Annotated in this window: 39 protein-coding genes and 1 tRNA gene (2 of these 40 only partly in view); 25 read left to right on the top strand and 15 right to left on the bottom strand. The window is 72.5% G+C overall.

Features of this window, described 5'->3' with window-relative positions; genetic code table 11:
* From ACZ7HT_RS21440 to ACZ7HT_RS21425, 4 genes are all read left to right on the top strand, one after another.
* Nucleotides 1-31: the 3' portion of an NAD(P)-binding domain-containing protein gene (locus tag ACZ7HT_RS21440; RefSeq protein WP_471168084.1), read on the top strand. Its footprint begins 1340 nt before the window's first position; the window shows 31 of its 1371 coding nt (coding positions 1341-1371); its start codon lies off the left edge, out of view; its stop codon occupies nucleotides 29-31.
* A gap of 4 nt (nucleotides 32-35) precedes the next feature.
* Nucleotides 36-1226, top strand: coding sequence for an MFS transporter (locus ACZ7HT_RS21435; RefSeq protein ID WP_471168082.1), 1191 nt, complete (start codon nucleotides 36-38; stop codon nucleotides 1224-1226).
* 69 nt (nucleotides 1227-1295) lie between these two features.
* Nucleotides 1296-2351 (top strand): ArsO family NAD(P)H-dependent flavin-containing monooxygenase, encoded by a 1056-nt coding sequence (locus ACZ7HT_RS21430; protein ID WP_471168080.1) that lies wholly within the window; start codon nucleotides 1296-1298, stop codon nucleotides 2349-2351.
* Nucleotides 2352-2610: 259 nt separating this feature from the next.
* Nucleotides 2611-5163, top strand: coding sequence for a discoidin domain-containing protein (locus ACZ7HT_RS21425; protein ID WP_471168078.1), 2553 nt, complete (start codon nucleotides 2611-2613; stop codon nucleotides 5161-5163).
* A 106-nt stretch (nucleotides 5164-5269) separates the two neighbouring features.
* Here the strand turns inward: ACZ7HT_RS21425 and ACZ7HT_RS21420 are convergent, their stop codons facing one another.
* Nucleotides 5270-5605, bottom strand: coding sequence for a transcriptional regulator (locus ACZ7HT_RS21420; protein WP_471168075.1), 336 nt, complete (start codon nucleotides 5603-5605; stop codon nucleotides 5270-5272).
* Between ACZ7HT_RS21420 and ACZ7HT_RS21415 the strand changes: the two genes are divergently transcribed.
* The 5 genes from ACZ7HT_RS21415 (at nucleotide 5529) to pntB (ending at nucleotide 11173) form a co-directional block, all read left to right on the top strand.
* Nucleotides 5529-5975, top strand: a complete 447-nt coding sequence (locus tag ACZ7HT_RS21415; RefSeq protein ID WP_471168304.1) for an HAD family hydrolase — start codon at nucleotides 5529-5531, stop codon at nucleotides 5973-5975. The genes ACZ7HT_RS21420 and ACZ7HT_RS21415 overlap by 77 nt on opposite strands.
* Nucleotides 5976-6176: 201 nt before the next feature.
* The gene (locus tag ACZ7HT_RS21410) at nucleotides 6177-6536 is read left to right on the top strand and encodes an ArsR/SmtB family transcription factor (RefSeq protein ID WP_471168073.1); all 360 of its coding nucleotides are present in this window, start codon (nucleotides 6177-6179) and stop codon (nucleotides 6534-6536) included.
* A gap of 96 nt (nucleotides 6537-6632) precedes the next feature.
* Nucleotides 6633-8000 (top strand): MFS transporter, encoded by a 1368-nt coding sequence (locus tag ACZ7HT_RS21405; RefSeq protein WP_471168070.1) that lies wholly within the window; start codon nucleotides 6633-6635, stop codon nucleotides 7998-8000.
* A gap of 169 nt (nucleotides 8001-8169) precedes the next feature.
* The gene (locus ACZ7HT_RS21400) at nucleotides 8170-9753 is read left to right on the top strand and encodes a Re/Si-specific NAD(P)(+) transhydrogenase subunit alpha (RefSeq protein ID WP_471168067.1); all 1584 of its coding nucleotides are present in this window, start codon (nucleotides 8170-8172) and stop codon (nucleotides 9751-9753) included.
* Between the two features lies 1 nt (nucleotide 9754).
* A complete protein-coding gene (gene pntB, locus ACZ7HT_RS21395; protein WP_471168065.1) occupies nucleotides 9755-11173 on the top strand; it encodes a Re/Si-specific NAD(P)(+) transhydrogenase subunit beta in 1419 nt (472 codons plus the stop codon).
* A 106-nt stretch (nucleotides 11174-11279) separates the two neighbouring features.
* Here the strand turns inward: pntB and ACZ7HT_RS21390 are convergent, their stop codons facing one another.
* Nucleotides 11280-13580, bottom strand: coding sequence for an ADP-ribosyltransferase domain-containing protein (locus tag ACZ7HT_RS21390; protein WP_471168063.1), 2301 nt, complete (start codon nucleotides 13578-13580; stop codon nucleotides 11280-11282).
* Between the two features lie 132 nt (nucleotides 13581-13712).
* On the opposite strand from ACZ7HT_RS21390, the gene ACZ7HT_RS21385 reads away from it, so the two are divergent.
* Together ACZ7HT_RS21385 and ACZ7HT_RS21380 are read left to right on the top strand one after the other, a co-directional pair.
* Complete coding sequence (locus tag ACZ7HT_RS21385; RefSeq protein ID WP_471168061.1) at nucleotides 13713-14270, top strand: PadR family transcriptional regulator; 558 nt, start codon at nucleotides 13713-13715, stop codon at nucleotides 14268-14270.
* A 41-nt stretch (nucleotides 14271-14311) separates the two neighbouring features.
* Nucleotides 14312-16036, top strand: coding sequence for an acyl-CoA dehydrogenase family protein (locus ACZ7HT_RS21380; protein ID WP_471168058.1), 1725 nt, complete (start codon nucleotides 14312-14314; stop codon nucleotides 16034-16036).
* A gap of 63 nt (nucleotides 16037-16099) precedes the next feature.
* Here the strand turns inward: ACZ7HT_RS21380 and ACZ7HT_RS21375 are convergent, their stop codons facing one another.
* Nucleotides 16100-16945 (bottom strand): S1 family peptidase, encoded by an 846-nt coding sequence (locus tag ACZ7HT_RS21375; RefSeq protein ID WP_471168055.1) that lies wholly within the window; start codon nucleotides 16943-16945, stop codon nucleotides 16100-16102.
* Nucleotides 16946-17191: 246 nt separating this feature from the next.
* On the opposite strand from ACZ7HT_RS21375, the gene ACZ7HT_RS21370 reads away from it, so the two are divergent.
* The 6 genes from ACZ7HT_RS21370 to recQ all read left to right on the top strand — a co-directional run bounded on the left by ACZ7HT_RS21370 (nucleotide 17192) and on the right by recQ (nucleotide 24137).
* On the top strand, nucleotides 17192-17470 hold the full coding sequence (locus ACZ7HT_RS21370) for a polyprenyl synthetase (protein WP_471168052.1): 279 nt from the start codon (nucleotides 17192-17194) through the stop codon (nucleotides 17468-17470).
* On the top strand, nucleotides 17463-18515 hold the full coding sequence (locus ACZ7HT_RS21365; protein ID WP_471168049.1) for a polyprenyl synthetase family protein: 1053 nt from the start codon (nucleotides 17463-17465) through the stop codon (nucleotides 18513-18515). Before ACZ7HT_RS21370 ends, ACZ7HT_RS21365 begins: the two co-directional genes overlap by 8 nt.
* Before the next feature lie 32 nt (nucleotides 18516-18547).
* Nucleotides 18548-19711 carry an oxygenase MpaB family protein gene (locus ACZ7HT_RS21360; protein WP_471168047.1) on the top strand — a complete coding sequence of 388 codons (1164 nt, stop codon included), beginning with the start codon at nucleotides 18548-18550 and terminating at the stop codon, nucleotides 19709-19711.
* 107 nt (nucleotides 19712-19818) lie between these two features.
* Nucleotides 19819-19903, top strand: a tRNA-Leu gene (locus ACZ7HT_RS21355).
* A gap of 267 nt (nucleotides 19904-20170) precedes the next feature.
* Nucleotides 20171-21907 carry an ABC transporter ATP-binding protein gene (locus ACZ7HT_RS21350; protein WP_471168044.1) on the top strand — a complete coding sequence of 579 codons (1737 nt, stop codon included), beginning with the start codon at nucleotides 20171-20173 and terminating at the stop codon, nucleotides 21905-21907.
* A 100-nt stretch (nucleotides 21908-22007) separates the two neighbouring features.
* A complete protein-coding gene (gene recQ, locus ACZ7HT_RS21345; RefSeq protein WP_471168042.1) occupies nucleotides 22008-24137 on the top strand; it encodes a DNA helicase RecQ in 2130 nt (709 codons plus the stop codon).
* Nucleotides 24138-24317: 180 nt separating this feature from the next.
* Here recQ and ACZ7HT_RS21340 read toward each other — a convergent pair whose 3' ends face one another.
* Entirely contained in the window at nucleotides 24318-25625 is a 1308-nt protein-coding gene (locus ACZ7HT_RS21340) for a YhgE/Pip domain-containing protein (protein ID WP_471168040.1), read from the bottom strand.
* 300 nt (nucleotides 25626-25925) lie between these two features.
* Between ACZ7HT_RS21340 and ACZ7HT_RS21335 the strand changes: the two genes are divergently transcribed.
* The gene (locus ACZ7HT_RS21335) at nucleotides 25926-28439 is read left to right on the top strand and encodes an ATP-dependent Clp protease ATP-binding subunit (RefSeq protein ID WP_471168038.1); all 2514 of its coding nucleotides are present in this window, start codon (nucleotides 25926-25928) and stop codon (nucleotides 28437-28439) included.
* 37 nt (nucleotides 28440-28476) lie between these two features.
* On the opposite strand, the gene ACZ7HT_RS21330 is transcribed toward ACZ7HT_RS21335, so the two are convergent.
* Together ACZ7HT_RS21330 and ACZ7HT_RS21325 are read right to left on the bottom strand one after the other, a co-directional pair.
* Entirely contained in the window at nucleotides 28477-29406 is a 930-nt protein-coding gene (locus ACZ7HT_RS21330; protein WP_471168034.1) for a LysR family transcriptional regulator, read from the bottom strand.
* A 48-nt stretch (nucleotides 29407-29454) separates the two neighbouring features.
* Entirely contained in the window at nucleotides 29455-31752 is a 2298-nt protein-coding gene (locus ACZ7HT_RS21325; protein ID WP_471168031.1) for an FdhF/YdeP family oxidoreductase, read from the bottom strand.
* 222 nt (nucleotides 31753-31974) lie between these two features.
* Between ACZ7HT_RS21325 and ACZ7HT_RS21320 the strand changes: the two genes are divergently transcribed.
* On the top strand, nucleotides 31975-33810 hold the full coding sequence (locus ACZ7HT_RS21320) for an FUSC family protein (RefSeq protein ID WP_471168028.1): 1836 nt from the start codon (nucleotides 31975-31977) through the stop codon (nucleotides 33808-33810).
* Between the two features lie 7 nt (nucleotides 33811-33817).
* On the opposite strand, the gene ACZ7HT_RS21315 is transcribed toward ACZ7HT_RS21320, so the two are convergent.
* On the bottom strand, nucleotides 33818-36139 hold the full coding sequence (locus tag ACZ7HT_RS21315) for an FdhF/YdeP family oxidoreductase (protein ID WP_471168025.1): 2322 nt from the start codon (nucleotides 36137-36139) through the stop codon (nucleotides 33818-33820).
* 193 nt (nucleotides 36140-36332) lie between these two features.
* Between ACZ7HT_RS21315 and ACZ7HT_RS21310 the strand changes: the two genes are divergently transcribed.
* From ACZ7HT_RS21310 to ACZ7HT_RS21300, 3 genes are read left to right on the top strand one after another with little or no spacing between them, the layout of a single operon-like run.
* Nucleotides 36333-37322: a Dyp-type peroxidase gene (locus tag ACZ7HT_RS21310; protein WP_471168022.1), complete on the top strand. Its 990-nt coding sequence runs from the start codon at nucleotides 36333-36335 to the stop codon at nucleotides 37320-37322.
* Complete coding sequence (locus tag ACZ7HT_RS21305) at nucleotides 37319-38134, top strand: family 1 encapsulin nanocompartment shell protein (protein ID WP_471168019.1); 816 nt, start codon at nucleotides 37319-37321, stop codon at nucleotides 38132-38134. Before ACZ7HT_RS21310 ends, ACZ7HT_RS21305 begins: the two co-directional genes overlap by 4 nt.
* 3 nt (nucleotides 38135-38137) lie before the next feature.
* Nucleotides 38138-38773, top strand: coding sequence for a DUF1345 domain-containing protein (locus ACZ7HT_RS21300; RefSeq protein WP_471168016.1), 636 nt, complete (start codon nucleotides 38138-38140; stop codon nucleotides 38771-38773).
* 68 nt (nucleotides 38774-38841) lie between these two features.
* Here ACZ7HT_RS21300 and ACZ7HT_RS21295 read toward each other — a convergent pair whose 3' ends face one another.
* Together ACZ7HT_RS21295 and ACZ7HT_RS21290 are read right to left on the bottom strand one after the other, a co-directional pair.
* On the bottom strand, nucleotides 38842-39306 hold the full coding sequence (locus ACZ7HT_RS21295) for a GreA/GreB family elongation factor (protein ID WP_471168014.1): 465 nt from the start codon (nucleotides 39304-39306) through the stop codon (nucleotides 38842-38844).
* A 103-nt stretch (nucleotides 39307-39409) separates the two neighbouring features.
* Nucleotides 39410-40654: a serine hydrolase domain-containing protein gene (locus tag ACZ7HT_RS21290; RefSeq protein WP_471168013.1), complete on the bottom strand. Its 1245-nt coding sequence runs from the start codon at nucleotides 40652-40654 to the stop codon at nucleotides 39410-39412.
* 133 nt (nucleotides 40655-40787) lie between these two features.
* On the opposite strand from ACZ7HT_RS21290, the gene ACZ7HT_RS21285 reads away from it, so the two are divergent.
* On the top strand, nucleotides 40788-41459 hold the full coding sequence (locus ACZ7HT_RS21285) for a maltokinase N-terminal cap-like domain-containing protein (protein ID WP_471168011.1): 672 nt from the start codon (nucleotides 40788-40790) through the stop codon (nucleotides 41457-41459).
* Here ACZ7HT_RS21285 and ACZ7HT_RS21280 read toward each other — a convergent pair.
* The 3 genes from ACZ7HT_RS21280 to ACZ7HT_RS21270 form a co-directional block, all read right to left on the bottom strand.
* Nucleotides 41446-42519 carry a trypsin-like serine peptidase gene (locus tag ACZ7HT_RS21280; RefSeq protein WP_471168008.1) on the bottom strand — a complete coding sequence of 358 codons (1074 nt, stop codon included), beginning with the start codon at nucleotides 42517-42519 and terminating at the stop codon, nucleotides 41446-41448. The genes ACZ7HT_RS21285 and ACZ7HT_RS21280 overlap by 14 nt on opposite strands.
* 6 nt (nucleotides 42520-42525) lie before the next feature.
* Complete coding sequence (locus tag ACZ7HT_RS21275) at nucleotides 42526-47982, bottom strand: trypsin-like peptidase domain-containing protein (protein WP_471168005.1); 5457 nt, start codon at nucleotides 47980-47982, stop codon at nucleotides 42526-42528.
* 170 nt (nucleotides 47983-48152) lie between these two features.
* Complete coding sequence (locus ACZ7HT_RS21270; protein ID WP_471168003.1) at nucleotides 48153-49040, bottom strand: DNA/RNA non-specific endonuclease; 888 nt, start codon at nucleotides 49038-49040, stop codon at nucleotides 48153-48155.
* A gap of 169 nt (nucleotides 49041-49209) precedes the next feature.
* Between ACZ7HT_RS21270 and ACZ7HT_RS21265 the strand changes: the two genes are divergently transcribed.
* Together ACZ7HT_RS21265 and rox are read left to right on the top strand one after the other, a co-directional pair.
* On the top strand, nucleotides 49210-50019 hold the full coding sequence (locus ACZ7HT_RS21265) for a caspase family protein (RefSeq protein ID WP_471168000.1): 810 nt from the start codon (nucleotides 49210-49212) through the stop codon (nucleotides 50017-50019).
* A gap of 151 nt (nucleotides 50020-50170) precedes the next feature.
* The gene (rox, locus tag ACZ7HT_RS21260) at nucleotides 50171-51598 is read left to right on the top strand and encodes a rifampin monooxygenase (RefSeq protein WP_471167998.1); all 1428 of its coding nucleotides are present in this window, start codon (nucleotides 50171-50173) and stop codon (nucleotides 51596-51598) included.
* Between the two features lie 145 nt (nucleotides 51599-51743).
* Here the strand turns inward: rox and ACZ7HT_RS21255 are convergent, their stop codons facing one another.
* The 3 genes from ACZ7HT_RS21255 to ACZ7HT_RS21245 form a co-directional block, all read right to left on the bottom strand.
* Entirely contained in the window at nucleotides 51744-54731 is a 2988-nt protein-coding gene (locus ACZ7HT_RS21255; RefSeq protein WP_471167995.1) for a helix-turn-helix transcriptional regulator, read from the bottom strand.
* 238 nt (nucleotides 54732-54969) lie between these two features.
* Nucleotides 54970-56667, bottom strand: coding sequence for a S8 family serine peptidase (locus ACZ7HT_RS21250; RefSeq protein WP_471168301.1), 1698 nt, complete (start codon nucleotides 56665-56667; stop codon nucleotides 54970-54972).
* 676 nt (nucleotides 56668-57343) lie between these two features.
* Nucleotides 57344-57671: the end of a GNAT family N-acetyltransferase gene (locus tag ACZ7HT_RS21245; protein WP_471167992.1), read on the bottom strand. It continues 539 nt past the right edge of the window; 328 of the gene's 867 nt are visible here — the last part of the coding sequence; its start codon lies off the right edge, out of view; its stop codon occupies nucleotides 57344-57346.

Here is a 57671-nt window from a genome sequence, read left to right as displayed (position 1 = left end):
CGGGCTCGCCGGCCGACCCGTCGGCAGCTGACCCGATGTCACCGGTCGCAGCCGCCCGGCCGCTCGTCCCTGCCCAGGGGCGACCGCGCCGGGCGCTGTGGGCTCTCTGCCTGACCCAGATCACGAGCTGGGGCATCCTCTACTACGCCTTCCCCGTCCTGAACTCGGAGATCACGACCACGACGGGCTGGTCCGCACGCGCGACCACGGGCGCGTTCTCGCTGGCGCTCGTCGTTTCGGCCCTTTCCGGCATCGTCGTGGGCAGGGTCATCGACCGCCGAGGCCCTCGGGCGGTCATGACGACGGGATCCGTCCTGGGCGGCACGAGCCTCGTGTTCATCGCCACCGCACCCAACCTCATCGCGTTCTTCATCGGCTGGGCCGTGGCGGGGATGGCCATGGCCGCGACGTTCTACCAGCCGGCCTTCGCCGCCCTGACCCGTTGGTGGGCTCCCGACCACGTCCGCGCACTCACCGTCGTCACGCTCGCCGGCGGTCTCGCCTCCACCGCCTTCGCCCCGCTCACCGCGGCCCTCGCCGACCGGCTGGGCTGGCGGGACACGTACCTCGTCCTCGCCCTGGTGCTCGCGGCGGTCACGATCCCTGCGCACGCGACAGCCCTCAACGCCCCATGGCCGGCCGCGTCGCCGGCGGCCAAGGAACACGCCGACGCCTCCGGCATCGCTCGCAGCAGCCCGTTCGGCATGCTCGTCGCCGCCCTGACGCTCTCGGCCTTCGCGATGTACGCGGTCGTCATCGCGCTCGTACCGCTGATGGTCGAGCGAGGGTTCTCCCTGACGGCCGCCGCCCTGGCCCTCGGCCTCGGCGGGGCGGGCCAGACCCTGGGGCGCCTCTTCTACGCGCTGCTCGCCCGCCGCACCGGGCCCCGCATGCGCCTCGCGGTACTCATCGCCTCCGGCGCCCTCATGACCGCAGCCCTGGCCGCGATCCCCGGTCCCTACCCCCTGGTCGTCGCTCTCTCCATGGCGACCGGCATGATCCGAGGGAACCTCACCCTCGCCCAGGCCACCGCTGTCACGGACAGGTGGGGAGCGGCCCACTACGGGAGGCTGTCCGGCCTCCTCGGAGCGCTTCCGACCGCCGCCGGCGCACTCGCCCCCTTCGCGAGCGCGGCCCTCGCGGGCTCGCTCGGCGGGTACCCCCACCTGTTCGCCCTGCTGGCGGCGGTCGCCGCTGTCGCAGCCCTCGCCGCTACTCGTACGTAGCCGCACCACCGCAAGTAAGCTGCCGCGGCGTCACCCGATCGCCGCCACCGAGGAAGGGAAGTCCCCGACATGAGCAGGACGTTCGACGTTGTGGTGATCGGCGGAGGCCAGGCCGGACTCGCCGCCGGCTACCACCTGCGCCGAGCCGGCCTCGACTTCGTCGTCCTGGACGCGGGCACGGCACCGGGCGGCGCCTGGCGGCACGCGTGGGACTCCCTCCACCTGTTCTCCCCGGCGGCGTACTCCTCGCTCCCGGGCCGCATCATGCCGCCCCAGCCGGGGGAGCAGTTCCCCGAAGCGGGACACGTCGTCGAGTACCTCACCGACTACGAGCAGCGGTACGACCTGCCCGTAGTCCGCCCCGTACGCGTCCGCGGTGTCCACGACGAGGGCGAACTCCTCCGCATAGAGACGGACTCGGACTCCTGGCACGCCCGCGCGGTCATCAGCGCCACCGGCACGTGGTCCCGCCCCTTCGTACCGTCGATCCCCGGCCAGACGGACTTCCAGGGCCGCCAACTCCACACCGTCGAGTACGACAACGCGGCGACGTTCTCAGGCCGACGGGTCATCGTCGTAGGAGGCGGAAACTCCGGCGCCCAGATCGCCGCCGACCTCGCGCACGACACCCAGCTCACCTGGGCCACCCTGCGCGAACCCCGCTACCTCCCCGACGACATCGACGGCCGCGCCCTCTTCGACGCCGCCACGGCCCGCCGCCGCGCCCTCGACGAAGGCCGCCCCGACACCGGCGGCATCTCCGCCCTCGGCGACATCGTGGCCGTCCCACCCGTCCGCGAAGCCCGCGACGCCGGCCTCCTCAAGGCCACCCCCATGTTCGACCGCCTCACCCCGACCGGAGTGGCGTGGGCCGACGGCATGACCGCGGAGGCGGACGCCATCATCTGGTGCACCGGCTTCCGCCCCGCCCTCACCCACCTCGCCCCCCTCGCCCTCCGCACCCCCGACGGCCGCATCCCCACCCACGGCACCCAGTGCACCACCGCCCCCCGCATCCACCTCGTCGGCTACGGCGACTGGACGGGCCCGGCGTCGGCCACTCTGGTGGGCGTGGGCCGCACGGCCCGCGAAGCGGCGCGGGCGATCGCCGAGCTGCTTCCGTGACGGACACACTCCACGACCCCGAACACACGGGTATTCAAGGAGCCGGCGCCCTCCAGTGGATCTCCTCCCAGGGGCGACCGGAGGGTGGTTGTCCTCATGCCGCATGTCGAACTGGTGTCCCGTGGTGGCGCCTAGGGTGGCGGCCCAAGTGCGGGCAGCGCGGGTTTGGGGCAACTGCTCTGTTTCGCGGTCGAGTTGGACCGTTCTGACCTATGTTCTAGGGGTCCGCAGCGGTTCACGGCTCGCCCAGGAGGTCCGATTGCAGCTCAGACGCATACGCGCCCTTGCCGGAGCATTCCGACGCTCCCCCCTGTACATCGCCTTCGCCCTCGGTGCGCTGCTCGTCGGGCTCACCCCCTTGCTGGGCGTGGCGAGTACGGGGCCGGGCATCAGCCGGCCGAAACCCACACCGGCGCCGGGGGCCCTTGAGCAGCAGACGGCGAAGCAGTCGCCGCACCACGGTGTGGCCCCGGCGAACGCCATGGAGCCGACGGCTCCCAAGCTCGACCGGACCGGATGGACCGCGACGGCGAGCGACGAGGAGACCGTCAAGGAGAACGGCCGCGCGGCGAACGTCCTCGACGGTGACGCGGCCACGATCTGGCACAGCCGGTGGTCCGGGACCCCGGCGCCGCTGCCGCACAGCATCACCGTCGACATGCACCGTACGGCGGTGGTCTCGGCGCTCGTCTACCAGCCCCGCACCGTCGGGATCAACGGGCGCGTCGGTGAGTACAGCATCAGCGTGAGCGCCGACGGCCAGAACTGGGGCAGTCCCGTCGCCACCGGCACCCTCGCGGACGATCCCAGCGCCAAGACCCTCGGATTCGCCCCGCAGGGCGTGCGGTTCGTCCGGCTCACCGCCAAGACCGAGGCCGGCAACCGCGGCCCGTGGACCTCGGCAGCGGAGCTCAACCTCCTCGGCGACCCCGGAACCCCCGCGGCCACCGTCGACCTGCCCCGGACCGGATGGACCGCGACGGCGAGCGACGAGGAGACAGGCAAGGAGAACGGTCGCGCGGCGAACGTCCTCGACGGTGACGCGGCCACCATCTGGCACAGCAGGTGGTCCGGGACCCCGGCGCCGCTGCCGCACAGCATCACCGTCGACATGCACCGTACGGCGGCGGTCTCGGCGCTCGTCTACCAGCCCCGCAAGGACGGCATCAACGGGCGCGCGGGCGCGTACACCGTCACCACCAGCACCGACGGCACCGCCTTCGGCGCACCGGTCGCCACGGGCACCTGGCGCGACGACGACACCGTCAAGACCGCCACCTTCACCCGCGGCGCCAGCGCCCGCTACATACGCCTGACCCTGACGAGCGAGGCCGGAAACCGCGGGCCCTGGACCTCCGCCGCCGAGATACGCCTGAGCGGACCGGCCAACCCGGCCGCCCACGGCTCCTGGAGCCGGATCACCGGCTTCCCCCTGGTGCCGGTGGCCACCGCCGTCCTGCCGGGCGACAAGCTCCTCGCCTGGTCGGCGTACGCGGTCGACCGCTTCGGCGGCAGCAACGGCTACACCCAGACCGCGATCCTGGACCTGAAGACGGGCCGGGTCACCCAGCGCCGCATCGACAACACCGGCCACGACATGTTCTGCCCGGGCATAGCGATGCTCGCCGACGGCCGGGTCCTGGTCACCGGCGGCAGCAACGCGGAGAAGGCGAGCATCTACGACCCCGCCACCGATGCCTGGTCCGCGACCACCGACATGAACATCGCGCGCGGCTACCAGGCCATGACCCTGCTCTCCACCGGGGAGGCCTTCGTCCTCGGCGGATCCTGGAGCGGAACCGCGGGCGACAAGTCCGGCGAGGTCTGGTCCCCGGACACCGGCACCTGGCGCAAGCTCCCCGGCGTCCCCGCCGTCCCGGCGATGACGGCCGACCCCCGCGGCCCCTACCGCGCCGACAACCACATGTGGCTGTATGCCACTTCGGGCGGCAAGGTGCTCCAGCTGGGCCCGAGCAAGCAGATGAACTGGATCACGACCGACGGGACCGGGAGCATCACCTCCGCCGGCACCCGCGGCGACAGCCAGGACGCCATGACCGGCAACGCCGTCGCGTACGACATCGGCAAGCTGCTCACCCTGGGCGGCTCGCCCGCGTACGAGAACACGCCTGCCACCCGGCGCGCGTACACCGTGAACGTCGACGGCGGTCAGGTCCAGGCCGCGCGCACCGGCGACATGGGCTACGCCCGCGCCTTCGGCAACAGCGTCGTCCTGCCCGACGGCAAGGTCGCGGTGTTCGGCGGGCAGGCGTACCCCGTGCCGTTCAGCGACGCCACGTCCGTGCTGACGCCCGAGCTGTGGGACCCGGCCACCGGACGCTTCACCCCGCTCGCCAGCATGGCGATCCCGCGGAACTATCACAGCGTGGCGAACCTGCTGCCCGACGGGCGGATCTTCTCCGGCGGCGGCGGCCTGTGCGGTGACTGCGCCACGAACCACGCCGACGGGGCCGTGTTCACCCCGCCGTACCTGCTCAACGCGGACGGCTCGCCCAAGCCGCGTCCCGTCATCACCGGCGGCGTGCCGCCCCGGGCCGCCGCCGGCACCTCGCTGACCGTCGGCACCGAGGGACCGGTCGCCTCCTTCGTGCTGATGCGGGCCGCGGCCGCGACCCACTCCACGGACAACGACCAGCGGCGGGTCCCGCTGACCTCCACGGCCGCGGGGACCGGCACGTACACGGTCTCCCTCCCGGCCGACAAGGGCGTCGTCCTGCCGGGCACCTACATGTTCTTCGCCCTGGACGCCCAGGGGGTGCCGAGCATCGCCAAGTTCATCACCGTCTCCTGACGTCTTCTGACCTCTCCTGAACGTCTTTTGACGGTACGACAGCGGCGTCCGACCCGGTCGGCACACCTGCCGGGGCGGACGCCGCTGTGGTGTCGCAGGGCCGTGACTACTCTGCGGCCGCCGGAGCCGCGAGCTCCGGAGGGAGGTCGCGGAGGCCCGTGCGGAGGTGCTCGACGTGGTAGAGCGCCTGGTCGAGGAGTTCGGCGACGTGGTTGTCGTAGAGCGCGTAGACGATCGAGCGGCCGTGGCGTTCACCGGTCACCAGGCCGAGGTTGCGCAGCAGACGGAGCTGGTGGGAGCAGGCCGAGGGCTCCATCCCGAGTGACAACGCGCGCGCCGCCGCCCGTCTCGCCGCCGAGGTCGGCATCACCGACGTCCGCGCCGGCCTGCTGCCGCAGGACAAGGTCGCCGCCGTCGACGAGCTCCAGGGCGCCGGCGCCAAGGTCCTGGTCGTCGGAGACGGCGTCAACGACGCCCCCGCACTCGCCGCCGCGCACACCGGTGTCGCCATGGGCCGCGCCGGCTCCGACCTGGTCCTGGAGACCGCCGACGCCGTCGTCGTACGCGACGAACTCGCCACCATTCCGACCGTGATCGGCCTCTCCCGCCGGGCCCGCGGGCTCGTCGTCCAGAACCTCGTCCTCGCGGGTGCGTTCATCGCCGTCCTGGTCGTCTGGGACCTGGCCGGCACCCTCCCCCTGCCGCTTGGCGTCGCCGGTCACGAAGGGTCCACGGTCCTCGTCGGCCTCAACGGCCTGCGTCTCCTCGCGGACGGCGCCTGGCGCCGCGCCCGGCCCGAGGCGGCCCGGTAAGCCTCTCGGCCCGGCCCGGCCCGAGGCGGTCCGTTAAGCCCGTCGGACCGGCCCGGCCCCGAGGCGGTCCGGTAAGCCTCTCGGACCGGCCCGGCCCGAGGCGGTCCCGTAAGCCCATCCGGCCCGGCCCGGCCCGAGGCGGTCCGCGGTCCGTTGAGCCCATCCGGACCGCCTCCGCCCCCGCGTGCCTACCATTCCCTCATGGCTTCACGCGAGGGAACCTCAACCGCACCCGATGCGCATCAGCGCACCCCGGGCGTCAGCGAGCTCAACGCGGCGGCGCGTGTCTTCGCCCAGCTCGCCGACCCCACCCGGCTCCACATCGTGTGGCTGCTGTCCCGCGGGGAGTCGGACGTGAGCGCCCTCGCCGAGGCGGTGGGCGCCGCCCGGCCCGCGGTGAGCCAGCACCTGGCGAAGCTGCGGCTCGGCGGTCTCGTCGAGTCGCGCAAGGAAGGCCGCCGCGTGGTGTATTCGCTGCCGGACGGGCACATGAAGCGCATGGTCGTGGAGGCCGTCAGCCACGCCGATCACCAGGTGACGGGCGAGCCCTGGCACGACTGACCGCGGCTCCGAGCCCCGGCGACAAGTCAACAGGTGCGCATGTATGCACGTGTCGGTTACGGTGAAGTGGCCCGCCGCCGACCGAGGGGTGCCCCCATGCTGTCCGTCCTGAGGAACCGCACCTACCGCCACCTCTTCACCGCCCAGGTGGTCGCCCTCGTCGGCACCGGCCTCGCGACCGTCGCGCTGAGCCTGCTCGCGTACGACCTCGCGGGCGGAAACGCCTCCGCCGTCCTCGGTACGGCACTGGCGATCAAGATGGTGGCGTACGTCGGCATCGCACCGCTCATCAGCGCCTTCGCCGATCACCTGCCCAGACGGGCACTGCTCGTCTCCATGGACCTGATCAGGGTCGCCGTCGCGCTGGCCCTGCCGTTCGTGACGCAGGTCTGGCAGGTGTACGCGCTGGTCTTCCTGCTCCAGGCCGCCTCCGCCGCCTTCACCCCGACCTTCCAGGCGACCATCCCCGAGGTGCTGCCCGAGGAACGCGACTACACCACGGCGCTGTCGCTCTCCCGGCTCGCGTACGACCTGGAGAGCCTCTTCAGCCCGGCGCTCGCGGCGGCCCTGCTGTCCCTCGTCTCGTACCCGTGGCTCTTCACCGGCACCGCCGCCGGCTTCGTCGCCTCCAGCGTGCTGGTCGTCTCGGTCCTGCTGCCCAAGCCCCCGCCGGTCGAGCGCACCGGCGGGGCGTACGCCAAGGCCGCCTTCGGGACGCGCCTCTTCCTCGCCACCCCTCGGCTGCGCGCCCTGCTCGCCCTCGATCTCGTCGTCGCCGCCGTGGGTGCCATGGTCCTGGTCAACACGGTGGTCCTGGTCCGCGACACCCTGGGCGGCTCCGCCGGGGACGTGTCGCTCGCGCTCGGCGCGTACGGGGCGGGCTCCATGCTCGTGGCTCTGCTGCTGCCCCGGGTGCTCGGCCGGGCGGGGGACCGGGCCCTCATGCTGCCGGCCGCGGTCGTCATGACCGTCGTGCTCGGGCTCCTGGGGGCCGGGCTCGCGGCAGGGCCCGGGAAGGGCTCGTGGGCGTGGCCCGCGCTCCTCGTCGCCTGGCTGCTCGTCGGCGCGGCGACCTCGGCGATCCTCACCCCCGGGGGCCGGCTCGTCCGCCGCTCCGCGGCGACGCCCGACCTGCCCGCCGCCTTCGCGGCCCAGTTCTCCCTCACGCACGCCTGCTGGCTCCTCACCTACCCGCTGGCCGGGTGGCTCGCCGCGCGGGCCGGCCTGGCCGTCGCGGCCGGCGTCCTGACGGCGGTCGCGCTCACCGGAACCGTGGTCGCGGTACGGCTGTGGCCCCGCACCGACCCGGCCGAACTGCCGCACGCCCACCCCGAGCTCCCCCGGGACCACCCGCATCTCGCAGGAGCGGGGCAGCAGAGCCACAGCCACGACTTCCACATCGACGTCCTGCACCCGCACTGGCCCGCGCGGGCGGCCACCGCCACCCGTAGGTCCGCCGCCTGAGCCTCGGTGGCGTCGGGCTCGGGGTCGCGCGCAGGCCCTCGGCCTCCCGCGCCGAGCGCGAGACGTCGCCCCGTCGGGTGATGTGGGATGGATCACCGCCCACACGCTTCCGATCCGGGTGGTGGCGGCCCGATTCTGGTCGGACTCAGAACCCGAATCGAATTCGGTGATGTCTGCGCCCCGTCTGCACCCCGTCGACGCCACCTCCAGCGAACGGAGAACACTCGTGATTGTCGGAGTCCTCAAAGAAGCGCGGGCAGGTGAGCATCGTGTCTCGGCCACGCCGGCCACGATCGAGCCGATCCGCAAACTGGGGTACGACGTGGTCGTCGACTCCGGCGCGGGTGTCGCCGCGGGCTTCACCGACAGCGCCTACGAGGCCGCCGGGGCGCGCATCGGCGATGCCACGGCCGCCGACGTGGTCCTCGGCGTCAACGCCCCGAGTCCCGCACAGCTGGACCGGGTACGGCCCGAAGCGACGGTGATCGCGCTGTTCGCCCCGGCGTTCGACCCCGAGATGGTCGAAGAGCTGGGCCGCCGGCCCTTCACGGCGCTCTCGATGGACGCCGTGCCGCGCATCAGCCGGGCGCAGTCGATGGACGTGCTGTCGTCGATGGCGAACATCGCCGGCTACCGAGCCGTCGTCGAAGCCGCGCACACGTTCGGCCGGTTCTTCACCGGTCAGGTGACGGCCGCGGGCAAGGTGCCGCCGGCGAAGGTGCTCGTCGCCGGTGCCGGCGTCGCGGGCCTGGCGGCGATCGGCGCGGCGGGCTCGCTCGGCGCGATCGTACGGGCGACCGACCCGCGGCCCGAGGTCGCCGACCAGGTCCGGTCCCTCGGCGGAGAGTACCTGTCGATCGAGTCCCCCGAGGTCGAGGTCTCCAAGACGGGCTACGCCAAGGAGATGGGCGACGACTACAAGGCGCGCGAGGTCGAGCTCTACAGCGCGCAGTGCCGAGAGGCCGACATCGTCATCACCACCGCGCTGATCCCCGGCCGCCCCGCGCCGACGCTGGTCACCGCGGAGATGGTGGCGAGCATGAAGCCGGGCTCGGTGATCGTCGACATGGCGGCCGCCAACGGCGGCAACGTCGTGGGCACCGTGAAGGGCGAGAAGGTCGTCACCGAGAACGGCGTGACGATCATCGGCTACACCGACCTGGCGGGCCGGCTGCCCGCGCAGGCCTCACAGCTGTACGGCACGAACCTGGTGAACCTGCTCAAGCTGATGACGCCCGGCAAGGACGCGACCCTCGTCCTCGACTGGGACGACCCGGTGCAGCGCTCCATCACCGTCGTACGCGAGGGCGAGTCGGCCTGGCCGCCCCCGCCGGTGCAGGTCTCGGCGGCCCCGGCGCCCGCGACCAAGGTGGCCGAGACGAAGCCGTCTCCGGTGAAGGAACCGATGACGGCGAAGCGGAAGTTCGGCGGTGTGGCCGTCGGCGCGCTCGCGCTCTTCCTCGCCGCCGGGTTCGCGCCGGCGGCACTGCTGCCCCACGTGACGGTCTTCGTGCTCGCGATCGTGATCGGCTACTACGTCATCGGGCATGTCCACCACGCCCTGCACACGCCGCTCATGTCGGTGACGAACGCGATCTCCGGGATCATCGTCGTCGGCGCGCTCCTGCAGATCGGGCACGCGAGCGTCGCGGTCACGGTGCTGTCGGCCGTGGCGATCCTTCTGGCCAGTATCAACGTCTTCGGCGGCTTCGCGGTGACGCGTCGCATGCTCGCCATGTTCAACCGGAGCTGACATGTCTGCGACCATCGCCGCACAGGCGGCTTACCTCGTTGCCGCGCTGCTGTTCATCCTCGCGCTGGCAGGACTCTCGAAGCACGAGTCCGCGCGGCTCGGCAACGCCTTCGGCATGCTCGGCATGGGCGTCGCGCTCGTCGCGACGATCGTGCTCGCGATCGACGGCGACATCAGCACCGCCGGCCTCGGCCTGATGGCCGTGGCCATGCTGATCGGCGCGCTGATCGGGCTGCAGCGGGCCCGGGGCGTCGAGATGACCGGCATGCCCGAACTGATCGCGCTGCTGCATTCCTTCGTCGGTCTGGCGGCCGTACTGGTCAGCTGGAACGGCTTCCTGAACGTCGAGCACGAGCCCGGCGGGCACGAGTCCCGGGCTCTCGACGCGCTCGGCACGCTGGGCATCCACCACGCCGAGGTGTTCATCGGCCTGTTCATCGGTGCGGTGACCTTCACCGGCTCCATCGTGGCGTACCTGAAGCTGTCGGCGAAGATCAGCTCCAAGCCGCTCGTGCTGCCCGCCAAGAACGTGCTGAACCTCGGTTCGCTCGCCCTGTTCCTCGTCCTGACCGTGTGGTTCGTGATCACGCCGCAGCTGTGGCTCCTGATCGCCGTGACGGTTCTCGCGCTCGCCCTCGGCTGGCACCTGGTCGCCTCCATCGGCGGCGGCGACATGCCGGTCGTCGTCTCGATGCTCAACAGCTACTCCGGCTGGGCCGCGGCGGCCTCCGGCTTCCTGCTCGGCAACGACCTGCTGATCATCACCGGCGCGCTGGTCGGCTCCTCGGGTGCCTACCTGTCCTACATCATGTGCCGGGCGATGAACCGCTCCTTCCTCTCCGTGATCGCCGGCGGCTTCGGCATCGAGGCGCCCGCGTCCTCCGACGTCGACTACGGCGAGCACCAGGAGATCACCCCGCAGGCCGCCGCCGAACTCCTCGGCGCGGCCCGGTCCGTGGTCATCACCCCCGGCTACGGCATGGCCGTCGCCCAGGCGCAGTACCCGGTCGCCGAGCTCACCTCGAAGCTGCGGGCGAAGGGCGTCGAGGTGCGCTTCGGCATCCACCCCGTCGCCGGCCGCCTGCCCGGCCACATGAACGTGCTCCTCGCCGAGGCCAAGGTGCCGTACGACATCGTCCTCGAGATGGACGAGATCAACGACGACTTCGCCGACACCGACGTCGTCCTCGTGATCGGCGCCAACGACACCGTCAACCCGGCCGGAGCCGAGGACCCCAGCAGCCCGATCGCCGGCATGCCGGTGCTCACCGTCTGGGAGGCCAACAAGGTCATCGTCTTCAAGCGCTCGATGGCCTCCGGCTACGCGGGCGTCCAGAACCCGCTGTTCTTCCGCGAGAACACCGCGATGCTCTTCGGCGACGCGAAGGCCCGCGTCGAGGACATCGTCGGCGCCCTCTGACCCACGGGCCCCCACCCCTCCCGGGCCGGCCGCGGCCCGGGAGGGGTTTTCGCCGCAGGTCCTCCGGGGCCCGGGAGGGGTTTCCTCACAGGTTCCTCCTGCCCCCCTACGACACCAGCCCCTGCCCCTCCAGCTCCGTCAGGCGTACGGTGCACAGGCCGCCGCGTTCCGCCGTCACCCCGGTGACCTTCAGCTGGGTGCCCGGGGTGAGGATGTACTCCTCCTCGCCCGTGAACGCCGAGAACCGCCGGATCCCCACCGCACGCGCCGGTGTCACCTCGAACAGGGTCCGCCGGCCGCGGCTCCCGAGGAAGGACCGGGCCACGCTCGGCTCGGACGTGCACGAGGAGACGCCCCACCAGGTCACCGTGCGCCCCAGCGGGTACTGGGAGCGCAGGTCGAGGGCCACCCCGCGCCACAACGGACGGGTCTGGGCGGGCAGTTCGTCGACCGCCGAGAACAGCAGACGCAGATACGGCAGGTACGGCACGAGCCGCTCCCGGTCGGGCGAGCGCAGCACGGCGTTGATCTCGCGGTAGAACGCCGACTCGCACGTGTACAGGTACAGCGCCGAGATCGCGTCGGCCGACAGACCGCCCTCGGCTCCCGCCTCCGCCACCTTGGAGTCCGCGAACCGGCTCGACCGCTCCACGTACCGGTCCAGATTGGCGAGCACCCGCGTCACCGGCTCGACCGCCTTCCGGAAGTCCATCACCGGCGTGTCGAACACCCCGGTGATCGGCGGCAGGACGAGCCCCTCGTCCTTGACGCTCGTGAGCCGCTCCAGATAGAGCTGGTGCAGCTCCATCGTCGACGCGATGAACGCCCCCATCCGCTCCGCGACACCGCCGCCGCCGGACCCGCCGGCCCCGGCCGACTCCTGGTCCCAGCCTTTCGCCGGCAGCCAGTCGACCGGCTCGGCCCCCACCGACGCCAGGGCGTCGTTCACCCGGGCGAAGTGGTCCCCCTCGCAGAAGACGTCCCCCTGCGCCGCCGGGTTCACGTGGTCCAGGTGCCGGACCTCCACCCCCGGGTACTTCTTCTCCAGCCGCTGGACGACCCGCTTCAGACTCCGGGCGTGCGCGCCCCACCAGGCGAACACCACCCCGCGGTCCTCCTCATCGGCGTCCTGCTTCGCCCGGAGGATCTCCTCGACGATCTGCTCGGCCACGGGCCGCCAGAACGAGGTGTGCTGCTCGGTCGGCACGGCCCCGTCCGCACTCGCCGTGAGGGACGCGTTCAGCAGGAGCACACCCTGGGTGAGCATCGCCTGGAACCACTCCGGCGGCTGGACCGTGTCCTCCTTCTTCAACAGCGCCCGGACGTCGGCGATCGGCGTCTTCTTCGCGATCCCGTACTTCCACATCGCGGCTGCCTTGATCAGACAGCGGATGCTCACCACCCGGCCGAACTGGCTGTCCTTCCAGTCGTAGAAGGTGTTGTCGAACATCGCGATGCCCGTCGCGCTCTCCGCCCGCGGATACGGGTTCTGCCCGAAGGCCACCACCCTCCACTTGTGCGGCGGATGCGGCTTGAGCGCCTGGAACGTCAGCTCGCGCACCGGAACCACCTCCGGGCTCCGCTTCGGCCCGATGAACGCGCCGGCCCCCGGCTGCGCCTCGATCACCGGGGCGAGCAGCGGCAGCCACGGCTCACCGCCACCGGTGAACAGCCCTGCCAGGCCCAAGGGGTCGCCCGAGGGCGCGGGGGAGGGCGTCTGGGCGGCCGGCCCCGCGGCTGTGGGGGAGGGGGACTGGGCGGCCGGCACCTTGATCCGCACCCGCTGCGCCGGGCCCGCGCCCTCGATGTCGTCCAGCTGTCCCAGTACCGCCGCCCGCAACGCGTCGTAGTCCGCGAAGCCGTGGTCGTGGAACAGGGTGTACCCCGTCCACATCAGATTGGCGCACACCTGCGCGGGCACCTGCCCCGTCCGCGCGCCCATCCCGACGAGCGCCACCGAGCGGATGCTGCCGGGCTTCGCCAGGTTCTGCAGGTGGACCGCCTGGAACGCCGCCGCGCACGCCAGCGCCACGTTCATCGTGGAGCTGACGTTCTGCGAGGACTGCCGCATCGTCGGCGTCGAGATCAGATAGCGCGGCACCGCCGCCCCGGACGGGACGCACACCGCGCTGCCCACCGGCAGGCTCCCGCCGAACCGGTCGCGGATCGCCCGCTGCACCCGCACCTGGACACCGGCGCCGAGGTGCCGCTTGACGAGGGCGTCGACCCCTCCGTCCATCCGGCCCCGCGCGTTCGTGGGGGACACCCACGCGTCCACATCGACGTCCAGAAGGGAGCCCCGCCGGATCTCGACCCCGGGCGTGTCCGCGAACGCGGACCTCCAGGCGGCCACCACCTCGTCGTTGACGTCGACGAGAACGACCTTCAACGCACGCTCGACACCCATGAATTCCCCCCTGTCACGCAATCCTTCGAACGATCTCGAAGCTATCGCCCACCACTGACAACGCCCGTGAGCCGTGTCTCACCGGGCCGGTCCGTCTTGCTATGCAACTCGTTGCATAGCAAGATCGGGCGCATGGCGCTCGACCACGCGATCCTCGTGTCCCTGCTCGAGAAGCCCGGATCCGGCTACGAGCTGGCCCGGCGCTTCGAGCGGTCCATCGGATACTTCTGGACCGCCACCCACCAGCAGATCTACCGCGTGCTCAAGCGCATGGAGAGCGACGGCTGGGTGGACGTCCGGGACGTCCCCCAGCAGGGGCGTCCCGACAAGAAGGAGTACTCCGTCGCCGGACCGGGCCGGGACGCGCTCTCCGCGTGGCTGCACGAGCCGATCGAGCCCGAGAGCGTGCGCCACGACCTCGCCGTGAAGATCCGCGGAGCCGCCTTCGACGATCCGGCCGCACTCATCGGCGAGGTCCGGCGGCACCGGCGGGCGCACACCGACCGCCTGGAGCACTACCTCGCGGGCGAGGCGCGCGACTTCCCGGAGGACGAGATCGACGGGCCGCTCGACGCCGAGCGGGAGCTCCAGCACGCCGTGCTGCGCGGCGGCATCGCGTACGAGCGGATGATGATCGCCTGGCTCGACGACGTCCTCGCCACGCTCGCCCGGTTCGAAGCCGACCGCTGAACGAGCCGTACCCACCCCTCGATCCTTGAAAGGCGGACGTCATGGCCGACCCGCTGCTGTTCAACCCGCACACCTACGACCCCGCGCACTTCGACCCGGAGACCCGCCGGCTGCTCCGCGCCACCGTGGACTGGTTCGAGGCGCGCGGCAAGCGCCGGATCATCGAGGACTACCGGACCCGCGCCTGGCTCGGCGACTTCCTCGCCTTCGCCGCCGAGGAAGGGCTCTTCGCGACCTTCCTGACCCCGTCCTCCGCCGCCGGCGAGGACGAGGGCGACAAGCGCTGGGACACCGCCCGCATCGCCGCCCTCAACGAGATCCTCGGCTTCTACGGACTCGACTACTGGTACGCCTGGCAGGTCACCATCCTCGGCCTCGGCCCGGTCTGGCAGAGCGACAACGCCGCCGCCCGCGCCCGCGCCGCCGAACTCCTCTCCCAGGGCGAGGTGTTCGCCTTCGGCCTCTCCGAGAAGTCGCACGGCGCCGACATCTACTCCACCGACATGCTGCTCACGCCCGACGGCGAGGGCGGCTTCCGCGCCACCGGCTCCAAGTACTACATCGGCAACGGCAACGCCGCCGGGCTCGTCTCCGTCTTCGGCCGCCGCACCGACGTCGAGGGCCCCGACGGCTACGTCTTCTTCGCCGCCGACAGCCGCCACCCGGCGTACCACCTCGTCAAGAACGTCGTCGACTCGTCGAAGTACGTCAGCGAGTTCCGCCTGGAGGACTACCCGGTCGCCGCCGAGGACGTCCTCCACACCGGCCGCGCCGCCTTCGACGCCGCCCTCAACACCGTCAACGTCGGCAAGTTCAACCTGTGCACCGCCTCGATCGGCATCTGCGAGCACGCGATGTACGAGGCCGTCACCCACGCGCAGAACCGCATCCTGTACGGCAAGCCGGTCACCGTCTTCCCGCACGTGCGGCGCGAGTTGACCGACGCGTACGTCCGTCTCGTCGGCATGAAGCTGTTCAGCGACCGCGCCGTCGACTACTTCCGCACGGCCGGTCCCGAGGACCGCCGCTACCTCCTCTTCAACCCGATGACGAAGATGAAGGTGACCACGGAGGGCGAGAAGGTCATCGACCTGATGTGGGACGTGATCGCCGCCAAGGGCTTCGAGAAGGACAACTACTTCGCCGAGGCCGCCGTGGAGATCCGCGGCCTGCCGAAGCTGGAGGGCACCGTCCACGTCAATCTGGCGCTCATCCTGAAGTTCATGCGCAACCACCTCCTCGACCCGGTCGCGTACGAGCCCGTGCCGACGCGTCGTGACGCGGCCGACGACACGTTCCTGTTCCGGCAGGGCCCGGCCCGCGGCCTCGGCTCGGTCCGCTTCCACGACTGGCGCCCGGCCTACGAGGCGTACGCCCACGTGCCGAACGTCGCCCGCTTCCGCGAACAGGCCGACGCGCTCTGCGAGTTCGTCCTCAAGGCCGCTCCCGACGCGGAGCAGAGCCGCGACCTCGACCTGCTCCTCGCCGTCGGCCAGCTCTTCGCGCTCGTCGTCCACGGGCAGCTGGTCCTGGAGCAGGCCGCCCTGACCGGTCTCGCCGAGGACGTGCTCGACGAGCTGTTCGCCGTCCTCGTCCGTGACTTCTCGGCGCACGCGGTCGAGCTGCACGGCAAGGACTCCGCGACCGAGCAGCAGCAGCTCTGGGCGCTCGGCGCGGTCCGCCGCCCCGTCGTCGACGAGGCGCGGTCGGAGCGGGTCTGGCAGCGCGTCGAGGCGCTGTCGGGCGCGTACGAGATGACGCCCTGAGCGACCCGCAACCGCACCTGCCCGCCGCCCTTTTCGGGGCGGCGGGCAGGTGCGGTCGAGGCGTTACGGCTTGGGCAGGGTGCAGCCCGGGCGGTTCAGGTCGATCACGTTGCCGGCGCCGATGCAGGGGACGATGATGTACGTCTCCTGGGCGTAGTTGATGCCCTGGTGGACGGTGACGGCGCCGCTCTCGTCGATCTCGCACGGGTTGTTCACGGTGCAGCTCTCACCGTTCTCGTTGCCCGTGTTGTTGACGGCGACGACCTTGCCGGTGGTGGCGTCGATCACGGGCGAGCCGGACGTGCCGCCGATCGTGTTGCACGCCGAGGTGTACCGGACCGAGTCCTTCCAGGTCCAGTCGCCCTCCTTCATGCGGTACACGAAGCCGTCGACGTTGCAGCTGTAGATCCGCTTCCAGTACCCGGAGACCACCTTGATCGCCGAACCCTGCACCGGGTGGGCGTCGTTGAGGGTCAGGGCGCTGATGCCGTACGTGCTCTGTATCTGCGCGTAGGTCTTGGTCAGCTGGTAGATCGAGATGTCCGTGTCGGTCATCGTGCCGTACGCGATCTTGCTGGCGCGCAGGGTGCCGACGCCGGTGCCGGCCGAGTTGAGCAGCGTGAACGAGCGGGTGGAGCGCTTGTTCATGACGACCTGGCCGGGCGCCGGGAAGCCCGTCTCCAGGCAGTGCCCGTTGGAGAGGACGAGCGCGGGGTCGCTCGGCAGGGAGCTGGGCGTGCGGACGACGGAGCCTGAACAGTTGCTGAGCGCGACCGTTCCGGCGAAGTCGACGGCGGTCACCGCCGGGGCCTGCGCGACCGTCTCCCGGGGTGCGGAGGCGGCGGCCGGGACCGCTGCCGCGCCCGTCAGGAGCAGGGCGAGCAGGGCGCCGACGAGAGGCTTCTTCATGTGGGGGTTCCCCTCTGATGACTGTGCAGCCGAAGATCCTTCGGTTGTCATGCACATTCTTTGGAGGAGATGCCGCAACTGGCAAGACTGCGGGCCCGGTTGACGCGAAGAGCACTCCTGGGGGCCCTAAACCTCAACTGATCCTTTTGAGTGAGTGGATCACTCGTTCGTGAGTTCCGCCGCCACGGTCCACCAGCCCGCCGCCACACTGGCGGCGACTGGTGACCATGAACCGGGGGAGTGGGTGTGACGCGAGAATCGGGATCCCGTGGGGGTCTGGACGAGCGGGCGGTGTTACTGGCGGCGGGGCTGGCGGATCTGGCGGTGACCACGCTGGGTTCGGGCCTCGGGGTCGTACGGGGTCTGCTGAGGAGGTCGGACGCCGCCGAGCTGGCGAGCGAGGCCGAGCGGGACCTGGAGGCGCGCGGCCGCCTCGTGCTGGACCGGTACATGTCCCCGCCTCCGGCCCATCTGGAGGTCCTCGCCCGGCACGTCCTCGCACAGCGGGCCGGCGACGGTGGCTGAGCGCTGGGAGCCGACCGCGTTCAAGGCGCGCGTCGACGAGGTGCTGCGGAGGTACGCCGCCGAGGAGGCCGACGAGCTCACGGCGGTCGACCCGGCGCTCGGCCCGGTGGCCGGGCAGCTGGAGTCGGCGGTGGCGGACGGCAAGCGACTGCGGGCGGCGTTCTGTTACTGGGGCTGGCGCGCGGTGGGGCAGCCCGACAGCGAGGCGCTCGTACGGGCGGCGGCCTCCATGGAGCTGGTGCACGCGGCCGCCGTCGTGCACGACGACCTGATCGACGACAGTCCGCTGCGGCACGGCCGGCCCACCGCGCACATGGCCCTGCGCGGCGCGGTCGCGCACCACCCGCGGCCCGCCGCGGGAGCGCGCTCGCTCGCGATGCTGGTCGGCGACCTGCTCATGTCGCTCGCCGGGCAGCTCTTCGTCACCAGCGGTCTGCCCGGCGCCTACCTCGGCCGGGCCCGCCCGCTGTGGGCGGCGCTCGCCCGGGACCTCGTCGCGGGGGAGTCGCTGGAGATCCTGCGTACCGGAGCCGCTCCGGACACGACGGCCTCGCTGAAGGTGATCCGCTACAAGACCGCCAAGTACACCGTCGAACAGCCCCTGTTGATCGGCGGGGCGCTGGCCGGGGCGGGCGGGCGCCTGCGCGAGGGCTACTCCGCGTACGGCGTGCCGCTCGGCGAGGCGTTCCAGCTGAGGGACGACCTGCTCGGCCTGTTCGGCGACCCGGAGGCCACCGGAAAGGCCGACGCCGACGACGTACGGGGACACCGGCCGACGGCCCTGCTCGCCGAGACCTGGCGGCTGGCCGGCGAGGAGGAACGCGCCCGGCTGCGTGAGCTGCTCGGCCGGCCCGAAGCCGACGGGGACGCCCTGGAGGCCGTACGCGAGCTGATGCGGCGGCTGGAGGCGCCCGAGCGGGTCGAGGCCATGATCACCGAGCGGGTCGACGAGGCCCTGCGCGCGCTCGACGAACTGAACCTGCCCGCGGCCCCCGCCGCCGCGCTCACCGCCCTCGCGTACTCGGCCGCGGTCCGCCGTTCCTGACGCAGAACGATCCTGGACAAGGAGTCCTTCCCATGACCCCCACCGAGGCGTCCATGGACGCCCTGCGCCACACCGGTGACGAACTCGCCGACGCCACGGTCGCCACCCTCTTCGAACGCGGCGAGGTCGGCACGTTCAACACCCTCATGCGGTACGTCTCCACCGCGGGCGCCCCGCTGCCGGACGGGCTGCCCGAGGTCGCCCGCGAGTACCTCCACGCCACGAGCACCCCGCCGTCCTGGGTGGACTGGGCGGAGATGGAGAAGGCCCGGCTGTTCTTCATCGACAACAACGTGCACATCTCCACCGCCCTCTCCTTCGCCTCCATGCCCGCCTGCTACCTCGTCCCGCACGTGGCGAAGCTGCTCTCCGCGACGCACGGTCTCAAGTACCCTTCAAAGCGGATGGCGGAGACCGGACAGTTCACCGTCTACCTGATGCAGCCCGACGCCTTCGAGGCCGGCAGCCGCTTCATTCCCGCCGCGCAGAAGGTCCGCCTGCTGCACGCCTCCATCCGGCACCACCTCACCCGCGAGAACCTCTGGGACGTCGAGGCGTCGGGCGTGCCGATCTGCCAGGAGGACATGATCGGCGGGCAGATGTTCTTCTCGATGCTCGTCCTCGACAGCCTGCACCGCCTCGGCATCCACATGTCCTCCGAGGGCGCCGACGCCTACTACTACGCCTGGCGCGTCGTCGGCGCCATGCTGGGCGTCGACCAGGACGCCGTCCCCAAGACCCTCGACGACGCCCGCCGCTTCCTCGACCTGTACATGCTCCGCCACATGGGACCGTCCCCCGAGGGCGTCCATCTGACCCGGCAGCTCATCGACCTCTACGAGGAGGTCGTCCCCGGCACCTTCTTCGACCCGATCGTCTCCGCGCTCATCCGCTACCTCGTCGGCGACACCTGCGGCGACTGGCTGGAGGTGCCCCGTACCCCCTGGGACACCGTCGTGAAGTCCGTGCCCCACCTCCTCGGCGTCCTGGAGACGATCGAGGACCGCTCCCCGGTGGGCGCCTGGGCCCTGGACCGCCTCGGCCACCTCACCACCGTCCTCGAACTGTCCTCCCTCACCCGCGGACGCGTCATGCACTACGCCATCCCCGAACACCTCAGGAAGGACTACGGCCTCCCCGCCGGTCCCCCGCGTACCCGTCGCTGGACCCCGCCGCCCGTCACGGTCTCCCCGTGACGCGCTCCCACCCCCGCTGACCACCGGAAACGAGGGTGAAGAGCACCCCGAACACCTGATAGATTGTTCTTCGTCGCCGGGGGAAACCCCGGAAGGACAATCACCTGGTCCGGGTGGCGGAATGGCAGACGCGCTAGCTTGAGGTGCTAGTGCCCTTTATCGGGCGTGGGGGTTCAAGTCCCCCCTCGGACACAAGAAATGCACCACGTGGCGGTCGGGATCTCCCGGCCGCCACGTGGTGTTTCCGCCTGGGGTGACATGGCGCCGGGGGGGGGCACGCATGCCCGACCGGACGGTCGGACGGAAAATGCTTGGACCGCGAGAGCGTCGGAGCGGCAGACTCCTTTTACTCACCTTCGGTACGAGAACACAGGGTTGGGTATGGGATCACCTGAATCGCGCGAAGGTTTGCCGAACAAAGGTTCGGTACTCCTCGCGCTTCGCTTCTACGGACGGGAAATGGTCCGCCTTCGATGGCTGACCGTGTCGACGCTGCTCCTGGCGGCGCTCGGCAACATCGCCATCCACTACGTCGCACCACTGGTCGTCGCCAAACTCGTCGGACGGATCGCGGAGGGCGGCACCGGCGGCGTCGGCCCCCTTCTTCCGTACGTTCTGGGATTCACCGGCGTCCTGCTGCTCGGCGAGGTCATGTGGCGCGTCTGCTACCACTGCCTGAACCGGGTCGATGCGCGCGGCATCGAGAGCTTGTACGTCATCGGCATGGATGAACTCTTCGCCAAGGACGCCGCGTTCTTCCACGACAACTTCGCCGGATCACTGACCAAACGGGTCCTCAGCTTCGCCTCCCGCTTCGAGGAGTTCATCGACACGCTGACCTTCAACGTCATGGGCAGTTTCGTGCCCCTCGCGTTCGCTTCGGTCGTGCTCTGGCAGTACGACCCCCTGCTCGTGGTCGGACTCCTGGTCCTCATCACGGTCACGGGCGCGGTCGTGACACCGCTGATCCGGCGCCGCCAGGCGCTCGTCGCCCAGCGGGAACAGGCCATCGCCCGGGTCTCGGGCCACGTCGCCGACAGCCTCACCAACATGGACACGGTCCGGTCCTTCGGCGCCGAGCGGCGCGAGGCCGCCGAGCACCGGTCCCGCGTCGCCGAGTCGCGGCGGCTCACCCTGCGCTCCTGGGACTACGGCAACCTGCGCATCGACACGCTCGTCGCGCCGATGTCCGTCCTGACGAACGTCCTCGGACTCGTCCTCGCCGTCGCCCTCGGCGGCGGGGAGCACGGCGTCGAGGCCGTCATCGTCGCCTTCACGTACTACGCCAACGCCACCCGGATCATGTTCGAGTTCAACCAGATCTACCGGCGACTGGAAGGCTCGATGACGGAGGCCGCGCAGTTCACCGAGCTCCTCCTCGACAAGCCGACCGTCCTCGACCCGGAGACCCCGGAACCCCTCCTGCCCGCCGACGCCCGAGTCAGCTTCGAGAAGGTGACCTTCGCCCACGCGGGCGCGAAGCCGCTCTTCGAGGGCCTCGACCTGGACGTGCCCAGCGGCGCGAAGATCGGATTCGTGGGCCGGTCCGGCGGCGGCAAGACCACCCTCACCCGGCTGCTCCTGCGCATGACGGACATCGACGGCGGCCGGATCACGATCGGCGGCCAGGACATCAGCCGGCTCAGGCAGACCGACCTGCGCAGCCTGATCGCGTACGTCCCCCAGGACCCCGCGATGTTCCACCGCACCCTGCGGGAGAACATCGCCTTCGCCCGGCCGGACGCCACCGAGGCCGAGATCCGCCGCGCGGCCGAGGCGGCGCACGTCACGGAGTTCGCGGACGGCCTCCCCGAGGGCTTCGAGACCATGGTCGGCGAGCGGGGGGTCAAGCTGTCCGGCGGCCAGCGCCAGCGGGTCGCCCTCGCCCGGGCGATCCTCCGCGACGCCCCGATCCTGCTGCTCGACGAGGCGACCAGCGCCCTGGACTCCGAGAGCGAGATGCTCGTCCAGGACGCGCTGTGGAGGCTCATGGAGGGGCGGACGGCCCTCGTGGTCGCCCACCGGCTGAGCACGGTGGCCACGATGGACCAGCTCGTCGTCCTCGACCGGGGACGGATCATCGAGCAGGGCACGCACCAGGAGCTCCTCACCGCCGAGGGCGCCTACGCGAAGCTGTGGCAGCACCAGTCGGGCGGCTTCATCGACGACACCTCTGCGGCGGTCGGCCTGCGGTGACGGGGCGATGTGGCGACGCGGTGACGTGGGGTGTCAGGGGTTATCCACAGGTTGTCCCGGGCGGGGCCGGGGTGTCGGTGCGGACGGCTAGGCTTCAGAAATGGTCCTTTCCGACGCTCCTGACGCCACCACCGAGATCTCCGACGCCGCCCGGGTGCTGAGCCGTGTCTTCGGCTACAGCTCCTTCCGGGGGGAGCAGCAGGAGATCATCGAGCAGGTCGTCGGCGGCGGCGACGCGCTCGTCCTGATGCCGACGGGCGGCGGCAAGTCGCTCTGCTACCAGATCCCGGCCCTGGTCAGAGCGGGCACGGGCGTCGTGATCTCGCCCCTCATCGCCCTGATGCAGGACCAGGTGGACGCGCTCAGGGCGCTGGGGGTGCGGGCCGGCTTCCTGAACTCGACACAGGACCCGTACGAGCGGCAGGCCGTCGAGCAGGCGTTCCTCGCGGACGAGCTCGACCTGCTCTACCTGGCCCCCGAGCGGCTGCGCACCGAGGGCACCCAGCGGCTGCTCGACCGGGGCGCGGTGTCGCTCTTCGCGATCGACGAGGCGCACTGCGTCGCCCAGTGGGGCCACGACTTCCGGCCCGACTACCTCGCCCTCTCCATGCTCCACGAGCGGTGGCCGAAGGTGCCGCGGATCGCGCTGACGGCCACGGCCACCGAGGCCACCCACGCCGAGATCGCGAAGCGCCTCGGCCTTGAGGACGCCCGGCACTTCGTCGCCGGCTTCGACCGGCCGAACATCCAGTACCGCATCGTCCCGAAGAACAACCCGGTCAAGCAGCTCCTGGAGCTGATCAGGACCGAGCACGACGGGGACGCGGGCGTCGTCTACTGCCTCTCGCGGGCCTCCGTGGAGAAGACGGCGGCCGCCCTCGTGGAGCACGGCATCGACGCCGTCCCGTACCACGCCGGCATGGACGCCCGGACGCGCGCGGCGAACCAGGCCCGCTTCCTGCGGGAGGACGGGGTCGTCGTCGTGGCGACCATCGCCTTCGGCATGGGCATCGACAAGCCGGACGTACGCTTCGTGGCCCACCTCGACCTGCCGAAGTCGGTCGAGGGCTACTACCAGGAGACCGGCCGCGCGGGCCGCGACGGGGAGCCGGCCACGGCCTGGCTGGCGTACGGCCTCCAGGACGTCGTCCAGCAGCGCAAGCTCATCGACGGCTCCGAGGGCGACGAGACGCACCGCCGCTCCCTGGCCATGCACCTGGACGCCATGCTCGCGCTCTGCGAGACGGTCGACTGCCGCCGCGTGCGCCTCCTGGAGTATTTCGGGCAGTCCGGCAAGCCCTGCGGCAACTGCGACACCTGCCTGACGCCCGGCGAGTCCTGGGACGGGACCGTCGCCGCGCAGAAGCTGCTGTCCACCGTGTGGCGGCTCGCGAAGGAACGGCGGCAGAAGTTCGGCGCCGGGCAGATCATCGACATCCTCCAGGGCAAGAAGACGGCCAAGGTCATCCAGTTCGACCACGACCAGCTGTCGGTGTTCGGCGTCGGCTCGGACCTCGGCACCGCCGAGTGGCGCGGGGTCGTCCGCCAGCTCCTCGCCCAGCGGCTGCTCGCGGTGGAGGGCGACTACGGGACGCTCGTGCTCACGGAGGACAGCGGCGAGGTCCTCGGCGGACGCCGCCAGGTCCCGATGCGCAAGGAGAAGGCGCCCGCCGCCTCCCGGAAGGAGTCCGGGACCCGCTCCGGCAAGGGCGCGCGGGTACCCGTCGACCTGCCCGAGGCCGCCGTACCGGTCTTCGAGGCCCTCCGCGCCTGGCGGGCCGCGACGGCGCGCGAGCAGGGCGTGCCGGCGTACGTCGTCTTCCACGACGCGACGCTCCGCGAGATCGCGAGCCGCCTGCCCGCCACCGTCGAGGAGCTCGGCACCATCGGGGGCGTCGGCGAGGCCAAGCTCACCAAGTACGCCGAGGGGGTCCTCGTGACCCTGGCGCAGTCCGGGGGCGGGGGGACGGACGGTGCGGGTCCGGACGGAGCCGGCGCATCCTCCGCGCCTGCCGCCCCGACAGTGCCCGCCGCCCCGACAGCGCCCGCCGCGCCTGCCGCCCCAGCCGCCCCGACAGCGCCGCCCGCCGCCCCGGCCGCGCCTGCCGCCCCGACAGCGTCCGCCACGCGGGCCGCGTCCGCCTCAGCGCCGTCGGAGGTTCCGCCGTCCTTCGACGAGGAGCCGCCGTGGGACGACGAGTTCGAACCGCCGTGGGACGAGGACGAGTAGACCGGTTTCCTACCGGTCGACGGAGGCCGTGTCGGAGACGTCCGACACGGCCTCCGGTCGTTCCCCGGGCGCGGGAACGCCTCGGCGGCGGCGGTCCGTTGGGTGAGGTCGATGATCGCTGCCTCCGCCTACGACTGGTACGAGGGCCACGTCGGCACTTCAGCAGCGCCTGGTAGTCGCTCACTCGGGCTGCGGTGTGAGACGGCGCAGCCCCCTGCGGTCGTAGTAGTGGGTCATGGCGAAGCCGAACAGCAGGGCTCCCGCCACGCCGACCGCGATCATGATCCAGCCGCGGGCGAGACCCGCGTCCGCTCGGGCGTCGAAGTACAGGATGGACCTGATGCCCGAGCTGAGCTGGTGCATCGGCTCGAAGACGCCCAGGAAGCGGTAGAACGCCGGGGTGGCCTCCAGGGGGACCGTCGCCCCGGAGGAGGGCAGGGCCAGCGCGATGAAGACGAACATGGACACGAGCTGGCCGATGCCCCCGAAGGCGGCGTTGATGGCCTGGACACCCAGGCCGACGGCGACCGTCGCGCAGTAGGAGAAGAGCCACAGCATCGGGATGTGGTCGGCGTCCATGCCCAGGATCGCGATCGTCGCGATCATGACGAGCGTGGTCGTGAGGAGCGAGATCCCGGCGGTCATCACCATCTTCAGGACGAGCGTCTGCGTGCGGCTGACGGGGACGGTCGGCCGGCGGGTGTGCCAGGGCCCGATCTCGCTGTCGGCGTAGCCCAGCGCGGTGTCGGCGCCCGCGTTGACGAGGTTCCCGCCGATGAAGCCGCCCAGGACCAGCAGCAGCGTGTAGTAGAAGGCGGTCAGGCCGAGCCCGCTGTGCCGGCCGATGGGATGGCCGACGCGGGTGACGACCGCGACGGGGTCGGCGAGGAGCACCCGCGTGGTCGGTACGGCGCTGGTGGCCGCGAGCTGTTTGCCGATGGCCAGTGAGGCCTGGTGTGCCGCGCCCTGGTTGATCTGGGACGCCAGGGACGAACCCAGGCTGCCGAGGCCGGGGTTGGTGAGCACGGTCAGCGTCGGGCGGGCGGTCGCCCGGTTCGTGGTCAGGGCCGCGACGGAGGCGGTGAAGTCGGCCGGGACGACCAGGGCGCCGAAGACCTTGCCCGAGGCCAGCGCGTCCTGGGCCTCCGTCGCGTCGAGGCGGCGCCAGTCGATGGTGGTCTTCGAGGAGCCGACCGTGGCGATGGTGTCGGTGATCTGCTTCCCCAGGTTCTCCTGTTGTCCGGGCAGCGGGCGGCCCTCGTCCTCGTCGACCAGGGCGATGGGCAGCCGGTCCAGGTGGTCGCTGGGGCTGAGGATGCCCCCCATGTAGAGGAGTGACAGGAGCAGCGACACCAGGGCGCACAGGACGGTCGGTACGAGCCACAGCTTGGCGTGCCGCAGGAGCGCGGAGGCGCGGACCTGGGGGCCGTGGGCCGGGTCCGGGCCCGGGGCGGGGTCCGGGGTGTTCGGGGGGATCGCGGAGGTCATGGGGCCATCGTCGGCGGACGGGGCCGCGATCCGGGCATTTCGGGCGCCCGTACGCGGCGGGCGTGTCGGGTGTCCGAACGGAGCGGGGCGCGTGGGGCCGGCTGCCAGGTCGGTGATTTGCATCGGCGCGCCGGGCCTGTCGTGCCCCCGTACGAGGCGGGCGGGTCGGTCCGGCGTATCCGGCGCCGCGCCGGTCGCCCTCCGATTGCGGACCCGTCGGCGCCGGGTTTCAGTGGGGACGACCCCCTTTCGCGCCCTCATCCAGTGGGGAAGACCCCCTCCGCGCTTTCAGGAGCAGCTATGTCGATGGCGTTCGGTTCGTCCTTCGGTTCGTCGGATCCGTTCAGTGACCTGTTCAACCGGTTCTTCGGGATGTCGCCGGCCTCCTCGCCGCCCGCGGTCCAGCGCGTGCCCATCGGACGGCTGCTGACCGAGTCCTCCCACGAACTGCTGAACACGGCCGCGCGCAAGGCCGACGAGGACGGCAGCACCGACCTCGACACCGAACACCTCCTGTGGGCCGCGACCCAGGTCGAGCCGACCCGCCGGCTCCTCTCCCAGGGCGGTGTGAACCCCGACAAGCTCGCCGACCAGCTCGCCGAGGTGCTTCCCCGGGAGGCCGCAGAGCCCTCCGCCGAGCCCGGACTCACCCCGGCGGCCAAGCGGACGCTCGCCAGGGCCCACGCCTACTCGCAGGCGGCAGGCGTCTCGTACATCGGCCCCGAGCACATCCTCAGCGCCCTCCTCGGCGACGCCGACTCCGGCGCCTCCCGCTTCCTGCGCGCCGAGGACCTGGACGTGCAGAAGCTGCGCGGCCTCACCGACCAGACGGCCCGCCCGGAGCCGCGCGGCGCCCCCACCGCCGCGAAGGAGCCGACCACCCTCGACGAGTACGGTCGGGACCTGACGGAGGAGGCCAGGGCGGGCAGGCTCGACCCCGTCGTCGGCCGGGCCGAGGAGATCGAGCAGACCATCGAGATCCTCTCCCGGCGTTCCAAGAACAACCCCGTGCTCATCGGCGAGCCCGGCGTCGGCAAGACCGCCATCGTGGAGGGCCTCGCCCAGCGCATCGTCGCGGACGAGGTCCCCGACACCCTGAAGGGCAAGCGGGTCGTCTCCCTGGACCTGTCCGGCATGGTGGCGGGAGCCCAGTACCGGGGACAGTTCGAGGAACGCCTCAAGAAGGTCATCGAGGACGTCCAGGAGGCGAGCGGCGACATCATCCTCTTCATCGACGAGCTGCACACGGTCGTCGGCGCCGGTGCCACCGGCGAGGGCTCCATGGACGCGGGCAACATGCTCAAGCCCGCCCTCGCGCGCGGCGAACTGCACGTCGTGGGCGCCACCACCATCGACGAGTACCGCAAGCACATCGAGAAGGACGCCGCCCTCGAACGCCGCTTCCAGCCCGTCCTGATCCCGGAACCGACCGTCGAGGAGACCGTGCAGATCCTCGAAGGACTCAGGGACGCGTACGAGGCCCACCACCAGGTCCGCTTCGCCGACGGCGCCCTCGCCGCCGCGGCCGAGCTCTCCGACCGCTACATCAGCGACCGCTTCCTGCCCGACAAGGCCATCGACCTCATGGACCAGGCAGGCGCGCGCGTACGGCTCCGCAGCGGCGGCCGCTCCACCGAGGTCGTCAGCCGCGAGGACAAGCTGGCGAAACTGCAGCGCGAGAAGGACCAGGCCGTCGCCCGCGAGGACTTCGAGAAGGCCAAGGAGCTCAAGGACGAGATCGCCGAGGTCGAGGGCGAACTCGCCGGGATCGAGGAGCGCCGCGAGGGCGTCGTCTCCGTCACGGCCGCCGACATCGCCGACATCGTGTCCCGCCGCACCGGCATCCCCGTCTCGCAGCTGACTGCCAGCGAGAAGGAGAAGCTCCTCAAGCTGGAGGAGCAGATGCACGAACGGATCGTCGGCCAGAGCGAGGCGGTCACCGCCGTCTCCGAGGCCGTGCGCCGCAACCGGGCCGGCATGGGCGACCCCGACCGGCCCGTCGGCTCCTTCCTCTTCCTCGGCCCCACCGGCGTCGGCAAGACCGAACTCGCCAAGACCCTCGCCGAGCTGCTCTTCGGCGCCGAGGACCGCATGATCCGGTTCGACATGAGCGAGTTCCAGGAGAAGCACACCGTCGCCCGGCTCGTCGGCGCGCCTCCCGGATACGTCGGTTACGAGGAGGCCGGCCAGCTCACCGAGAAGGTCCGCCGCCAGCCGTACAGCGTCGTGCTCTTCGACGAGATCGAGAAGGGGCACCCCGACGTCTTCAACACGCTCCTCCAGATCCTCGACGACGGGCGCCTCACGGACGGCCAGGGCCGCACGGTCGACTTCCGCCACTGCGTCGTGATCATGACGTCCAACATCGGCGCCCACCGCATCCTCGCCCACGGGGGCGACGCGGCCGAGCTCAAGGACGAGCTGATGGGGGACCTGCGGGGCCGCTTCCTGCCCGAGTTCCTCAACCGCATCGACGACATCATCGTCTTCCACAGCCTCACCGAGGACGACCTGTCCGAGATCGTCGACCACCTCCTCGACCGCAGCAAGCACCGCGTCCACGCCCAGGGCATGACCCTGGAGGTCACCGAGGCGGCGAAGAAGCTCCTCGTCGCCCACGGGTACCAGCCGGCGTTCGGCGCCCGGCCGCTGCGCCGCACGATCCAGACGGAGCTCGACAACCGCGTCGCCACCCTGCTCCTCGGCGGCGAGGCCGACCCCGGCGACACGATCGTCGCGGACGTCATCGACGACTCGCTGCACTGCACGATCCACAAGCCGGAGGAGGCGGAGAGCGCCGCCGCCGCGGCCTGAACCACGGACAGGAGCCCGGAGGCTCCGTGCCCTCCACTCACCGGGGTACGGAGTCTCCCGGGAGCCGGTCCAGGACGGCGGCGACATCGGTGCGGCCCGCGAGCTCCCGGAGCGCGCGTGCGAGGACGGGCTCGGGCTCCCGGACGACGGTCACCAGGCCCATCGGCACCGACCGTGCCGGCTCGGTCATCGGGACCGCCCGCATGCCGTACGGCACCCCGAAGACGTGCAGCCAGGTATGCGGCACGATGCTCGTCAGGACGCCGGTCCGTACGTGCGCGAAGAGCGCCGCCACCGAGTCGGTCTCGACCCGCGGCGAGGGCCGCACCCCCGCCTCGGCGAACACCTCGTCGAGCACCTGACGTCCCTGCATGGACCCGGTCAGCAGACAGAGCGGCAGCCGCGCGGCCTCCGCCCAGGTCGCCGTCGTCCGGTGCGCGGGGGCGTCGGCGGCGCCGGTGAGGAGCACGTACCGCTCCTCGTACAGCGGCACCGCCCGGAAGTTCTCCGCGAGCCCCTTGTGCAGGTACGTCACTCCGGCGTCGAGCTCGAAGTCCCGCAGCTGCCGCAGGATGTCCTCCGACCGGAGGTCCGCCGCCACCTCCACGTTCACCAGCGGGTGCGCCAGGCAGAACGGCGCCGTCAGCTGGGCGACCGCGCCGGACGCCGTCGGCACGGAGCCGATCCGCAGCCGGCCGCTCACCCCCGTCCGCAGGGCGCCGACCTCGCTCTTCAGGGCGTCGCGGTCGGCGAGCAGCCGCTGCGCCCACACCACGATGCGCTCGCCCTCGGGCGTGAGGCCCTCGTACCGGCGGCCGCGCTGGACCAGCGGGACGCCCAGCTCGTCCTCCAGCTTCCTGACGGCTTCCGAGAGCGCGGGCTGGGAGACGTGGCAGGCCTGGGCGGCGCGGGCGAAATGACGCTCCCGGGAGAGGGCCACCAGGTACTCGAGTTGACGGAACAGCACGTCACGGGTCTACCCGACAGCCCGCCGTGACGCCAGTCGGACCCGCCGTCACCCCGCGGCGGGGGTACGGGCCGGCTCCAGGCGGACCACGACGCCCTTGGACGTCGGGCAGTTGCTGATGTCGGCGACGCTGTCCAGCGGCACCAGGACGTTCGTCTCCGGGTAGTAGGCCGCCGCCGACCCCCGGCTCGCGGGGTACGCGACCACCCGGAAGCCCTCCGCGCGCCGCTCCCGCTCGTCGTGCCAGACGCTCACCAGGTCCACGAGCCGGCCGTCGGCGAGGCCGAGGGCGTCGAGGTCGGCCGGGTTGACGAGGACGACCCGGCGGGCGTCGTGGATGCCCCGGTAGCGGTCGTTCGGCGCGTACCAGACGGTGTTCCACTGGTCGTGCGAGCGCAGCGTCTGCAGCAGCAGGTGCCCCTCCGGGACGTGCGGCATCGTGAACGCGTTGCACGTGAAGACGGCCTTGCCGCTCGGGGTGGGGAAGACCCCGGAGTTCACCGGATTGGGCAGGTGGAAGCCGCCCGGCCGGGCCACGCGCGCGTTGAAGTCCTCGAAGCCGGGCACGACCCGGGAGATCCGGTCCCGGACGGTGCCGTAGTCCCGCTCGAACTCCTCCCAGGGGACGGCCGGCTCCTCGCCGAGCGTCCTGCGGGCGAGCCGCGCCACGATCGCGACCTCGCTGAGCAGGTCCGGCGAGGCGGGCGGCAGCTTGCCCCGGGAGGCGTGGACGTCGCTCATGGAGTCCTCGACCGTGACGAACTGCTCGACCCCGCCCTGCACGTCCCGGTCGCTGCGGCCGAGCGTCGGCAGGATCAGCGCGGTCTCGCCGCAGACCGTGTGCGAGCGGTTGAGCTTGGTGGAGACGTGCGCGGTGAGCCGGCACCGCCGCATCGCCTCCTCGGTGACCGCGCTGTCGGGGGTGGCCCGGACGAAGTTGCCGGCGACGCCGAGGAAGACCTTCGCGCGGCCCTCGTACATGGCCCGGATGCCGTTCACCGCGTCCAGACCGTGACGGGTGGGCGGGGTGAAGCCGAACTCCCGCCCCAGGGCGTCGAGGAACTTCTGCGGCATCCGCTCCCACACGCCCATCGAGCGGTCGCCCTGCACGTTGCTGTGGCCGCGCACCGGGCACACGCCGGCGCCGGGCCTGCCGATGTTGCCGCGCGCGAGGAGGAAGTCGACGACCTCGCGGATCGTGGGGACCCCGTGTTTGTGCTGGGTGAGGCCCATCGCCCAGCACACGATGATCCGCTTACTGCGCAGGACCCGCTCGAAGACCTCCTGGATCTCCTCGCGGGACAGCCCGGTCGCCGTCAGGACGTCCTCCCAGGACACCTTCCGCGCGTGCTCGGCGAAGGCGGCGAAACCGGTCGTGTTCCGCTCGATGAAGCCGCGGTCGAGGACGGTGCCGGGAGCGGCGTCCTCGGCCTCCACGAGCAGCCGGTTCAGGGCCTGGAAGAGGGCGAGGTCGCCGCCGGCGCGGATGTGCAGGAACTGGTCGGCGATCGCCGTGCCGCGGCCGATGATCCCGCGCGCCTTCTGCGGGTGCTTGAAACGCATGAGCCCGGCCTCGGGCAGCGTGTTGACGGCCACGACCTGCCCGCCGTTGCGCTTGGTCTCCTCCAGGGCCGACAGCATCCGAGGATGGTTGGTGCCCGGGTTCTGACCGACGACGAAGACCAGGTCGGAGTGGTGGATGTCGTCCAGGGAGACACTGCCCTTGCCGATGCCGAGGGTCTCCGACAGCGCGGAACCGCTGGACTCGTGGCACATGTTGGAGCAGTCCGGCAGATTGTTCGTGCCGTACGCGCGCGCGAAGAGCTGGAGGAGGAAGGCGGCCTCGTTGTTCAGCCGGCCGGAGACGTAGAAGAGGGCCTCGTCGGGCGAGTCGAGCGCCGTGAGCTCGTCGGCGAGCAGACCGAGCGCCTCGTCCCAGCCGATCGGCTCGTAGTGTGTCGCACCGGGCCGCTTCACCATCGGCTCGGTGAGCCGGCCCTGCTGATTGAGCCAGTAGTCCGACATGCCGTCGAGCTCCGCGATCGAGTGCGCACGGAAGAATTCTCGCGTGACGCGCCGCGAAGTGGCCTCGTCGTTGATGTGCTTCGCGCCGTTCTCGCAGTACTCGTTCCTGTGCCGCTCGCCCGGCGCCGGCTCCGGCCAGGCGCAGCCCGGGCAGTCGATGCCCTTGGGCTGGTTGATGTGGAGCAGCGTGAGCGCGGTGCGCCGCGGGGAGGTCTGGCGCAGGGAGTACTCCAGGGCGTGCGTCACCGCGGGGAGCCCGGTCGCCCAGGTCTTCGGCGGGGTGACCTTCAGGTCGTCGACCGGGTCCTCGATGCCGCTCATGCTCTGGTCCGCCTCATTTCTCGCGCCTGGCCGGATTCACGCCGCAGAGCAGATTCGACCCGTTCAGGAGCGAAGTCAAAGAGATGTTTTCGATGAGCTCATAGGCGCGGCCTATCAGCCCGCTCTGAATAGTTGTTTCGGGGGGTCGATAAGGCCGATGGATCGCGTCATCGGAATTGCCTCTTTGACTTGCGAAACGAATGCGCCGAGGGTGATCGGGTCATGCACACCCACCTCGGTCGCGCGCTCTCCCCGAGAGGCGCGCTCGCCCTGCAGAGCGTGGACGGCGCCCTGTCCTTCGCCCTGCGCGCCGCGCTCGCCATGGCGCTCCCCGCGCTGCCGCTGGCGCTCGCCGGGCGGGCCGACCTCGCCGTCTCCACGATGCTGGGGTCCTTCACCACCACCTTCGGCCGCAATCTGCCGTACGCGCGCCGCGCCCGCGTGCTCGCCGTCGTCGCCGTGGCGATGACCGCGTGCGTGGCCTGCGGCGCGGCGCTCGCCGCCTGGGCGCAGCCCCGGAACGGGGGAGCGGGCGCCGCCGTCACGGTCGCGGCCACCGCCCTGGTCGCCGGTCTCGCGAAGCTCGCCTGCGACGCGGCCCGGCTGAGCGGGCTCGGTGCGGTGCTGCTGCTCTTCTCCTTCGCGGTGGCCGCCAACGGCGCCTCGACCCCCGCCGACGTCCTGCCGCAGGCCGGTCTGGCCGCGTGCGGTGCGGCCGTCGCCTGGGTCCTCGCGGTGGCGGGGCGGCTCCTGCACCCGGACCGCCCGCAGCGGCTCGCCGTCGCCGCCGCCCTGCGCGAGCTCGCGGACCTGTGGGAGGCGGGCGGAACCGGTCCCGTACGGCACCGGGCGACCGCCGCGGTGCTCCAGGCGTACCGCACGCTCGGCGTCCTGCCGCCCTCGGGCACCGACCGGCACGGCCGCGACGACACCTGCGTCCGTCTCGCCGACCTCTCCTGGTCGCTGCTCGTCGGCTCCGCCCGCCGCCCGCCGAGCGACCCGGCCCCCCTGGCCCGTGCCCTGCGCCGCCAGGTCCGGGTGCTGGTCAGCCGCCGCCGACGGGCGCCTCGGCTCCTGCCCGAGCTGGCACTCCCGGTCCTGATCGCCCAGGCCGGCATGCTGGCCCGCCCTGACGCGTCTGCCGGGCCGCCCGAGGCCGCAGCCGGGCCGCCCGAGGCCGGGGCCGCGGCCGCAGCCGGGCCGCTCGACCCCGCCGCCGCCGTCCCCGCGCCCGACCCCGCCACCGCCGTCCCCGCGCACGGCCCTGTCCCCGTCCCTCCCGACCCGACCACCCTCCGCGCCACCGAGCTCCGCGCCGCCGCCCTGGTGTCCGGACCCGCCCACGGCCGCGTGGCCGTCCTCCTCGTGCCCGCCCTGCGGATGATCCTCGGCACCGGACTCGCGGGCGGGGCCGCGCTCCTCCTGGGTCTCGGGCACGGCTACTGGGCGGCGATCTCCGCCGCCGCCGTCCTCCACTCGGTCAACGTGCGGACGGCGGCCCAGCGGGCCGTCCAGCGCACCCTCGGCACCGTCGCGGGCCTCCTGCTCGCCCTCGGTGTCCTCTCCCTGGGCCCCGAGCCGGTGGTGCTGGTCCTGGTGATCGTGCTCTTCGAGTTCCTCCTGGAGTACGTCGTCGCCCGCAACTACGGCCTCGGCGTCGTCTTCCTCACCCCGCTTGCGCTGCTCCTCACCGATCTGGCCACGGTCGCACCTGCCGAGGCCCTCGTGCGGGACCGGGCGCTGAGCAGCGCGCTCGGCGTCGTCGTCGGACTCGGCTGCGCCCTGCTCGTGGTCCACGACCGGGCGGCGGTACGGGCGGAACGCGCGCTCGCCGCCTGCGCGGCGGCCTCGGAACGGGCCGAACGGGCCCTGGAGGAAGGGGTCGTGGGGTCGTTCCCGCTCGTGCAGACGCGGCTCGCGGCGGCGGCCGTGGAGCTGAGGGAGGCCGACGACGCGGCGGCGGGCGAGCTCTGGCCGGCCGAGATCGATCCCACCGAGCTCGCCGCCGCCGAACGCCGCGCCTACCTCCTCCTGGACCGGCTGGTCCGTCAGAAGTGACGGAGCGTCACGTAGCCGGCTCGATCGTCACCTCGACGTGCTTCATGATCGGCTGGTCGCTCTGGGTGCTGTAGTCGCCGAGCGCGCACAGCACGTTCATCTCCGGCATGTACCCGGCCGCGCAGCCGCGCGGGATGTCGTACGGGACGGCGAGGTAGCCGTTGAGGTGACGTCGGCTGCCGTCCTTCGCGGTGCTCGTGATGTCGACGGGGCCCATGTCGGGGATCCCGCGCTCGCGCATGTCCGCCCGGTTCATGAAGACCAGCGTGCGGAGGTTCTTGATGCCCCGGTAGCGGTCGTTGTCGGAGTAGATCGTGGTGTTCCACTGGTCGTGGGAGCGCATGGTGCCGAGCGCCAGGGTGCCCGGCGCGGGCACCACGTCGGGCAGCTCGGCTGCGGAGAACTCGGCGCGCCCGGACGGGGTGAGGAAGACCAGTTCGCGGGCCGGCTGCTTGATGCGGAAGCCGAGCGGCAGCCGTACGCGCCGGTTGAAGTCCTCGAAGCCGTCGAGCGCGCGGGCCATCGTGTCCCGGATGCGGTCGTAGTCCTCGACGTACCACTCCCACGGCGTGGCGCTGTCGGGCAGCGCGGCGCGCGCCATCCCGGCGACGATCGCCGGCTCGGAGAGCAGGTGCGGCGAGGCGGGCTTCTTCATGCCGACGGACAGGTGCACCATGCTCATCGAGTCCTCGACCGAGGTGCTCTGGACGCCCTTGCGCTGGTGGTCCTTCTCGGTCCGGCCGAGGCAGGGGAGGATGAGGGCCTGCCGGCCGTGCACGAGGTGGCTGCGGTTCAGCTTGGTGCTGACCTGCACGGTGAGCTCGCAGTTGCGCAGCGCCGCGTAGGTGTACGGGGTGTCGGGGGCGGCGAGCGCGAAGTTGCCGCCCATGCCGACGAAGACGGTGATCTCGCCGCCGTGCATCGCCTTGATGCTCGCGACGGTGTCCTTGCCGTGCGCCCGGGGCGGCTGGATCTCGCAGACCTCGGCGAGCCGGTCGAGGAACTCCTCGCTCGGCCGGTGGTCGATGCCGCAGGTGCGGTTGCCCTGGACGTTGCTGTGACCGCGTACGGGGGAGGGGCCCGCGCCCTCCCGGCCGAGGTTGCCGCGGAGCAGCAGCAGGTTGACGATCTCCCGGACGGTGTCGACGCCGTGTTCGTGCTGGGTGATGCCGAGGCACCAGCTGACGATGGAGCGGTCGGCCTCGCCGTACACGCGGGCGGCCTTGAGGATGTCGTCGCGGCTCAGCCCCGACTGCCGTTCGAGCTCCTCCCACGGCGTGGCCTCGCACAGGGCCCGGTACTCCTCGAAGCCGGACGTGTGCCGCTCGATGAACTCCCGGTCCAGGGCCTTCGGGTCGGTCGACGACTGCTCCAGGATCGCCTTCGCCATGCCCCGTACGAGCGCCATGTCGCCGCCGATGCGCGGCTGGAGGTTGAGCGTGCTGGTCCTCGTCGTCTTGAAGAGGGCCATGTCCGTGAAGTCGTGCGGGACGATCGTGCGCGTGGCGGCGGCCTCGACGAGCGGGTTGACGTGCACGATCTGCGCGCCGCGGTGGTAGGCCCCGGCGAGCGCGGTGAGCATCCGGGGCGCGTTCGAGGCGGCGTTGACACCGAAGACGAACAGCGCGTCGGCGGTCTCCCAGTCCTGGAGGTCGACCGTGCCCTTCCCGGTGCCCAGGGAGGCCTGGAGGGCGCGGCCGCTGGCCTCGTGGCACATGTTGGAGCAGTCGGGCAGGTTGTTGGTGCCCAGTTCGCGGGCCATCAGCTGGTACAGGAACGTGGCCTCGTTGCCGAGCCGGCCCGAGGTGTAGAACGCGGCCCGGTTCGGGTCGTCGAGGCCGCGCAGGGTACGGCCGACGAGCGCGAAGGCGTCCTTCCAGCTGATCGGGACGTAATGGTCCGACTCGGGGTCGTAGACCATCGGCTCGGTGAGGCGGCCCTCGTTCTCCAGGTCGTAGTCGCTCCACCCGGCGAGCTCGGTCACCGAGTGGGCGGCGAAGAACTCGCGCCCGACCCGCTTGTGGGTCATCTCCCAGGTGACGTGCTTGATGCCGTTCTCGCAGATGTCCAGGTGGAGGCCCTTGGTGTCGTCGGGCCAGGCGCAGCCGGGACAGTCGAAGCCGGTGTTCTCGTGGTTCATCCGCATGATGGCGCGCGGCCCGTCGACCAGCGCGCCCTCGCGCACCAGGAAGTTCGTCACGCTCTTCGCGGCGCCCCAGCCGGCGGCCGGGTGCTTGTACGGATGGAATTCCGGATCGCCCTGGGGGGTGGGCCCCACCCGGGGTTCCCGCTCGTCCCGGGCGCTGCTCTCGTCCTGGTCGGTGCTCAAGGTGCCTCATCCTCTCGCCCTGCGGACTGATGGGTGCGCATGGGCATGATGGACAGAAGGACCCCCTGGGCAGGCTAAGCCCGCCGCCCCGCTCCAGCCACCCCACGCCCGCCGGGCTGCGTACCGGATCATGCGCACCTACGCTGGCGCTGTCCCTTTCCTCCGTATTCCGGTCGTCTCTCGTGGGAGCGTCATGGTCGTATCCCAGCCCGTCCTCGCCCCGCCCGCCCGGGCGGGCGTCTTCCTGGTGGCCACCGTCAACCCGGGCGGTGAAGACGTGGCGCGGGAGGCGCTGCAGGACCTGTCGGGGCTGACCCGTTCGGTGGCGTTCCGTCACCCTGACGCCCGCCTCACCTGCGTCGCCGGCATCGGCTCCACGGGATGGGACCGGCTCGTCGGCGGCCCCCGCCCCCGCGAGCTGCACCCCTTCGCGACCCTGCGGGGCCCCCGCCACCGCGCCCCGGCCACCCCCGGCGACCTGTTCTTCCACCTGCGGGCCCGGCGCCTGGACCTCTGCTTCGAGCTGGCCCGGCACATCGTGGCCGCCCTGGGCCCCGCGGTGACCGTCGTCGACGAGGTGCACGGCTTCGCGTACTTCGACGACCGCGACCTGCTCGGCTTCGTCGACGGCAGCGAGAACCCCGAGGGCACGACGGCCGCCGACGCGGTCCACATCGGCGACGAGGACCCGGACTTCCGCGGCGGCAGCTACGTCGTCGTCCAGAAGTACGTGCACGACATGCCGGCCTGGGACGCGCTCACCGTCGAGCAGCAGGAGCACGTCATCGGGCGCGGCAAGGGGTCCAACATCGAGCTCTCCGACGACGTCAAGCCCGCCGACTCGCACGTCGCGCTCAACACGGTCACCGACGAGAACGGCGTCCAGCGGCAGATCCTGCGCGCGAACATGCCCTTCGGACAGGTCGGATCGGGCGAGTTCGGCACCTACTTCGTCGGCTACGCGCGGACGCCCTCCGTCACCGAGCGGATGCTCCGCAACATGTTCCTCGGCGATCCCCCCGGCACCACGGACCGCATCCTCGACTTCTCCCGGGCCGTCACCGGCGGCCTCTTCTTCGTGCCGAGCGCCGGCCTCCTCGACGACCTCCCCGCCCCCTCGGCCGCCGCGGCCCCCGGGGAGACCCTCGGCATCGGCAGCCTGAAAGGAGCCCTCGCCCCATGACGCCCCCCGAGTCCACCAGCAACCTCCACCGCGAACTCGCCCCCATCACCGCGGCCGCGTGGGCCGAGATCGAGGAGGAGGCCCGCCGCACCTTCCGTCGCAACGTCGCGGGCCGCCGCGTCGTCGACGTCCCCGACCCGGCGGGACCGGAGCTGTCGGCCGTCGGTACGGGGCACCTCACCGAGCTCGCGGAGCCCGCGCCCGGCGTCACGGCACGGCTGCGCGAGGCGCGGCCGCTCGTCGAGGTCCGGGTGCCGTTCACCGTCGACAGGGCCGCCGTCGACGACGTCGAGCGCGGCTCGAAGGACTCCGACTGGCAGCCCGTCAAGGACGCGGCCCGCTCGCTCGCGCTCATCGAGGACCGCATGGTCTTCGAGGGGTACGAGGCCGCCGGAGTCGAAGGGCTGCGCGCCCGCAGCTCGAACCCGCCGCTGCGGCTGCCGACCGAACCCCGCGACTACCCCGACGCGGTCAGCCGGGCCCTCACCGCCCTGCGGCTCGCGGGCGTCGACGGTCCGTACGCGCTGCTGCTCGGCGCCGACCAGTACCGGGCGGTCAGCGAGACCTCCGACCACGGCTACCCGATCGCGGCCCACCTCGCCCGGATGCTCGACGGCTCCCCGATCTGGGCGCCCGCCCTCGACGGCGGCTTCGTCCTCTCCACCCGGGGCGGCGACTTCGAGCTGCGCCTCGGCCAGGACGTGGCGATCGGCTACACCGCGCACGACGGGACCAGCGTGCACCTGTACCTCCAGGAGACCCTGACCTTCCTGGCCCACACGGACGAGGCAGTCGTCGTCCTGGAGCCCTGAACCGTGGACCGGCGCCTGTTGGGCGCGGTGCCCCGGCTCGCCGCGTCCGCGTTCGGCGGCGCGGTCGCCGGCGCGGCCGTCGCGGCCCTGACCCACGCGCCGCTGGGCATCCTCGCCGGCATCGCCGCCGCCGAGACCCTCTTCGTCGTGACCGGCTGGATGGTCCTGTGGCCCATGGACGCCGCCACGACCCACCACAACGTCCGGCGCGAGGAGTTCCGGCCCGTCGTCGAGGAACTCGTCGTCGTCGCGACCTCCCTGTGCGGGCTCGTCGGCATCGTGGCGCTGCTCCTGGCCGGCCACACCGACCTGAGCCACGCGGCGGCCGCGACGGCGCTCTGCGGGGTCTTCATGGCCTGGGCGGCGCTGCACCTCATGTACGCCACGAGGTACGCGTACCTCTACTACGCCCTCAAGCCCGGCGGCGGGATCGACTTCAACTCCCCGTCCCCGCCGAGGTACAGCGACTTCCTCTACTTCAGCTTCAACCTCGGCATGACCTACCAGGTCTCCGACACGAACGTCTCCAGCGCCACGGTCCGGGCGATCGTCCTGCGGCACTGCCTGCTGTCGTACGTCTTCGGGGCGAGCATCCTGGCCACCACCATCAACCTCGTCGCCGGGATCGTCACCGGCTGACCGGAGGCGGGTCCCGGCGCCGGCACCACGGCCCGCGCACAGAGCGGGCCGCGAGCCCGGTGGCGCCGTCAGCCGAGCGAGAGCACGACCGCGGTCGTCCGGCCCTCGGGTGTGTCGTACGTGACGGTGTCGCCGGCGCGGTGGCCGAGGAGGGCCCGGCCGAGCGGGCTGTCGGCGGTGACCAGGGTCGCGTCCAGGGCGTTCGCGAGCTCGCCGATGTGGAAGGTCGACTCGGTTCCGTCCTCGAACCGCACGGTCACGCCGCTGCCCACACCGACCGCGCCGGTGGACGGAGCCCCCGCGACGGACGCCTCCTTGAGCCGCCCCTCGATCACGCCGATGCGGGCGTCGAGGCGGTCGAGGTCGTCGCCGCGCTGCAACTCGTCGGCCTCGTCGGCCCGGTCGCCGACCTCGTCGCCACCGCCGTCCCGCAGGGTGGCGGCGACGGCCTCGCGTTCGGTGCGCAGATCCGCGAGCTCACGCTCGAGCTCCTCCCGGCCGACGGCGCTGATGGGCTCGGGTCCACCGGTCATTGCTGCTCCCGATTCTGCGGCGGCACGGACGACTGCCGTGGGGGATCATTCAGGACGAAAGGGAGATTAACAGGCAGGAGGTCGAGGGGTGGAAGGACGCGCGTCAGCTTCCGCTCGGACTCGGCCTGGCCTCCGTCGCCGGGATGTCGAAGACGTGGTCCGGGGTCACGATGCGGGTGATGGCCTGGCCGAAGAGCGTGCTGGGCTCGTTGTTGTCGTGCAGGACGTCCGTGTTGAGAACGAGCGCCAGGGTGGCCTTGGCCTCCGGCAGGTAGATCGTGAGCGACTCGTAGCCCGGCAGGGAGCCGTTGTGGCCGATCCAGCCCTGGATGTCGAAGATGCCGAGGCCGTAACCGGCGCCGGGGATGCCCGTGGGGAACGTGTGGAGCCGCTCGGCCTGCGTCTTCGGCGTCAGCAGGGTGCCCGTCGCGACGACCCGGGCCCAGGTGCGGAGGTCCTGGAGGTCGGAGATCATCGCACCGGCCGCCCAGCCCCAGGAGGGGTTCCAGTCGGTGGAGTCCTCCAGCTTCCCCGAGGCGGTCTGCACGGTGTAGCCGTGGGCGTGCGGGCTGGGGAACGCGGCGTCCGTCGGGAACACCGTGTGGCGCAGGCCGGCCGGCTCGATGACGTTCTTCTGGATGAACTCGTGCAGCGGAGTCCCGCTGACCTTCTCCACGACGAGGCCGAGCAGGATCAGGTTCGTGTTGCAGTAGTCGAACTCGGTGCCCGGCTGGAACTGGATCGGGTGCTTGAAGGAGTAGGCGAGCAGCTCCTGCGGGGTGAAGGGCCGGTAGGGATCGGACGTGAGGGCCTTGTAGAAGCCCTCGTCCGCCGAGTAGTTGAAGAGACCGCTGCGCATGGACGCCAGGTTGCCCAGGGTGATGCGGTCGCCGTTCGGCACGCCGTCGACGTACTTCGAGATCGGGTCGTCCACGCTCACCTTGCCCTGGTCGACGAGTTCGAGCAGGGCGGTCACCGTGAAGGTCTTGGTCTCGCTGCCGATCCGCATGTAGAGCCCGGGGTTCATGGGCTGTCCGGTGGCCTTGTCGGCGATGCCGAAGGAGCGGATGTACGTGCCCTTGCCGGGAGCGGAGAGGGCGACGCTGACACCCGGGACACCGGTCTCCTTCATCACGTCCTGGATCGCCCCGTCCAGGCGGGCGGCGACGGCCGGGGTGAGTTCCGGGAACTGCGCGTCCGCCGAGGGCGAGGGGGCCGCGGCCACGAGGGCCGCGGGGCCGGGGGGTTCGGCCGCGAAGGCCGCACCCGCGCCGACGGGGGCGACGAGGATGCCCAGGGCCGCGAAGGCCGCGCAGAGGCGTCGGTTCCGTGTGTGCGAGTACCTCACGGCGGGCCTCCTGCCGGCCGGGGACAACACTCCACTTCCAGGCTAGGTCGGCGTGGATGCCCTCGCATCGCGGCCCGGCCCGTCTGTTAGGTTGCGGATCTCTGACCCCGGGTCGAGAGGGAGAAAGCGCACGATGGCCGTCATCCACCACACCACGATGCAGCCCACCAAGCTGGAGCTGCTCGCCTCGTGGCTGCCGACCCGCGCCTGGTACGCGGCCGGTGCCGGGGAGCCGCGTCCCGCGAAGGTGGGCGGCTTCCGGCTCGACGACCCCGCGGGCGAGGTGGGCATCGAGTTCATGGCGGTCACCGACGGCGAGGGTCCCGACGCGGTCACCTACCTGGTCCCGATGACCTACCGCGGCGAGCCCCTGGAGGGCGCCGAGCACGCCCTCATCGGCACCTCGGAGCACGGCGTCCTCGGCACCCGCTGGATCTACGACGGCGCCCACGACCCGGTGCTCGTCGCCGAGTTGTACGCCCTGCTCGCCGGCCGGGCCGAGGCGCAGGACCAGTCCGTCGACGGCACGCCCGACCCCACCGTCTCCGCCTCGCTCGCCCCCGCAGGGACCGAAGCGGAGCCCGTACGGGTCGCGGACGGATCCGACCACACCGACGTGGTGGTACGGGAGACCGGCGCGGCCACGCCGCTGACGCTACGGGTGCGGCGCGTCCTGCGTCCCGGTGAGGACGGCGGCCCCGGCCGTGGCCGGGTCACGGCCGAGTGGCGTCGCGCCGACGGGACCACCGCGCGCGGCGCGTACGTCGTCGCCCTGGCCGACCAGTCGGCCTTCAGACCCAGTTGACCTCCGCCTTCTCGAGCAGCGGGTCCTCCACCAGTTCCCAGAGCGGGACGGCGAAGTTCCCCGTGCGGTAGCGGCCACCGAAGTGCAGCCCGAGGACCCGGTGGTCCGCGAGGTCGAACACCGGGGAGCCACTGTTGCCGCCGAGCGTGGAGCAGTCGTGCTTCATCACCAGGCCGCCCGGGGTGAACTCGGTGGCCGTGCCCGGCTGGAGCCGCTTGACGTTGTAGACGTCCATGAAGATCCGGCGCATCGACTCGGGCTCGTTGCGCCGGCCGTCCCAGGCCGGGTAGCCGATCACGTACACCGGGCGGCCCGGCAGGCTCGCGGGCGCGTCCGCCGCGACCGCGAGCGGCGTGGGCAGGCCGTCCTCGGACGCGGGCTCGACCCGGAGCAGGGCCATGTCGACGTCCGGGTGGATGCCGATGACGTCGGTGACCTCGTACGGCACCGAGGGCCCCGGCGGCCCGCCCTCGGCGGGCAGCTCCTCCGCCGGGTCGACGCGCGCGGACATCCCGAACTCCAGGGTCCAGCGTTCGCCCTCGAGGCGGCTGAACTCCGCCGCCACATGACGGTTCGTCATCACCGTGCGCGGGCCCACGAGGAACGCCGTGCCGATCCAGTCCAGGCTGGGGTGTCCGGTGACCTCGACCCGGCCGACCCGCAGGAGCGACTCCCGGATCGCGGGCCGCTGCGGCTCCAGGACCGCCCACTCGTCGCGCTGCGGGGCGAAGTCCTGGCGCTGGACCAGGATGGCGGGCCGGCCCTCCAGGAGGACGATCGCCTCCACGCCGAAGGACTCGTCCCCGTCGAGTTCGTCCTCGCGGTTCGCGGCCAGCTTCTCCAGGCCGCTGACCCCGGCTTCCAGGACGCGGGCCCGCTCGTCACGGGCGAAGCGGGAGATCTCGGCGGCCGGTGCCACGTCGGCGGGCAGTTCGAGCGCCGACTCGGCGATCTCCGCCTCCAGCCCCGCGCGCACCCGCGCGGCGACCTCCCGCAGATCGTCGAAGATCCGCTCGGCACCGGTCGCCACCGGCGACACGCTCCGTGGTCCGTTCTGCATGGTCGCTCACCTCGGCTTCGCGTTCGCTTCCCCCCGGGCCGGCCGCCCGGACTGGGCCGCCATGATCTCCGCGTACAACTCGGGCCGGAACTCCCGGAGATGGGCCAGGATGCCGCTCATCTGGGTGCCCACGTTCACGAACCGCGTCCGGGCGCCCTGGAACTCGACCTCGTCCACCTTCCGCGTCCCCCGGTGCAGCCCCACGACCGTCCAGTCGTCGAGGCAGACCGGGGAGCCGGAGGAGCCGCCCCGGGTGTCGGTGAAGTACAGGATGTCGTGCTCGTCCGCCCGGTAGACCAGGTTGTTGCGGAGCGCGACCCGCTTCGGCAGTCCGCCCGGGTGCTGGATGATGTTGACCGGGACGCGCTGCCGCTCGCGGACGAGCAGCGGCCGGGTGGCGATCCGGAGCGTCGGCCGCGGTTCCTGATCGGCCGCGAGCCGTACGATCGCGTAGTCGAGCGCCTCGTCCCAGGCCGCGAGCTCGCCCGCCGTCGCCTCCGGTGCGGTCGCCGCGTTCTCGACGAAGTCGAAGCGGGAGCGTGACATCAGCGCCTGGAGCCGCAGGTCCGCGTCGCTCACGAAAGGCCGGACGCCCGACTCCCACGAACGGGCCATCACCACGTGGTGGTTGGTGATCAGCAGCTCGGGGGCGATCATCCAGCCGGTGCCGCCGTGCGGGTACGCGGGCAGCATCGGCTCACCCGACTCGTACGGCGGGATCCGCAGCAGCGCCACGGAGGCGCCGGCCCGGATGCCGCCGTGCAGGAACTCGTACGGCACGGTGTCGTCCTGGAGGACGATCTCCTCCTTCATCTCCCCGGGCATCATCTCCGCCGGGAGCTCCGCCTCGCCCGTGATCGCCCGGGCCACGGTGTCCAGGGCGCCCTGGAGGACGGCGCGCGGGCCCGGCTGATGAGTCTGCTCGATCGCGTTGTGCAGCCAGATCTCCAGCGGCACCAGACCGTCGAGGAGGCGCTCGACCTGGTTCATCGCGTCCAGGTCGGCGTGCGTCTGCTCCAGGGGGTCGTCGACGGGGTCGAGCCCGGCCGTGAAATAGCCGGGGATGCCCTTGAGCAGCGTCGAGCGCACGTTCCGGTCGGCGAGCCCCGACTCCATGGCGGCGTTGCGCACCCGGACCAGCTCCGGCTGCGGCAGGAACGGCTCCTTCCGGAGCGCGGCCCCGGCGGCGGTCGGCGGCGGCCGGGTCCACAGGCCGGTACCTCCGTGCCGGGGCCGGGGCCACCGGCCGGCCCCTCCCCGGAACGGGTGGCTCCACCGGCCGGGGACTCCCGGGCGATGGTGCGGACCGCCGCGTCCCCGCCGGAAGCGCGAGGGGACACCCGGCTTCGCGCCGGGTCCCTCGGCGGCCACTGCCCGCGGAGGCGGACCGGGCTCCGGCTCCGCGCCGTACCCGTCGGGGACGTCCTCTCCGGGCGGAGGCGGCGGCGCGGGGCCGACGCCGAGCGGCGCCGGGCCGGCGTCCATCGCGGACGCCACGCCGAGCAGCAGGTCCCCGCTGTCGTCCCGGAGCGTGAGCGCCTGCCGGGCGACGCTGTCGAGGGTGCCGCGCCGCCGTGCCTCCCACAGGTCCCGCTCGATGTGCTCCAGGTCCGGGCGGCCCTCACCGGGGGAGCCCTCCGATCCGGCGGCGGACTCCAGGATGCGGGTCAGCGGCCTGCGCAGGTCCGGCTGGTCGGTGAGGGTGGCGTCGAACCAGTGGGTCAGGTCGGTGACCACCGCCTCCTCGTCCGCCGGAAGCCCGACGAGCCGCAGCGTGTGCTCCAGGAGCCTCGGGTCCGCCCGGTACGCCGTGGCCGCCGCCGTGCGGGCCAGCGAGGGCTGCCGGGCCAGGTCCGCGTCCGGCATCCCCCGCAGCGTCCGGGCGAGCCGCTCCTCCGCCGGGGCGGTGTCGACGTCCGCGAGCGCCGCGAGGCGGGACCGGGCGACGAGCACGCCCAGCGACTCGTGGCGAAGCCCGAGGCCGGCGGCGATCTCCTCCGCCTCCTGCAGGTCACGGTCCGCCTCCGCGAACGCGCCCGAGTCCTGGGCGAGCCGGGCCGACAGCTGGAGCAGTTCGAGCTGCGTCTCCGCGCAGCCCGCCTCCTGCGCCCGGTCCACGGCCCGCTGGGCGCCCTCGCGGGCCTCCGCCGTCCGCCCGGAACGGGCGAGCGTCTCGGCGAGCAGCGCGTGCAGCCTGCTGCACGGCGTCCACGGCCGCCGCTCCGAAAGCCGCTGCCCCGCGGCCTCCACGTACCCCTGGGTGAGCAGGTCCTCGACCTCGCGCGCCGCGATCCGCTCCCAGTCCTCCTGGTCGGCCTCGGTCATGATCTGGTCGGGTACGTGGCCGCCGATCCGGCCGAGCAGGAACGCCGCCGAGCGGTGCGACATCTCCCGGTGCGCGGACCCGCCCAGGTAGGGGGCGACGCCCGGCTCCCAACGGGCCTCCACCGTCCGGGGGTTCTCACCGAGCCGGAGCCGGTGGTAGATCTCCTCGGCGCGCTCCCGCGGCCCCTCAAGGGCCGCGTAGTACGCGACGGCCCGCCGGTCCACGGCCCGCATCAGATCGGTCCGCGCACTGTCCGAGAGGCGCAGCATGATGGCCCGCAGATCGGTCCGGTGCCGGATGGCCTCCGGTCCCGCCGACTCCATCAGGTCGGCCCGGGAGGTGAGCAGACCGTACAGCCGCCGGGCCTCCCCGGCACTGTCGACGACGAGCCCCGCCGGCCCGGCGAGGACCTCCCGGATCAGGTCGGGGGTGATGAAGCGGAGGGCCAGGCCCGCCTGCACGAGGGCCCGGACGTCGTCCTCCGCGATGTGGTTGAGCAGTCGGTCGTACAACGTGCCCTGGATCAGCATCTGGTCGACCTGACGGTCGAAGTAGCGGCGCCGGGAGGGCAGTCCACGCAGCAGGTCGCCGAGCGAGGGGGAGTCGGCGCCGATGGCGACCGCCGTCCGGGCCGCGAGCTTGAGGCTCAGCGGATGGCCGCCGATCCGGTCGACGAGGTCCTCGGCGAGCGGCTCGTCGGTCACTCCGGAGGACATCAGCAGGTCCACGGAGGCCTGGTGGTCCAGCTCGGTGAGCTCCATCGTGCGCGGGGTCAGGACCCGGGCCGGATGGTCGATCGGCGCGCGCCCGGAGACGACGAACCGGAGCCGCGAGTAGGCCGCCCGCAGGGCCGTCCAGACGGCCCACATGCGGCCCATGACGGGGGAGCCCCGGTACTGGGCCTCCTCGAAGGAGTCGACGACCACGAGCAGCGGCGGGCGCTGCTCGCCCGGCGCCGGGCGGACGGCCTCGGCGACCAGGGACGCGGCCCGGTGGGCGAGCTCCTGCTCGCGGGCGCTGGCCCGGGCGTGGAAGTCGGAGGAGTAGTCGCGGCCGAGCGTGGCCCGGGTGCCGGCCAGCTGGTAGAGCTCGTCGAGCTCGTTGCGTTCGGTGCGCTGGAGCGCCGCCGTCCGCTCGCACTCGTCGGCGAGTTCCTCGAACGCGGCGCGGTGGGACGGGTGGTGGACGCCGAGCTGCCGGGCCATCTCCGCGATCACGGTGGCGGGTTCGTGGACGGAGAGCGTCGGGCGCGCGAAGTCGATGTAGGCGAAGGGGAATCCGGCGGGTCCGGCGCCGGCGAGCGCGTCGACGAGGAACTTGGCGAGCAGGGTGCTCTTGCCGATGCCGCCGACACCGTGGATCAGGACGGGCGGCTCCGCCGGCTCCTCGGGCAGCGCCAGATACGCGTGCAGGGCGTCGAGTTCGGCGGTGCGGCCGTGGAAGGTCCCGTGGACGAGCCGGCGCATCGGCTGGAGCAGCTGGGCCTTCTCCAGGCGGTGCTGCACCTCGTCGACCCCGGGCAGCCCGGTCACGCCGGGCACCCGGCTCAGCCAGAGCGTGGCCTGGAGGGCGTCGGAGAGCGCCTCGACCTCGTCCCGGCCGGCCTCCGCCGGTGGCAGACCCGCGCCCGTGAGCAGGGCGAGCGCCGTGCGTTCCGGTCCGGGGCCCTCGGGCCGCAGGCCGATGTCGGCCCGCAGGGCGTCGAGGGCGGCCCCGGGGCCCGTGAGGCCCGCCAGGGCCGCGTCGCGGACCTCGGGCTTGAGCGTCCACACGGTCGCCCCGGCCGCGGGGAGGGCCGTGCAGTCGTCGACGAGCTCCAGGACGGCCCGCCCGGTGGCCTGCACCTCACCGGGGAGCCGCAGCCCCGCGGGGTCGAACTCCTGGAGCAGGCAGGCGGCCTCGCGGTAGGAGCGGCGCAGGTCGGGCAGCGCGGCCGCCGGGGCGGCGAGGCTGGTGCGCAGCGCGTCGCGCAGCAGGTGACCGGCCTCGCCGGGCGGCGGTGGCGCCGGCGGCAGCGCCCGGTGGAGCCGTACGACGTCCTCCACGGCCGTGCACAGGCGCCGCATGTAACTGTCGCCGTTCGAGGGGGACTCGACGGCACCGAGCACCTCGGCCACGGCCGTCTCCGTCAGCTCGCCGACGGTCGCCTCCTGTCCGGCGGGGACGGTGTCGGTGAAGAACTCCCGGAAGAACCCGCGGAGATCACCCTCGTCGGCGAGGCGGGTCGTGTCGCGGCACTCGTTCTTGCGGATCTCGTACGGGAGCTGCCGCATCGTCGGCGCGTAGCCGAGCAGGACGAGGCGCGGCACCGTGTCGGCGCGGACCGGGGTGTGCTCGTAGATCGCCCGGGCGAGGACGCCGATGCAGTCCCACACGTCCGAGTGCGGGTCGAGCAGGTCGCAGTCGTCGAGGACCAGCCAGTAGCGCTCCTCGGCGGCGGTCGCCCGGGCGACGATCCGGTGCGCGACGTCCTCGAACGAGGGCAGTGGATCGTTCAACCGTGTGGGGTTCAACGGGAGCCGGTCCTCCTCGGGACCGGCCACGAAGGCCGAGAGCCGCTCCATCAGCCGCGCCGCGGTCGACGTCCGGGAGAGCGTGACCCGGACCGGCCGGAAGTCGCAGTGCTGGCCGAGGTGACGGATCAGCTCGTACGTGTAGGAGCGGCCGCTGTCCGGCGGCCCGTCGACCACGAGGACCGTCTGCTCCGGGTCGGCCAGGAAGTCCCGGAGCTTCTCGCGCAGCTCGCTCCGGTCCAGGAACACCTCCGTGCCGTGCTTCAGGAGCGTGCTGAGGAACGGGTCCCCGGGTGAACGGCGCAGCCGCTCGTCCTCCCGCAGCCGGGTCAGCAGGTTCCGGGCCTCCGCGCCCTGCTCGAAGCCGTGCGGGTCGTTGATGGCGGCCAGCGCGTCGAGACCGGCGAGCACGGAGAGCAGCCGGCGCTGATGGGCGATGTCCCGGCGGGCCGCGGCGACCACGAGCAGGGCGTTCCGGTCGGGGTCCGGGGTGAGCGGCAGGTCCTGGACGAAGTCCGCCGGAAGCCCCGCGCGCAGCAGCCGGTCCCGGGGCTCGGGGGTGTCGAGGAGGTGGTCCCGCACCCAGCTGGCGACGAGCCCCCACTCGGTCTCGGTGAGCGGCATACCGCACCTGCCCGGCGCTCTTCGCGCAGCGCCGGTCGCTCCGGCGCCGGACCTGACGAGATCAGTCGTGACCGGACGTGACCGGTCGAGGCCAGACGAACTGGCTGATCCCCCCTCATCGTTCCACCGGCCGGGAACGGTCGCAATCGCTGCCCCGGGAGCCGCCGGTGTCACGGGTGGAGCACCATGTCCGCGTACGACTCCAGGCGCCGCCAGCGCTCCTCCGGGGCGCGGAACACCGGCATCACGTCCACGTCAGGCAGCGGCCCGAACTCCAGCTCCGTGATCTCCGCGACGTCCGAGACCGGCACCTGGTACGTCCGGAACGGGCCGAGCGGCGGCGGCGCACCGGCCGTCGCCCCCGCCAGGGCCCGCTCCGCGTCCCGGCTCAGGTCGGGGCTCTGGTCGAGGACGTACGCGGCGGCGGCGAGCGCCCCGTCCTGGACGAACGCGGCCACCTTCCAGAACCGCATCGGCACCTGGAGCCCCCGGTAGGGCGGGTCGGAGTCCTGGAGCACCGGGCCCGTCAGGACCGCCAGCTTCCGGTCGTACTCGGCGGCGTGGTCGAGCAGGTAGTTCTCCAGGCCCTGCCAGAGCTCCTTCCCCTGGTTGAAGACATCGGCCTGGGGCGCGGCGTTGGTGAAGTGGAAGGTGTCCGTATTGGCCACGGAGGCCACGGCCGGGGCACCCCAGACCGGATCGAGCCGGCGGACCAGATGACCCCGGTCGAGGCTGTTGTTCCGGTAGATGTCCTCGCCGGCCTGCTGTTCCTCCGGCAGCCGGGGATCGAACTCCCAGCGGTCCTCCCGGGGCACGTCCTCCAGGAGCTGACCCCCCTCGATGCAGACCGCCGTCGACGCCGCGAGCCGCCGGTCGGGCCGGAAGACGACGGTGAAGTGGGTGTACGGCAGGATCACCGTCTCGATCGTGCTCCGGACCGGGAGAGCCAAGGGGACGACGGGGCCGAGGAAGGCCTCGTCGTAGCCGGTCCGGCTGCCGAGGGCGGCACGGCGGGCACCGGGCGAGGCGGGAGGGGGCGGGGGATCGGAAGGGTTCATACGATGTAAGTACCGCGTGGAGAGTGGCGCGCTCGGCGGGGGACCACAGGCCACTCGATCAGCCGCCCCGGCGTCCCGGGGAGACCGGCGTCACCGGCCGGCCCGTCATCCCGAGCCCCGGGCGTCCCCCCGCACCCGCATCCCTCCCTTCCGCACCAGGAGGCACCCCATGGCCACCGGACTCTCCCTGCACGTCGGACTGAACCGGGTCGACCCCGCCCGGTACGAAGGCTGGGACGGCACCCTGAACGCCTGCGAGAACGACGCCCACGACATGGCGCGGCTGGCCAGGACCGCGGGCTTCGAAGCCACCACCCTGATCACCGCGGACGGCACGACCGCCAACGTCACCTCCGTGTTCCACGAGGCCGCCGCCCGGCTGGTCCCGGGCGACGTCCTGCTCCTCACCTACTCGGGCCACGGCGGCCAGGTCCCCGACCTCACGGGCTCCGACGACGAGCCCGACGCGCTCGACGAGACCCTCGTCCTCTACGACCGCCAGTTCCTCGACGACGAGCTGGCGCAGGCCTTCCGCGCCTTCGCCGACGGCGTACGGATCGTCGCCCTCCTCGACTGCTGCCACAGCGGCAGCAGCATCGAACTCCCCGGCGGAGGTCCGGACGAGAGCACGGGCCGCTACATGCCGGAGCCGCGGCAGCGGCAGCTCTACGAGCGCGACCGGTCCTCTCTCGAAGAGCTCCAGCGGACCCTGGCCAAGGACGCCCCCGCCGACGGGAGGAAACACGACGCGCTGCTCGTCTCGGCCTGCCAGGACAACCAGGTCGCCTCCGACGGCGACGTCAACGGCGCCTTCACCGAGGCCCTGCTCCAGGTGTGGGACGGGGGCTCGTTCCGGGGCGACTACCGCACCTTCCACCGGCACATCCAGCTCCGGCTGCCCCCGAGCCAGAGCCCGAACCTCTACCTGACCGGCACCCCGTCCCCGCACTTCCTGGACCAGCAGCCGTTCACCGTCTAGCGATCCGTGGGCCGGGAACGACGAAGGCAAGGAGGGACGACCTCTCCTTGCCACTCTCAACGTATAGCGCACAGGGGGCCTTGCGGCAAGGCCCCCTTCCTGTCGCAGAATCTCCGCTCCAAGCAAGGAACTGTGGAACGGGGCGTACTCCATGTATGACGTGATCGTGGTCGGCGGCGGACCGACCGGCCTGATGCTCGCGAGCGAACTGCGGCTGCACGACGTGCGCGTGGTCGTCCTGGAGAAGCTCGCCGAGCCGACGAAGGAGTCCCGGGGGCAGGGCCTGCACGCGCGCAGCGTCGAGATGATGGACCAGCGGGGCCTCCTGGAGCGGTTCACCGCGGTCAGCGAGCAGTTCTCGGTCGGCGGCCTCTTCGGCGGTGTGATGAAGCCGTGGCCCGAGCGGCTCGACACGGCCCACCCGTACGGCCTCGCCACCCCGCAGCCGGTCACCGAGCGGCTGCTGAACGAGCGCGCCCTCGAACTCGGCACGGAGATCCGGCGCGGCGCCGAAGCGGTCGGCGTCGCCCAGGACGAGGACGGCGTGACCGTCACCCTCGCGGACGGCACCGAGCTGCGCTCGCGCTACCTCGCCGCGTGCGACGGCGGCCGCAGCACGGTCCGCAAGCTGCTCGGCGTCGCCTTCCCCGGCGAGCCCGCCACCGTCGAGACGCTCCTCGGCGACATGGAGGCGACCGCGGACGAGGAGACGATCGCCGCCGCCGTCGCGGAGGTCCAGAAGACCCAGCTGCGCTTCGGCCTCAAGGCCCTCGGGGACGGCACGTACCGCGTCATCGTGCCCGCCGACGGGGTGGCCGAGGACCGTACGGTCGCGCCGACCCTCGACGAGTTCAAGACCCGGCTGCGGGCCTTCGCCGGCACCGACTTCGGCGTCCACTCGCCGCGCTGGCTGTCCCGCTTCGGCGACGCCACCCGGCAGGCCGAGCACTACCGGGTCGGCCGGGTGTTCCTGGCCGGCGACGCGGCCCACGTCCACCCGCCGACCGGCGGCCAGGGCCTCAACCTCGGCATCCAGGACGCGTTCAACCTCGGCTGGAAGCTGGCCGCCGCGGTCGCCGGCTGGGCGCCGGAGGGACTGCTCGACACGTACGAGGCCGAACGGTACCCGGTCGGGGCCCGCGTGGTGGAGAACACCCGCGCGCAGATGACGCTGCTCGGCAGCGACCCCGGGGCGACGGCGCTGCGCAAGCTCCTCTCGGAGCTGATGGACTTCGAGGAGGTCAACCGGTACGTGACCGGCCTGATCACCGCCGTCGACGTCCGCTACGACCTCGGCGGGGGCCACGCACTCCTCGGCCGGCGCCTGCGGGACCTGACGCTGAAGCGGGGACGGCTGTACGAGCTGACGCACGGCGGCCGCGGCCTGCTGCTCGACCAGACGGGCCGGCTCTCGGCGGAGGGCTGGGCGGACCGCGTCGACCACGTCGTCGACGTGAGCGAGGAACTGGACCCGCCCGCCGTGCTGCTGCGGCCGGACGGCCACGTCGTCTGGGTGGGCGAGGACCAGGAGGACCTGGACGGCGTCCTGCGCGCGTGGTTCGGCTCGCCGAGCGCCTGATCAAGGCGGCGCCCCGGGCGCGGGCCTGCCGTGGGCCGGGCCTCGGGTGGGTGCGGGGCTGCTGGTGCTCGCCCCACCGGGCCGGTCGTGCGGGCTGCGGGGCCGGCCGGTGCCGGGGGCGGCGTAAAGGCATCGCCCGGGGACGTCAGGGGCGCAGGGCCGTCGCCAGTTGGGCGCGGGAGCGGACGTCGAGCTTCTGGTAGATGCGGGTCAGGCGCGCCTCCACCGTCTTCACGCTCAGGTACAGCTTCGCCGCCGCCTCCTGGTTGCTCGCGCCCTGGCCCACCAGACGGGCCAGGCGCAGTTCCGCCTCCGTCAGGGAGGAAAGCGCGGGTACCGACTCCTCGACCCCGGCACCGGGGCCCGCACCCTCGCCCGCCGGCGTCTCGCTCGCCAGGGCCAGCCACGGAGCCGCCCCGGCCCGCTCGAACACCGACGCCGCCTCGTGCAGGGCGTTCTGCGCCGCCGAGCGGCGCCGGCGTCGGCGCTCGACCCGGGCCAGGGCGATCAGCGCCCGCCCCCGCTCAAGGGGCAGCCCGGCCCGGCCGAAGCTCTCGGCCGTACGGGTGAGCAGCTCGGCCGCCTCGTCGGTGCGCCCCTCCGCCGCCAGGCACAGGGCGTACGCCCGGTCGCAGCCGAGCAGGACCGTGGACCGGCCCAGGCGCTCCGCCACCGGCCGTACCTCCGCGAGGAGCGCCAGGGCCTCGTCGCCCGCGTCCTGGGCGAGCAGCGCCTCGGCCAGCTCCTCGTGCCAGCGCAGCATCGAGGGGTCCACCGTCGACTGGGCGCGCTCGTCGGCCTGGACGCGCCGCAGGGTCTCCAGGGCGGTGGCGACGTCGCCGGTGATCAGCTGGACCCGCCCGAGCGCGTACCGGCTGCGGGAGAGGAAGACGCGGTCGCCCTCCTCCTCCGAGGCCTGCACACTGCGGCGGGCGTAGCTCGCGGCCCGCGCGAAGCTGCCGCCGGCCGTCTCGGCGAGCGCGAGCGTGTACCAGGCGGGGCCGGGGGAGAGGCCCGCCTCCAGGGTGAGCGCGAGCGACTGCCCCGCGTGCGACAGCGCGGCCGCGCAGGCGCCCCTGCGGGACTCGATCGCGGCCAGCGTGGAGAACAGCTCGATGGTGTCCTCCACCGAGCCGCGCCGCTGGACCAGGGGAAGGAGCGCGTTCAGCTCGTCACGGGCGTCCGTGAGCCGGTCGTCGAACAGGGCGTGACGGATCGTCAGGATCTGGGCGGCGTTGCGGATCCCGAGCGGACGCTCGGCCCGTTCGAGCCCGCGGGCCTGCGCGAGCACGACCTCGGCGTCCGGCGAGCCGAGGGCCCGCTCCATCCTCGCCCGCACGGTCAGCGCCTGCGCCGCGAGCCGGGGATCGCCCATCGAAGAGGCCAGCGCGGCCGATTCGACCGCCGCCGCCCGCGAGCGCTCCGGATCGCCGTCCGCGAGCACGTACTTGACGGCGAGTCGCAGCTGTACGGCGGCCCGCAGGGCGGTGTCCCCCTCGGAGTCCTCCATGGCGTGGACGTACATCTCGTCGAGCCCGGTGAGCCCCTGGCCGGCCGTGTCGAGCACGGCCAGCCGCGCCCTGACCCGGTCGGACGGCACCGCGTCGCGGGCGAGCAGATCGGTGGCGGCCCGCATCGCGAGGTCGGCGCGGGCGGCGCGGGCGGCCTCCTCGGCGGCGTCGACGAGCCGCGTGATCCGCCGCGTCCCGTGCCGCCCGGGCGTCGACTCGGCGGCGAGCAGGGCGAGTTCGGCGGCGAGCGCGCTGTTCCCGCGCCGCCGTGCCAGGTCCGCGGCGGCCGCGACCTCGGCGGCCAGCTCCTCGTCCGGCCGCTCGGTGGCGAGCGCCCGGTGCCGTACGGCCTCGACGGGGTCGTCCACGACCTCCGCGAGCGCCGCGTGCCCGGCGCTCCGCTCGGCCCAGCCGGCGTCGTGCACCAGGGTCGAGGGCAGCAGCCCGGCCGTGAAGGTCACCGAGCCGTCCTCGGACAGCGACACCAGGTCGGCCCGCTCGGCGGCGGCCAGGTCCGCCTCCGCGGTGGGCCGCCCCGCACGGCGTACGAGGGTGGCCGAGGGGCGCAGCGCGAGCGCGGCGAGCAGCAGCGTCTCGCGTACGGCGGGCGGCGCGGCGCCCAGGAGCTGGCGGGCGAGATCGCGTGCCCGGCCGGAGAGCGTCAGCGCCTCGGCGTGGTGCACGGGGGTCCGCGCGTCGGCGAGCGAGCGGCCCACCGCGAGCGCGAGCCGCGGATTGCCGCCGCTGGCCCGGTGGATGCGACCGGCCATCCGCGAGGGCAGCCGGTGGTGGATGAGGAGTTCGGCGATCTCGTCGGCGTGCAGCGGCGGCACGCGCAGCACGTCCGCCTCGGACGGCACCCACAGGTGCGCGGCGTGCGGGTCCTCGGCACGGTGGCCCTCGCGGTACGGCTCGTGGGCCTCCGCGTACGGCTCCGGGGTCTCCACCGCCACCACCCGCAGCGAGGGCGGGGCCAGGTGGAGGGCGAAGCGGAGCAGGTCCGCGCTGTCCGCGTCGATGTGCTGCACCCCGTCGACGACGAGCGTGACCGGGCCGCGGCAGGTCAGGGCGCGCAGGATCCGGGCGATGCCGAGGCGCAGCGCGATCGGGTCCCAGCCGCCGGCGTCGATCGGCGCCTCGCGGCAGAGCATGGCGACGGCCGTGCGCTGGGGGCCCGGCAGCTGGTCGAAGACGCCGGAGGAGAAGATCCCGGAGTCGAGCACGCCCGCCGTGAGGATCCCCGAGGTGAGCGCGCCGGGGGTTCCGGCCCCGTACGGCTCGGTGGTCGGGTCGGCTCCGGCCGCATGACTGTCGGCGGCCTGGGCGGGCGGTTCGGGGCGGCTGGTGCCGAGCCCCGGCCAGGTGACCGTCGCCGCCACCGAGGCCACGAGCGCGGCGGCGGCCGCCCCGGGTATCTCACGGTCGGACGGCAGGGTCGCGAGCCACAGCACGGTCTCGCCGCGCGCCTCGGCGCGGGCCGCCCCGGCGAGCGCGACCTCGGTCTTGCCGACGCCGGCCGGCCCGGTGAGCAGCGCGCGGCCACGGGTGTGGAGGGCGCGTTCCAGCCGGGTGAGGAGCTCGTCCCGGCCCACCGGGGCAGGGCTCTGTGGAGCTGTCGTCACTGTCCACCACCTCCGGCCCCTCGGGGCCCGGCCCATGAACCCCGTGCGCAGAGGATACGGAGCCCACGGGCACAGTCCAGGCCCTGTGTCCGGCATACGGACAGAGGGCCCGGGGCGTGCGCGCTCCCACGGTGCTCCCACAACGCCAGAACGCGCCAGTGGTGTAGACCACGGGCGCGTCGCTGACCAGCAATGATGCTGTTGTGGGGGGTGGTTCAGTGGTGGTGCGGGCGGTGCGTCAGAAGGTGAGGCTCCACGAGTCGATGTAGCCGGTGTCACCCGAGGCCACATCGTGGACCTGGAGCTTCCAGGTGCCGTTGGCGACCTCGGTCGACGCGTCGACCGTGTAGGTGGCCAGGACGTTGTCGGCGCTGTCCGAGGAGGACGAGGCCTTCAGGTTGCGCACCGTGCCATCGGGGGCGACCAGGTCGACGACCAGGTCTCCGCGCCAGGTGTGCTTGATGTCCACGGCGACCTTGAGGGTGGCGGGCGCGTTGCCGGCGAGGCCGGTGACGGCGATCGAGGACGACACGGTGGTGTTGTCGGGGATCGCCACGTCCGTCGCGTTGGTGAAGACGGTGCCGGTCGGCGGGGTGGTGGTGAGGACCGCGTTCACGGACTTCGCCGCGTCGGCGATGCCGGTGCCGCAGCCGCCGGTGCAGGTGCCGGGGAGCGGGCGGGCGTTGGCCTTGATCGTCGACTCGATGTCGGCCGGGGTGAGCGTGCTCTTGGCCGACTTCAGGAGGGCGGCGAGGCCGGCGATGTGCGGCGCGGCCATCGAGGTGCCCTGGTAGGGCTTGTACGTCTCGGTCGACTGGGTCGTCAGGCCCGAGTTCAGCGTCGAGTAGATCGCGTTCTCGGGGGTGGTGACGGTGCCGGGCGTGTCGGTGGCGTTGCGGGTCTCGCCACCGGGGGCGGCCACGTCCACGATCGTGCCGTAGTTGGAGTAGTACGACCGGGCGCCGGCGCGGTTGGTCGACGCCACGGTGATGACGCCGGTGCAGTTCGCCGGGGTGAAGCCGGAGGCGTTGGCGTTGCTGTTGCCCGCGGCGACGACGACGGTGGTGCCGCGCGAGACGGCGCCGTTGATCGCGGTCTGGTAGACGCTCGGGCAGGTGGCGCTCGCGCCGCCCAGGCTCATGTTGATGACCTTGGCCGGGGTCGGGTTGTTCGGGACGCCCGGCACGGTGCCGCCGGAGGCCCAGGTGATGGCGTCGGCGATGTCGGAGGACGAGCCGCCGCACTTGCCGAGCACGCGCACGGGCTGGATCTTCGCGTTGTACGCGATGCCCGCGATGCCCTTGGTGTTGTTCGTGACGGCGGCGATGGTGCCGGCCACGTGGGTGCCGTGCCAGGAGGAGTTGGAGGCCGTGGAGCCGGTGCCGCACTCGCCGTCGGTGGCGTTCCAGTCGCCCTCGTCCTTCGAGTCCGCGTCGCGGCCGTTGCCGTCGCGGGCGTCGGAGGCGGTGGAGATGAAGTCGTAGCCGGGGACGACGTTGGACGCCAGGTCCGAGTGGGCGGCGTAGCCGGTGTCGATGACGGCGACGGTGACGCCGGAGCCGGTCGCCTTGTCCCAGGCGGCAGGAACGTTCATGCCGCCGGTGGGCTCGAAGAGGTCCCACTGCTTGGCGTAGTCGGTGTCGTCCGGGGCGACCGCCATCGCGTAGGCGCGGATGTCGGGCTCGACCGAGGCGACGGCAGGGTCGGCGCGGAACGCGTCCATGACCTCGGTCACGTCCTGCTTGCTCGCCTTGCCGCCCAGGTTCACCAGGGCGCCACCGCCGGCGAGGCGGCGCTCGAAGGAGAGCTTCTCGCCCGTCTGCGCGGCCTTCTCGGCCGTGTCGCTCTTGGCGGCGGTGTTGGAACCGGCCTCGGCGGTCCGGTTCTTGTAGGTGACGATCAGCTTCTCGACGGGGGCCTTGGGAAGGGCCCGCATCGTCTGCGAAGCCGGGACCGGCTTCGGGGTGGCAGCGACCGGGGTTGCGGCGAACGCCCCGGAAGTCATGGCAGCGGCACCGAGGATCGCGGCGCTCGCGACCACGGATATGACTCTCCGCCTGGAACCGTTCAAGGTGTGGCCCTTTCGAGTACGACGTGACTGCGGAGCAGTGGCGGCGGCGCGGGACGCACGGAGCGAAGTGGGGTCGCGTCCGCCGTTCCCTGGGCTTGGGGGGCCCGTGCGCCGCCACCGACGCGACGGCCCGGGTCAAGGCCGTCAGCGGCGGATGGCACCCTCCGCATGCACCTGTCATGGTGCGGTCGGGGGATGATATCTGCCGGTGTGGAGGACAGTAGGGAACGGGGGGGTGAACCCGATACGGGGAAAACCCTTGTCACCTCTCGGGGGGTGGTGGGGGTGCGGGGAGGGGGCGACCTCTCCTGGTCCGAACGGCGGCGGGGGTAGCGGAGTTCGAGGGCGGTGACGTGGTGGGCGCGGGCGCGTGCCTGCGGGGTCGGCCGGTTCGAGGGTGGTGGACGCGGTGGACGCGGGCGCGTGGCGGCGGGGTCGGGCGGGTTTGAGGGTGATGCGGGGGTGGACGCGGGCGCGTGCCGGTGGGGTCAGTCGGGTTCGAGGGTGATGAGGGGGTGGGCGCGGGCGCGTGGCGGCGGCGTCAGCCGAGTTCGAGGGTCGTGACGCCGTAGACGCGGTCCCGGGCCACGGGGCGGACCGGGCCCGTGTACATCCGGGCCGTCTCGAACGTCGGCTCCAGGCCCCGCTCCTGGGCCAGCCGGGCCGCCGCCGGGTTCGCCTCCGGCATGTCGACCGCGATCCGGGCCGCGCCGAACTCGCGCGCCTCGGCCGCGAGCCCGTCGAGCAGGGCGGCCGCGTCCGCCGGGGTGTCCGCGAACAGCGGCCCCACCCGCGCCTCGTCCTCACAGGGACGAACCAGCCCGTATCCGGTCAAGCGGCCGTCGACCACACGGGTCAGCGCCCGATGG

The sequence above is a fragment of the Streptomyces sp. NPDC037410 genome (assembly GCF_055602235.1).
This window is presented reverse-complemented; position numbering and strand designations above follow the sequence as displayed.

Excerpts from the sequence above, each read along its gene's own strand:
- ACZ7HT_RS21270 (WP_471168003.1), bottom strand. The coding sequence starts at position 49,040 with ATGAACCCTTCCGATCCCCCGCCCCCTCCCGCCTCGCCCGGTGCCCGC.
- ACZ7HT_RS21385 (WP_471168061.1), top strand. The coding sequence starts at position 13,713 with ATGGCGCTCGACCACGCGATCCTCGTGTCCCTGCTCGAGAAGCCCGGA.
- ACZ7HT_RS21280 (WP_471168008.1), bottom strand. The coding sequence starts at position 42,519 with ATGCAGAACGGACCACGGAGCGTGTCGCCGGTGGCGACCGGTGCCGAG.
- ACZ7HT_RS21250 (WP_471168301.1), bottom strand. The coding sequence starts at position 56,667 with ATGCGGGCCCTTCCCAAGGCCCCCGTCGAGAAGCTGATCGTCACCTAC.
- ACZ7HT_RS21410 (WP_471168073.1), top strand. The coding sequence starts at position 6,177 with ATGGCTTCACGCGAGGGAACCTCAACCGCACCCGATGCGCATCAGCGC.
- ACZ7HT_RS21320 (WP_471168028.1), top strand. The coding sequence starts at position 31,975 with ATGCACACCCACCTCGGTCGCGCGCTCTCCCCGAGAGGCGCGCTCGCC.
- ACZ7HT_RS21360 (WP_471168047.1), top strand. The coding sequence starts at position 18,548 with ATGACCCCCACCGAGGCGTCCATGGACGCCCTGCGCCACACCGGTGAC.
- ACZ7HT_RS21390 (WP_471168063.1), bottom strand. The coding sequence starts at position 13,580 with ATGGGTGTCGAGCGTGCGTTGAAGGTCGTTCTCGTCGACGTCAACGAC.
- ACZ7HT_RS21295 (WP_471168014.1), bottom strand. The coding sequence starts at position 39,306 with ATGACCGGTGGACCCGAGCCCATCAGCGCCGTCGGCCGGGAGGAGCTC.
- ACZ7HT_RS21435 (WP_471168082.1), top strand. The coding sequence starts at position 36 with ATGTCACCGGTCGCAGCCGCCCGGCCGCTCGTCCCTGCCCAGGGGCGA.
- pntB (WP_471168065.1), top strand. The coding sequence starts at position 9,755 with ATGTCTGCGACCATCGCCGCACAGGCGGCTTACCTCGTTGCCGCGCTG.
- ACZ7HT_RS21400 (WP_471168067.1), top strand. The coding sequence starts at position 8,170 with ATGTCTGCGCCCCGTCTGCACCCCGTCGACGCCACCTCCAGCGAACGG.
- ACZ7HT_RS21350 (WP_471168044.1), top strand. The coding sequence starts at position 20,171 with ATGGTCCGCCTTCGATGGCTGACCGTGTCGACGCTGCTCCTGGCGGCG.
- ACZ7HT_RS21310 (WP_471168022.1), top strand. The coding sequence starts at position 36,333 with ATGGTCGTATCCCAGCCCGTCCTCGCCCCGCCCGCCCGGGCGGGCGTC.
- ACZ7HT_RS21285 (WP_471168011.1), top strand. The coding sequence starts at position 40,788 with ATGGCCGTCATCCACCACACCACGATGCAGCCCACCAAGCTGGAGCTG.
- ACZ7HT_RS21325 (WP_471168031.1), bottom strand. The coding sequence starts at position 31,752 with ATGAGCGGCATCGAGGACCCGGTCGACGACCTGAAGGTCACCCCGCCG.
- ACZ7HT_RS21275 (WP_471168005.1), bottom strand. The coding sequence starts at position 47,982 with ATGCCGCTCACCGAGACCGAGTGGGGGCTCGTCGCCAGCTGGGTGCGG.
- ACZ7HT_RS21380 (WP_471168058.1), top strand. The coding sequence starts at position 14,312 with ATGGCCGACCCGCTGCTGTTCAACCCGCACACCTACGACCCCGCGCAC.
- ACZ7HT_RS21405 (WP_471168070.1), top strand. The coding sequence starts at position 6,633 with ATGCTGTCCGTCCTGAGGAACCGCACCTACCGCCACCTCTTCACCGCC.
- ACZ7HT_RS21430 (WP_471168080.1), top strand. The coding sequence starts at position 1,296 with ATGAGCAGGACGTTCGACGTTGTGGTGATCGGCGGAGGCCAGGCCGGA.
- ACZ7HT_RS21375 (WP_471168055.1), bottom strand. The coding sequence starts at position 16,945 with ATGAAGAAGCCTCTCGTCGGCGCCCTGCTCGCCCTGCTCCTGACGGGC.
- recQ (WP_471168042.1), top strand. The coding sequence starts at position 22,008 with ATGGTCCTTTCCGACGCTCCTGACGCCACCACCGAGATCTCCGACGCC.
- ACZ7HT_RS21265 (WP_471168000.1), top strand. The coding sequence starts at position 49,210 with ATGGCCACCGGACTCTCCCTGCACGTCGGACTGAACCGGGTCGACCCC.
- ACZ7HT_RS21335 (WP_471168038.1), top strand. The coding sequence starts at position 25,926 with ATGTCGATGGCGTTCGGTTCGTCCTTCGGTTCGTCGGATCCGTTCAGT.
- rox (WP_471167998.1), top strand. The coding sequence starts at position 50,171 with ATGTATGACGTGATCGTGGTCGGCGGCGGACCGACCGGCCTGATGCTC.
- ACZ7HT_RS21340 (WP_471168040.1), bottom strand. The coding sequence starts at position 25,625 with ATGACCTCCGCGATCCCCCCGAACACCCCGGACCCCGCCCCGGGCCCG.
- ACZ7HT_RS21305 (WP_471168019.1), top strand. The coding sequence starts at position 37,319 with ATGACGCCCCCCGAGTCCACCAGCAACCTCCACCGCGAACTCGCCCCC.